This is a genomic window from Streptococcus mitis subsp. hohhotensis, assembly GCF_020089495.2.
GTDB lineage: Bacteria > Bacillota > Bacilli > Lactobacillales > Streptococcaceae > Streptococcus > Streptococcus hohhotensis.
Map to the genome: position 1 here is coordinate 57,672 of NZ_JAIRCA020000007.1, position 43,530 is coordinate 101,201.

General features: G+C 40.5%; 26 protein-coding genes and 1 pseudogene. 4 read left to right on the forward strand and 23 right to left on the reverse strand.

Annotation, left to right across the window (positions count from 1 at the left end; translation table 11 throughout):
- Nucleotides 1-69 precede the first annotated feature (69 nt).
- Both htpX and K4Z77_RS04305 read right to left on the reverse strand, forming a co-directional pair.
- Nucleotides 70-969, reverse strand: coding sequence for a zinc metalloprotease HtpX (htpX, locus tag K4Z77_RS04300; RefSeq protein ID WP_224218563.1), 900 nt, complete (start codon nucleotides 967-969; stop codon nucleotides 70-72).
- Between the two features lies 1 nt (nucleotide 970).
- Nucleotides 971-1,531, reverse strand: a complete 561-nt coding sequence (locus K4Z77_RS04305; protein WP_000219822.1) for a LemA family protein — start codon at nucleotides 1,529-1,531, stop codon at nucleotides 971-973.
- 93 nt (nucleotides 1,532-1,624) lie between these two features.
- On the opposite strand from K4Z77_RS04305, the gene rsmG reads away from it, so the two are divergent.
- Both rsmG and K4Z77_RS04315 read left to right on the forward strand, forming a co-directional pair.
- Nucleotides 1,625-2,338 carry a 16S rRNA (guanine(527)-N(7))-methyltransferase RsmG gene (gene rsmG / locus K4Z77_RS04310; RefSeq protein WP_224218564.1) on the forward strand — a complete coding sequence of 238 codons (714 nt, stop codon included), beginning with the start codon at nucleotides 1,625-1,627 and terminating at the stop codon, nucleotides 2,336-2,338.
- A gap of 204 nt (nucleotides 2,339-2,542) precedes the next feature.
- The gene (locus tag K4Z77_RS04315) at nucleotides 2,543-3,826 is read left to right on the forward strand and encodes a uracil-xanthine permease family protein (protein ID WP_224218565.1); all 1,284 of its coding nucleotides are present in this window, start codon (nucleotides 2,543-2,545) and stop codon (nucleotides 3,824-3,826) included.
- 343 nt (nucleotides 3,827-4,169) lie between these two features.
- On the opposite strand, the gene K4Z77_RS04320 is transcribed toward K4Z77_RS04315, so the two are convergent.
- The 18 genes from K4Z77_RS04320 to K4Z77_RS04405 form a co-directional block, all read right to left on the reverse strand.
- Entirely contained in the window at nucleotides 4,170-10,016 is a 5,847-nt protein-coding gene (locus tag K4Z77_RS04320) for an SIALI-17 repeat-containing surface protein (RefSeq protein WP_224218566.1), read from the reverse strand.
- A 41-nt stretch (nucleotides 10,017-10,057) separates the two neighbouring features.
- Nucleotides 10,058-15,814, reverse strand: coding sequence for a ZmpA/ZmpB/ZmpC family metallo-endopeptidase (locus K4Z77_RS04325; RefSeq protein ID WP_224218567.1), 5,757 nt, complete (start codon nucleotides 15,812-15,814; stop codon nucleotides 10,058-10,060).
- Between the two features lie 241 nt (nucleotides 15,815-16,055).
- Nucleotides 16,056-17,234 (reverse strand): hypothetical protein, encoded by a 1,179-nt coding sequence (locus tag K4Z77_RS04330; RefSeq protein WP_224218568.1) that lies wholly within the window; start codon nucleotides 17,232-17,234, stop codon nucleotides 16,056-16,058.
- A 17-nt stretch (nucleotides 17,235-17,251) separates the two neighbouring features.
- Nucleotides 17,252-20,902, reverse strand: a complete 3,651-nt coding sequence (gene addA, locus K4Z77_RS04335; RefSeq protein WP_224218569.1) for a helicase-exonuclease AddAB subunit AddA — start codon at nucleotides 20,900-20,902, stop codon at nucleotides 17,252-17,254.
- Nucleotides 20,899-24,174 carry an ATP-dependent nuclease subunit B gene (gene rexB / locus K4Z77_RS04340; protein ID WP_224218570.1) on the reverse strand — a complete coding sequence of 1,092 codons (3,276 nt, stop codon included), beginning with the start codon at nucleotides 24,172-24,174 and terminating at the stop codon, nucleotides 20,899-20,901. The genes addA and rexB overlap by 4 nt, the downstream gene beginning before the upstream one ends.
- Nucleotides 24,175-24,303: 129 nt before the next feature.
- Entirely contained in the window at nucleotides 24,304-24,975 is a 672-nt protein-coding gene (locus K4Z77_RS04345; protein ID WP_224218571.1) for a CPBP family intramembrane glutamic endopeptidase, read from the reverse strand.
- A gap of 382 nt (nucleotides 24,976-25,357) precedes the next feature.
- A complete protein-coding gene (locus K4Z77_RS04350) occupies nucleotides 25,358-28,471 on the reverse strand; it encodes a pneumococcal-type histidine triad protein (protein ID WP_224218572.1) in 3,114 nt (1,037 codons plus the stop codon).
- 7 nt (nucleotides 28,472-28,478) lie between these two features.
- The gene (gene adcAII, locus K4Z77_RS04355; RefSeq protein ID WP_224218573.1) at nucleotides 28,479-29,396 is read right to left on the reverse strand and encodes a zinc-binding lipoprotein AdcAII; all 918 of its coding nucleotides are present in this window, start codon (nucleotides 29,394-29,396) and stop codon (nucleotides 28,479-28,481) included.
- A gap of 341 nt (nucleotides 29,397-29,737) precedes the next feature.
- The gene (locus K4Z77_RS04360) at nucleotides 29,738-31,129 is read right to left on the reverse strand and encodes an APC family permease (RefSeq protein ID WP_224218574.1); all 1,392 of its coding nucleotides are present in this window, start codon (nucleotides 31,127-31,129) and stop codon (nucleotides 29,738-29,740) included.
- A 215-nt stretch (nucleotides 31,130-31,344) separates the two neighbouring features.
- Entirely contained in the window at nucleotides 31,345-32,319 is a 975-nt protein-coding gene (locus K4Z77_RS04365; protein WP_224218575.1) for a DUF1002 domain-containing protein, read from the reverse strand.
- Between the two features lie 73 nt (nucleotides 32,320-32,392).
- A complete protein-coding gene (gene pmp23, locus K4Z77_RS04370) occupies nucleotides 32,393-33,007 on the reverse strand; it encodes a cell wall hydrolase Pmp23 (RefSeq protein WP_077805151.1) in 615 nt (204 codons plus the stop codon).
- The gene (locus K4Z77_RS04375; protein WP_224218576.1) at nucleotides 33,007-33,981 is read right to left on the reverse strand and encodes a nucleoid-associated protein; all 975 of its coding nucleotides are present in this window, start codon (nucleotides 33,979-33,981) and stop codon (nucleotides 33,007-33,009) included. The genes pmp23 and K4Z77_RS04375 overlap by 1 nt, the downstream gene beginning before the upstream one ends.
- A gap of 7 nt (nucleotides 33,982-33,988) precedes the next feature.
- Complete coding sequence (glyA, locus tag K4Z77_RS04380; protein ID WP_224218577.1) at nucleotides 33,989-35,245, reverse strand: serine hydroxymethyltransferase; 1,257 nt, start codon at nucleotides 35,243-35,245, stop codon at nucleotides 33,989-33,991.
- A 60-nt stretch (nucleotides 35,246-35,305) separates the two neighbouring features.
- Entirely contained in the window at nucleotides 35,306-35,737 is a 432-nt protein-coding gene (locus K4Z77_RS04385; RefSeq protein ID WP_033680342.1) for a GNAT family N-acetyltransferase, read from the reverse strand.
- Between the two features lie 2 nt (nucleotides 35,738-35,739).
- Nucleotides 35,740-36,342, reverse strand: a complete 603-nt coding sequence (locus K4Z77_RS04390) for an L-threonylcarbamoyladenylate synthase (protein WP_224218578.1) — start codon at nucleotides 36,340-36,342, stop codon at nucleotides 35,740-35,742.
- Entirely contained in the window at nucleotides 36,326-37,162 is an 837-nt protein-coding gene (gene prmC / locus K4Z77_RS04395) for a peptide chain release factor N(5)-glutamine methyltransferase (RefSeq protein WP_224218579.1), read from the reverse strand. Before prmC ends, K4Z77_RS04390 begins: the two co-directional genes overlap by 17 nt.
- Nucleotides 37,162-38,241, reverse strand: a complete 1,080-nt coding sequence (gene prfA, locus K4Z77_RS04400) for a peptide chain release factor 1 (RefSeq protein WP_084927276.1) — start codon at nucleotides 38,239-38,241, stop codon at nucleotides 37,162-37,164. The genes prmC and prfA overlap by 1 nt, the downstream gene beginning before the upstream one ends.
- Entirely contained in the window at nucleotides 38,238-38,828 is a 591-nt protein-coding gene (locus K4Z77_RS04405; RefSeq protein WP_000068133.1) for a thymidine kinase, read from the reverse strand. Before K4Z77_RS04405 ends, prfA begins: the two co-directional genes overlap by 4 nt.
- Nucleotides 38,829-38,951: 123 nt before the next feature.
- Here K4Z77_RS04405 and K4Z77_RS04410 point away from each other — a divergent pair, with 123 nt between their 5' ends.
- Both K4Z77_RS04410 and mnmE read left to right on the forward strand, forming a co-directional pair.
- A complete protein-coding gene (locus K4Z77_RS04410; protein WP_001117401.1) occupies nucleotides 38,952-39,134 on the forward strand; it encodes a 4-oxalocrotonate tautomerase in 183 nt (60 codons plus the stop codon).
- Between the two features lie 135 nt (nucleotides 39,135-39,269).
- Entirely contained in the window at nucleotides 39,270-40,643 is a 1,374-nt protein-coding gene (mnmE, locus tag K4Z77_RS04415) for a tRNA uridine-5-carboxymethylaminomethyl(34) synthesis GTPase MnmE (RefSeq protein ID WP_224218580.1), read from the forward strand.
- A 45-nt stretch (nucleotides 40,644-40,688) separates the two neighbouring features.
- On the opposite strand, the gene dapA is transcribed toward mnmE, so the two are convergent.
- The 3 genes and pseudogenes from dapA to K4Z77_RS04430 form a co-directional block, all read right to left on the reverse strand.
- On the reverse strand, nucleotides 40,689-41,624 hold the full coding sequence (gene dapA / locus K4Z77_RS04420; protein WP_224218581.1) for a 4-hydroxy-tetrahydrodipicolinate synthase: 936 nt from the start codon (nucleotides 41,622-41,624) through the stop codon (nucleotides 40,689-40,691).
- A gap of 55 nt (nucleotides 41,625-41,679) precedes the next feature.
- Nucleotides 41,680-42,756: an aspartate-semialdehyde dehydrogenase gene (locus K4Z77_RS04425; protein ID WP_000542463.1), complete on the reverse strand. Its 1,077-nt coding sequence runs from the start codon at nucleotides 42,754-42,756 to the stop codon at nucleotides 41,680-41,682.
- A gap of 612 nt (nucleotides 42,757-43,368) precedes the next feature.
- A pseudogene (locus tag K4Z77_RS04430) lies at nucleotides 43,369-43,530 on the reverse strand (IS5/IS1182 family transposase); the annotation flags it as partial.

Sequence of the window (43,530 nt, forward strand, 5' to 3'; positions counted from 1 at the left end):
CCTTTATATAAGAAAATGAGCATCTCCAACTACGAGAATGCTCATTTTTTAGGATTGTATAGGTAAATTTTACATCTGTTTTAAACGTTCAATCCGTTCTGAGATAGGTGGATGGGTATAAAAAAGTTTTTGGAACCCTCCTCCTTTCTTGGGATCATTGATATAAAGTGCACTGCTGGCATCATCGACAGGACGACTCATCGGTTTACTATTATCCAACTTACGTAGAGCATTAATCATCCCTTGAGGATTGCGAGTCAACTCAACACTAGAAGCATCAGCTAGGAATTCCCTCTGGCGAGAAATAGCGAGTTGCACCAAGGTTGCAGCGAGAGGTGCCAGAACAATAGCTAGTAGAGAAACCACGAGCATAATGATCTCTAAGCCATTTCCATCCCGATCATCGTCACTTCGTCTGCGACCTGCACCACCCCACCACATCATGCGACCTGGCATACTAGAAAGCATGGTGATAGCACTAGCAAGGGCAACAGCAATAGTCGAAATGCGGATATCGTAATTACGAATATGACTGACTTCATGTCCCATAACAGCTTCTAGTTCTTCACGATTCATGATAGCTAGGAGGCCTGACGTCGCAGCAACCGCCGCATTTTGAGGGTTAGAACCTGTCGCAAAGGCATTTAAGGCTGGATCATCAATTATGAAAACACGGGGCATAGGAATCTGAGCGACCATAGCCATATCTTCCACTACATGGTAGAGGTCTGGTGCCGTTTGTTCATCAACCTCACGCGCCCCGTTCATGGACATGACAATCTCTGTCGATTGAAAAATCATGGACAAGGCATAGATAAAGCCGATAATCAGTGCGATAATCAAACCACCAAGCCCAGATCGCATAAAGAGGTAACCAACCGCATAGCCAACAAGAGCTAAGAGTAGGAAAAATACCAGCAACAAAATCCAGGTTTTTCGTTTATTGCTTGCAATTTGATCAAACAACATCTTAGTCACCTAAACCGCTAAAATCAACTTTAGGAACTGCCTTTTCCTCTTCTGGTGTTTGAAGGAAATCTGCTGCTTTAAAGCCAAACATTCCAGCGATAATATTGCTTGGGAAAGTTTCTAATTTTACATTGTAGTTGCTGACAACACTGTTATAGAGTTGACGAGAGTATGAAATTTTATTTTCTGTGTTTGTCAACTCCTCTTGCAATTTAACAAAGTTGGCACTAGCTTTCAAATCTGGATAGCTTTCTGCAACTGCAAAAATACCTGAAACCTGACGAGTAAGGGCATCACTAGCTTTCATAGCTTCTGCTGGTGAAGTCGCTGCTGCCACTTGGTTACGTAGTTCTGCCACCTTTTCAAGGGTAGAACCTTCATACTTAGCATAACCTTTTACAGTCTCAATCAAGTTTGGCAAGAGATCATTTCGACGTTTCAACTGAACATCAATCTGGCTCCAAGCCTCCTTGGTTTGCATACGATTTTTAACCAAACCGTTATAGCTAACAATCACAAAAATAACAATAAGAGCGATAACTCCAAGAATAATCCAAGTCATTATATAAGTCCTTTCTACTTTTAGATTAGTACCAGTATATCAAATTTTTTATGATTGTGGTAAAATAAGATGATACTAAAGAAGGAAATAACTATGAAACCAGAAACATTTTACAACTTGCTTTCCGAGCAAAATATTCCACTTTCGGACCAGCAAAAAGAACAATTTGAACGTTATTTTGAACTCTTGGTCGAGTGGAATGAAAAGATTAATTTAACAGCTATTACGGACAAGGATGAAGTTTATCTCAAACATTTTTACGATTCGATTGCACCCATTCTGCAAGGGTTGATTCCCAATGAAACTATCAAACTTCTTGATATTGGAGCTGGAGCGGGATTTCCTAGTCTTCCTATGAAAATCCTCTATCCGGAGTTAGATGTGACCATTATTGATTCACTCAATAAGCGCATCAACTTCCTGCAACTTTTGGCCCAAGAACTGGATTTGGACGATGTTCATTTCTACCATGGACGTGCCGAGGATTTTGCCCAAGACAAGAACTTCCGTGCTCACTATGATTTTGTAACAGCTCGTGCGGTTGCCCGTATGCAGATCCTATCTGAATTGACTATTCCCTACCTTAAGGTTGGTGGAAAACTATTGGCACTCAAGGCCAGCAATGCGCCTGAGGAGTTGTTAGAAGCCAAGAATGCGCTCAATCTCCTCTTCAGCAAGGTAGAAGACAATCTCAGCTACGCCCTACCAAATGGAGATCCGCGCTACATCACAGTGGTAGAAAAGAAAAAAGAAACGCCCAACAAATACCCACGTAAGGCTGGCATGCCAAATAAACGCCCGCTTTAATCTTTTTAGTAAAAAAATATTTACAAAGTTTGCAATTTTTGCTATACTATCACAAGCAAAGGTTTTTAATGTCATCCCGTGAGGTGACGAAGACGCAGAAATATTTGAAACTCTTTAAAGTCTAGATTTTAAAGAAGTCTTACTCTGAGGGCCTATTGCTGTAAAATAATGGGCTCTTTTTTGATGCCCAAAAGTGAGGTTTATATGAAACAAGAATCAACTGTTGATTTGTTACTAGACGTTGACCAACGTCCTTCAGCTGGAAAAGGAATTCTCCTTAGCTTCCAACACGTTTTCGCCATGTTTGGTGCAACCATCTTGGTACCATTGATTTTGGGAATGCCTGTATCTGTTGCCCTTTTTGCTTCAGGTGTAGGAACACTCATCTATATGATTTCAACTGGTTTTAAAGTTCCAGTTTATCTAGGTTCTTCTTTTGCCTTTATCACAGCAATGTCACTTGCTATGAAAGAAATGGGTGGTGATGTATCTGCTGCTCAAACAGGGGTTATCTTGACTGGTTTGGTCTATGTCCTTGTGGCTGCTGGTGTTCGTTTTGCAGGTACAAAATGGATTGATAAACTCTTGCCACCAATCATCATCGGACCTATGATCATCGTTATCGGTCTTGGACTTGCAGGTTCAGCTGTTACCAATGCTGGTCTTGTAGCTGATGGAAATTGGAAAAATGCTCTTGTAGCAGTTGTTACTTTCTTGATTGCTGCCTTTATCAACACAAAAGGAAAAGGCTTCCTACGAATCATTCCATTCCTCTTTGCCATTATCGGTGGTTACCTCTTCGCACTAACCCTTGGCTTGGTTGACTTTACACCAGTTCTTAAAGCCAACTGGTTTGAAATTCCTGGTTTCTACTTGCCATTTAGCACAGGTGGTGCCTTTAAAGAGTACAATCTTTACTTTGGTCCAGAAACCATCGCTATCTTGCCAATCGCTATCGTAACAATTTCTGAGCACATCGGAGACCATACTGTTTTGGGTCAAATCTGTGGCCGTCAATTCTTGAAAGAACCAGGTCTTCACCGTACTCTTCTTGGTGACGGTATCGCAACTTCTGTTTCTGCCTTCCTTGGTGGACCAGCCAATACAACTTACGGAGAAAATACAGGGGTTATCGGTATGACTCGTATCGCTTCTGTCTCAGTTATCCGTAACGCTGCCTTTATCGCGATTGCCCTTAGCTTCCTTGGTAAATTCACTGCCTTGATTTCAACCATTCCAAACGCTGTACTTGGTGGTATGTCAATCCTTCTCTATGGAGTTATCGCCAGCAACGGTTTGAAAGTCTTGATTAAAGAACGTGTTGATTTTGCTCAAATGCGTAACCTAATCATCGCAAGTGCTATGTTGGTCCTTGGACTTGGAGGAGCTATCCTTAAACTCGGTCCAGTTACCCTTTCAGGTACTGCCCTATCAGCCATGACAGGAATCATCTTGAACTTGATCTTACCACACGAAAATAAAGACTAAGAGTCTAAATACACCTAATCCACTCAGACAACTGAGTGGATTTTTCGTGTAGCATAATATAGTCAATGGAAACAGGAATAAGACAAAAGAGCCTCAAAAAAAGAGTCTGGGACAAAAAGATTTTGATTTTAGGAATTTTTTATTATAAATTTAAAAAATCGATAGATTATACAAAAAAAGCGAACAAGACAGAATTCTGAGTGTCAGATAACTCGTTTTGTTCGCTTTTTATATTTAAGGTTAGACTTTTGTCCCAGACTCCTTTTTGAGGTACTTTTTGAAAGCCATCAAATGATGATTTTTCAGAGAGAGCAAAAAACTGTCCTCTTTATATTTTAAACGTTTAAATGTCTTCTTTAAACAGTTTATTAAAGAAACCGTCTGTGTTTTTAAGAAGGGCTTTGAATACTTTAGATTTCAAGTCCACTGTATTTTTGAAATGATCTTTAATTTTCGGATCTGACATACCATCAAGATCTTTTTGAACAGCTCTAGCAAATAAAGGCCTTAACTCATCATAGTTACTGATATGGACGCCATCAATATCGATACCTTCAAAGCCTTTCTTAGCTTTAGCAAGAACCTCCTCGTACCAATGTCTCTTCCATTCCTCAAGAGTATTAAAGTTTCCTTTCGATACTTTATTAATTATTAGCTTATCGCTTAGTAAACCGTGATTGTTTTTATCTGCTTCTGCTTTGTATTTATTTGATACATAACTGATAAAGCCATTTTCATAACCATAATATCCCCACATACGGAAAGCATTGTGCTTAAACGATAATGAACCAGGTGCACCATCACTCGTATTCCCACCGTAAATTCCTGCCATCATATTGACATTTACGTAAGCTGAATTTGGTGTAAAATCCTCTGGTCTATAACGTCCGTTACCTGGATTTCCGTGAATGGTCATGAAATTATTATTTACTAAGTCATCAATGGTGTTCAGTGGTGTTATTCTCTCAGCGTCTGTCAAGTCACGCACTTTGTCCCATTGGTGAGGACCACTTAGTTTATTTCTATCCATTGGTCGACGTATTTCACGGTCAATTTTCTTGAACCATTTACTATTGTCACCTTTAACCTTAGGAAGAACAGCTTCAGCTTCAGCATAATCAAGCATCATCATAGCTTCATTGTAGTTCTTCATGTAGTGGTCGATTTGGTCACGTGTTTGAAGTTTGTCAGGGTCGGGATTATACCATTGATTTCCATCATTTGGACGATGGTAGGCCATGTTAATACCCAATGCACCATACTCACCATTTGTTGTTGACTTATCAGGAGTTTGTAACATGCCTTGAGCAAAGGCTTCTAAATCCGTACCTTGACGATGCCAATATCCACCATAGTAAACCATACGATCATTAACGTGAGTAGTTTCATGTGTAAATGCGGATGTTCCAAAATCACTAATTAAATCTGTCATAACGAAATAAACTGCATCCATCGGTTGCGGTGCTGCAAAAATATATGCATATGCTCCGTATCCATATTGGTAAGGATGATACTTCCCAATACGACCAAAGAATTCCCTGACTGGAGTATAGTCTGGTTTTCCATTTCTATGTCCGAATCTATCAGGCCAACCATCTGGAGCGTTATGATTATCCCATACAGGAGTTGGAACTCCATTTTGACTCTTAAGAAGTTTATCGCGGACATTATCAGTAGCAAGACGTGACCAAAAATCTAAGTAATTAACTTGCTCTTTAGCACGTTTATTGATTTCACTCTTGAACGCTTCACGTTTTTCTGCTGTATCTTTACCATACTTTTCAAACGAACTAAATGAAATAGTGTTGTATGTTGAAATCATAAATAAATGTGCATTTTTCAAGTTAAGAAGAGGTAAAATCATGCGCCCATGCTGCCCATTATTAATTCCTTCGTATAGACGATATTTTTTGTTGGCAAATGCAGGGTTCGTTGATGGTTGTTCAACTACATACGCGTTCTTTTCAATAGCTTTCTTAAACCAGTCATTTATATCTGTATGGTTAGTGAATAGCTTCATATTGTAATGTAAGAATCCATTTAATTCATTTATTCCAATTGTTCCACCTATAGTTTCACGATAAGCTTCTAAAGTTCTATCTCCTTTAACATTTCTTTCACTTGAACCAATTTTGATTAAGAAATCTAAGACATTAACATTCTTACCATAAAAATCAGGTTTAAACATCATAATATCTTTAATTGATAACTCATCGTATTTAAAACCATAATATTGATTTAAGTAGGCCAGTCCCATCATGATTTTAGCTTTGTTGTCTTCAACTTTCTTCAGTAAAGCACGTTCAGCTAATTCGTTATCGTTGAGTTGATGATCTTCATTTTCAACAATAGCTTTAACTACTTTGCCAAGATTTTCTTTCACTTCCGCAAAGCTTTCTTCAAAGAATAGATCTTTAATATAACCATTCTTACGTTCATCCGAATTAGCATTAGGATCTCTAGATGTATCTCGTTTATCCATCAAAGCACGGACTTCCTGTGAAATCAATTTTACACTTGATAATTGAGCTTTAACATCAGCAATCAATTTATCACGATTTTTAACAACCATATTTGGTGTGTAAACAACATCATCTAAACCATCAATACTATACTCACGAACTTGTTTCACCTTAGAATCAGCAACTGATGTCACGTTCATTTCTTCTTTGGTGCCATCCGCATAGTGAATCATAATTTTATCAATATCTGACAAATCAGTTACGAATCGACCGTTCTTTATACCTGTAACAGATAATACTTCTTTTGTCAACAAGTTTGAACCTTCTACAAGTTTGTTACCTTGGTTAACAATCCATTCCTTGTTGTAGAATGGTTGAAGTTTTTCGATGTTACGGTATGCCTGCTCACGCGTTGAGTCATAATCTTGAGTTTTATTATACTCATTATCACGTGTTGTGAGAGCGTTGAGTTTATTTACAATTGGCTCTGTAATTGCATATTTATCTGCTGTGATAGACAATTCTTTAATTTTCTTATCAGCTTCCTCTTGTGTTATAGGCTTAATACGCCCCAATTCTTTAGAATGTTTGTATGATGAAGTACCTTTACTTACATCTTTTACAACATAGTTTCTATTGACATTGTTACCAGTCCAATAAGGATCGTCACTGATATCATGTGAACCATAAAATATCTCACCATTTTCAACTTTCATCATTGAAACAGAATCTTCAATCGAACCATGCATATTAAGACTTCCAACAGCACCACCAACTTCAATTGGTTCCTCCACATCTATTGTACCTTTAACAACAGATTTTTTAATAGCTCCCTCTCTACCTACAGTATGGTTATTACCACTATTTTGCGACCAGTAGGCTATACCAGCAGCTTTTGCTTTCTTACCTCGAATATTGGCATCTACATAAGCCTGTTCTACCAGCCCCTTCCAGTTTTCACCAACAATACCAGTCAAGAACGAACTACCTGTACCAATAGAGGTCACATTCCCAATAAAAGCTACATTTCTCAATGTACCGCCACTATCTATTTTATCTATAAATCCAGATACCCAGTTTTTACCTAATACGTTACCAGCCACTTTGACATCTTCAATTTTAGCGCCACCTTTAATAGTGTCGGCAATCGGTGCAATGCGATCTGCCCAAGGCATATTGATATTTACATTCCCAAGATTTATTTTGGTTACTGTACCACCGATAACATTGCCAAATAACGGACGTGATAAGTTATGAATGGTATAGTGATTTTCACCATCACTCAAGAGCTTACCTTTGAAATCTTTTGTAACATATGATTTACCAAATGCTGATACATTTGTAGCATTAAGGTCAGCACCCAATTTAAACTCACCGTCAGGTTTTTTCTGCATATCTTCAATGAGTTCTTTGAAGTTGTAATATACATTTCCAACCTTTGGTCGTGGTTTTTCCATGTAATAAACGTACTCATTACGTATCTTGCTTGGGTCAGTATGCTGAATAAGGTCAACAGCTCTTGCGGTTACTTTGTAGAGAACTTGGCCAGCCTGATTAATCTCTTCGATTGTATCAACTGCTAAACGAGTCACTTTGTTATCCCGAGAAGTGATTTTTAAGTACATTTTCTTCACATCTTCATCTGAAGGTTTTTCAGTCATAAAATCACTAGATGTTTCAGTACCATCGTCATTTACCTTCACTAAATTAGTAGATGCGATATTTTTAATTTCAACTTTTTTCAACTCTAAACGTAAAGGTTTTTCATCCAATTTAGACGTTTCATCACCTTCACCACGGTTGTAAGTCATTGTTGTTGCAATTTTATAATCTTTGAATAAATCCAAACCTTGAACAGCATCTGTCAATTTTTCTTTAGATAAGTCAACTCGCTTAACAACAGTATTCCCATCCTTAATCTCAGCTATAATGCTCTTGATTTCAGCATTATCTGTATTTTCAAGAGTGTAATCCAATTTAGCTGAACGATCCATCGCATCTTCTGTAACCTTATCCAAAGTCAAAGTTGGTGCAACTTTTGTAGTATATTCAGGTAACTCAGCTTGAACTTCAGGTTCACCCTTTTCTGTGACTACAGCTTCTGGTAATGCTGGTTGAACTTCCGGCTCCCCTTTTTCAGTTACAACAGCTTCTGGTAAGACTGGTTGAACTTCAGGTTCTCCTTTTCCAGTCACAACAGCTTCTGATAATGTCGGTTGAACTTCAGGTTCCCCTTTTTCAGTCACAACGGCTTCTGGTAAGGCTGGTTGAACTTCAGGTTCTCCTTTTCCAGTCACAACAGCTTCTGATAATGTCGGTTGAACTTCAGGTTCCCCTTTTTCAGTCACAACGGCTTCTGGTAAGGCTGGTTGAACCTCAGGTTCTACCAGATTACCACCAACTGGTGCTGTATATTCTAGCTTCTCTGCCTTAGGAGCCTCATCTGGGACTGTGCCTACGGGTTCAGTGTACTCAGGTTTCTCTGCTTTAGGCGCTTCGTCAGGAACCATACCCATAGGATCAGTGTACTCAGGTTTCTCTGCTTTAGGCGCTTCATCAGGCACTGTGCTCACTGGTTTAGTATATTCTGGTTTCTCAGCCTTAGGCGCTTCGTCAGGAACTGTGGCTACCGGTGCAGTGTAATCAAGTTTGTCTGCTTTAGGTGCTTCGTCAGGCACTGTGCCCACTGGTTTAGTATATTCTGGTTTCTCATGAATTTCAGGCTCAACCAGACTACCACCAACTGGTGCTGTATGTTCTGGTTTCTCTGCCTTAGGAGCCTCATCTGGAACTGTACCTACTGGTGCAGTGTAATCAGGTTTGTCTGCTTTAGGTGCTTCGTCAGGCACTGTACCCACAGGTTGAGTGTATTCTGGTTTGTCTGCTTTAGGCGCTTCATCTGGGACTGTACCCACAGGTTGAGTGTACTCTGGTTTCTCAGCTTTAGGCGCTTCATCAGGCACTATGCCCACTGGTTTAGTGTATTCTGGTTTCTCAGCTTTAGGCGCTTCATCTGGGACTGTGCCCACAGGTTTAGTGTATTCTGGTTTTTCATGAACTTCAGGCTCAACCAGATTACCACCAACTGGTGCTGTATGTTCTGGTTTCTCTGCCTTAGGAGCCTCATCTGGAACTGTACCTACTGGTGCAGTGTACTCTGGTTTTTCTACTTTAGACGCTTCATTATGAACACTTTGAATTTCAGATACTGGAACATTTTTTGTCCCCTCAGCTTTATGTTGAATTTCTGAGATTGCATCATCATCAAGGGGTAAGTATCCAATATAACGATATCCAGCAATTTGAACTACTCCCTCATTACTTGGAGCTTTCAAGGGATTGCTTATATCGAGAGCTTGCATACTAGAAAGACTAATCAGTCCGATAGTAGTAACTAAGAACAAACTACTAACTTTTTTCTTTTTATGAACCAAAAGGACTAAACTACCAACAGCTAATAGACCTAAAGCTGTAAGCACAGAAGTCGATGAACCTGTCGCAGGAAGAGCTTCCTGCTGATAAATAAGAGCATAAGTTACCTCATTATCAGTAGGAATTCCTGCTTGAATCTTGCTTTGTTCTTCCTTTGTAAGAGCGCTTTTTTCAACATAATGATAGGTAGAAGCATGAATGATTGACGGTGCAACCAAGATACTTCCGAGTAAAACTGAACCAACAATCCCACAGATTTTTCGGATTGAAAACCGTTCTTTTTTAAATAATGACAATCATAATCACCTTCTTTAATTTTATTTCCTAATAGTAAACACTATTTTTTATTATTAAAAATTGAACTTCTAAAATCATCAGTTTGATTTAGATAGGCCTTAAACACTGCTCTCTTTAACTTATGAACTGCACTATCATATTCTGGATTATAGTTGTCCCAAGAATAACGATTCTCATCTGCATCCTTACGGACAGCTTCGTCCATTAATCGCTGCAGTTCTTCTACACTATGAATCGTCTTTCTTGCAAAACTTGCCCAAGATTTAGTTGGATCGTTGAAGGTAACCTGCTTCAAGTTTCTAAACTGATCCACCCGTTCTTGGTACATAGCTTTCTTGAAATCCTCCCAAGTTTTATACTTACCTTCAAATACCTTTTCCAAAACAAGATCATCTGTCACCAATCCTCGTTCTTTACCATAAAGATTGATAGTTTTCCTTTGTTGTTTAGCAACTTCCTCGTATTGGTTTGAGATATAAGGTACCATTCCATCCTTAAAACCTTTGGCAGCCAAAAGTTCATAAGCTATCCTACGTCCCATCAAATCACCCGGAGTTCCCTTACTGCTCAGAGCCGAATAGATTGGGGCGAAGAGTTTAATCGTATAGTAACCGTTTCTTTCATATTCCCCAGACTTATATTCACGAGCTGACAAGATATTATTTTTAATTAAACTATCAAAGGTAGTCAATTTTTTGGCATCTTCTTCTGTCAGATTTTGTACAACGTTAGTAGCGTAAACCTCATTTCCATCTGCAGGATCTTTCACGTATTTATTCTCGATTTTTCTCAGAGCCGTCATTTTCTGATAAGCATCTAACTGTTTCACAATAGATTGCCCTTCGAGATATTCCAACATGTAAACGACATCAAACATATTGTGGACGTAGTTCTGAAGATCTGCTGCGTCATTAAATCTTGTAGTTGGATCAAGTACTTGCAATCGCTGGCCTTCTGTACTATCTGATGTTTTATGTTTCAAAATAGAGTTGATGGTAATGGTTGCATCACTTGGTTGATCAGGAGCTTGCAATAAGCCTTTTGCGAAGAACTCCGGTCCTAAGCCACTTCTTCGACCATAGCCACCAAGGTAAATATCCTGATCTGAATCATGTGTCATCTCATGGGTATAGGTGATAGCTCCATCCTTATCTAACATACGATAGGACATATAGTAAACGCCATCTCCAGTTGCATAAGCACCATGATGATTGTGAACTACTTTATTCCCCACTGGACCAAAGAAATTCTTCATCGCCGGATTGGTACTATCAAATTTAGCCTCAACTGTGGCTTTTCCAGATGTCGTATCATCTCCAAACTTATAGGCATCATAAAGTAGAATCGTACGATAGAGTTTTTCACGTCCTTCTTTATCTAAAATACGATACCAATAATCATAGTGATCTCGTTGACGTTTAGCTGTCTCACGCGCGTTTTCTTCAACAAACTTATTGAGTTCATCTCCAGCCTTATAATCACTATTGCGGTAACGATCATAAGCTCCAAATCCTAGACTAGACATGGTCGAGATGACAAATACAGATTTCTCCGGCAAGGTTAGGAGCGGCAAGACCATATTGCGGTATTTCCATGTGGCACTAGTGATACGGTCGTAGACACCAATAGAATACTTGGTACCAGCCTGTCCTTGTTTTGTTTTCACCTCTTCAATATTAGATTTTTCTTCGACGATGTAAGCCTTAGTTTGTGATTTAAACCAGTCATTATTGGTTTTGTCTGGTAGAAAGACTTTTCGGTAATTTTCCAACGTGCTAAACAAATCTGTCGTTCCATGATGGCTGGCAAGACTGATAGCATAAGTATCGACATTGTTTTTAGCAAGAAGATTGTTAAAGCCAGATTTACCTAACTCAATCAGAGTATCTAATGGTGAAGTATTTCCTTTACCAAAGAAGTCCGGATGATACATAACTAGGTCTTTGACATTCACTTGACCATAGCTAAAGTTATACCAACGTTCTAAATAAGTTAAACCGAGTAGCAAGGCTTCCTTATTGTTCTTGATTTTATCTACAAGATAGCCTCTGGTAACTGGGTTGTCACCAGCAAGTCCAGCATCTGCTGACAAGAGTTTTTTCAAACTGTTTGCCAAATTTTGTTTTGTTTTGACGAACTGGTCTTCCAGATAGAGCTCAGTTTGCTTGACATCTGGAGAAATTCCGAGTGTCTTTCTGATAGCATCCGACTTATAGTCAACCTTTTGTAAGTCAGGTAAGACTTGCTTAATGATAGAGTCTTGGTCATACAAGAATTGATTTGGAGTGTAGAGGAGTCCTGTATCCCCTAAGCTATATTCTGCCAACTTAGCAAAATCAGTCTGGTATCTGAGATCGAGCTTCTCAGATGAATGGTCATGATAGTGAAGCAAGAGCTTATTTGCAGTCTGTTTGTTAGAAACAATATCTGTGATTACTTGGTCATCCTTCATCATAACTGCGGACAAGAGTTCTTTTTGATATAAGAGACTGTTCTCCTTGACCAGGTTTCCGTATTTCACGATGGTCGCCTTGTTATAGAAAGGTAACAATTTTTCAATGTTCTTATAAACCAAAGCACGGTTAGCTTGATAATGCTTCACCTTAGAAAAATCACTTTCTTTACTACCACTTGTTGAAAGGGGCTCCACTGTTGGAGGAGTGAGAGGATTGATTTCTGCTTTTTTATTAGTCACTTCAGAAGCATCTAGCATTGTTCCTCTTTCTTCAAAGGATTCTTTGCTGATGACTTCATCCCTAACCAAGGTGACATTGTATACTCTGTTCGCCTTGCTGCTGAATGTATCCTTCACCTTCATTCCATTGTAGTGGTAACCGGTAATAGCATTCCCGTTGGTTACATTGACATCACTTAGTACATTGGTCAAGCTTCCAGCATGCTGTTCCTCATTCGTCTTTCGATCCCACAAATATCCAGCCACACCCGCAACTCTACCAAAGTGCTTGACATTGTTGATATCACCTTCAGCATAGCTATCCTGTATATGCGCATCTTGGTCTACAAGACCTGCTAGCCCACCAACAGTCTGATCTGAACTATTGGTGTTTGACGAAATGGTTACTGTCGCTTTAGATTTAGCAATAGACGCATTTTTTCCTGTTAAATGACCGACCAGACCGCCAATATTGTAGGCAGCAGTTGTTTCATAGGTATTGATAATTCTTCCCTTGAAACTGCTCTCTGTGATGCTTGATTGGTCTGCCTTAGCAAGCAATCCACCGATACCACGTTCTCCAGCCAGAACACCATCGACATGAACTTGTTTAATCTTTGTGTTATTCTGAGCTTCATTTGCCAGTGAACCAATATCATTTTTCCCTGAAATAGCAACATTTTTTAGACTCAGTTTTTCTACTGTAGCACCATTCAAGTTTTCAAACAGAGGTTTTTTCAAATTATAGATAGCATACTTCTTACCATCTTTTTCTCCAATCAAATGACCAGTAAAGGTTCCCTTGATATAGGATTTATCATCAGGACCAAGCTCCACTTCGTTAGCATTCAGGCTAGCTGCTAAATGATAGGTTCCAGAGAGATTTTGGTTTATAGCTTTGACCAGATTACTAAAGGAAGTAAAGTTTGTATTTTCCTCTTTAGACTTCTTATCGAGGTAGAAGGTGAAATGGTCGACATATTTATTGTTCTGCTCTTGCTGGAGTTTCTCAGCCTTAGCTGTAATTTTATAAACTGGCTGACCATTTCTTTCCTCTTCAGTTATTGAGGCGACTGGTAGATAGACATCTTTAAATGCCGAAGATTTTACCTTGACAAAGTAATTATCCGTATTCTTTGGAATTCCATCCAATAAGATATGTTGTTTATAATTCCCATTCGTCTGGCTGTACAACTCAATATCCGAAACATTTCTTAATTCGAGTGTTTTTTCTGGATCCTGCTCTTTCGTTTTTTCAGTCGGAATATCTGGCTTTACTTGATCAATATCACCAGTGTATTCTGGAAGGGGGGCTACTTGTGCTGGCTCGCCTTTGTCACTTACTACAGCCTCTGGTAAGGCGGGTTGGACTGCAGGTTCCCCTTTATCGGTTACTACAGCTTCTGGCAACTCTGGTTGGATTGCAGGTTCCCCTTTATCGGTTACTACAGCTTCTGGCAACTCTGGTTGGATTGCAGGTTCCCCTTTTTCAGTTACTACAGCTTCTGGTAACTCTGGCTGAATTGCAGGTTCCCCTTTATCGGCTACGACTGCCTCTGGTAACGCAGGTTGGATTGCAGGTTCCCCTTTGTCAGTTACTACAGCTTCTGGTAACTCTGGCTGAATTGCAGGTTCCCCTTTATCGGCTACGACTGCCTCTGGTAACGCAGGTTGGATTGCAGGTTCCCCTTTGTCTGTTACAACAGCCTCTGGCAACGCAGGTTGGACTGCAGGTTCCCCTTTGTCAGTTACGACTGCCTCTGGTAACTCTGGTTGAACTGCGGGTTTGCCTTTGTCACTTATAACTGCTTCTGGCAACTCTGGTTGGACTGCTGGGTCGCCTTTGTCACTTACCACAGCCTCTGGCAAGGCGGGTTGGACTGCAGGTTCGCCTTTGTCAGTTACAATCGCTTCGGGTAAGGCGGGTTGGACTGCAGGTTCGCCCTTATCAGTCACGACTGCTTCAGGTAAGGCAGGTTGAACTTCAGGCTCCCCTTTGTCTGTTATAACTGCTTCAGGTAACGCTGGTTGGACTTCCGGTACACCTTTATCACTTACCACAGCTTCTGGTAATGCAGGTTGGACTGCCGGTACGCCTTTATCACTTACCACAGCTTCTGGTAATGCAGGTTGGACTGCAGGTTCGCCTTTATCACTTACCACAGCTTCTGGTAATGCAGGTTGGACTGCAGGTTCACCTTTGTCAGTTACAACTGCTTCAGGTAACTCTGGCTGGATCGCAGGCTCACCCTTGTCGGTTACCAGAGTTCCAGCTTGTACATCTTTATGTTCTGCTAATTGTGATTGTGCATTTGAAGATTGTTTCTCTTCTTTTCTTGGATTGGTTAATTCTGCAGAGAGAGTTTTTTCAACTACTTGAACTTCTGTCGGCTTAGTTGAAGAAACAGATGTTTGTTCCTGCATAGCTTGTACTGTTGATGGATTCTCGACAAAATTCGGTGTAACACTATAATCCACCTTTTGTTGATTTTTAGGAGTAGCTACTGATTTCTCTTGATTACTTACTTTAGATTCAGAAGTTATGTTTCCCTCTTTGATATATCCAACATATCTGTAACCTGAAATGTCTTTAGGAAGAGGCAATTTTTCTCCAGAGGTCAATTCATAGTCCGTATTGTAATTCAGTAAAAGATTATTTTCTAAAGCATGAGCCGATACAAGAACACCATTTCCTATTCCTGCAACCAATACTAAATGTAACACTGTTTTATTCTTAATTTTTTTCTTAGAAACGGCAAAAATTAAAATCCCCAGAGCAGCTAAGCTAGCACCAGCAACTAGGGCTTGCATCTCATTCTTGCTTCCAGTATTTGGTAATTCCGACAGTTGATTTTGGGAATTTAACTTATAAACAAGATAATAAGTCTCATCATCATTCTCCATGTATGTCGGAATATCATAGACAAGCTGCTTCTTTTCATCTGATGACAACTCTGACTCTGTCACATATTTATAGTGAACACCTTTAGTCTCTTGAGCTTCTACAGATGAACTACCTAATACAGACACAAAAAACAAACTTGAAATCGTTGCAGATACAAGTCCTACTGATAATTTTCTAAATGAAAAACGCTGCTGTTTTTCACCAAAATACTTTTCCATTATTCCTCCTTGAAATAAAATTTTAAAAATATGTAAGGTAAACTTTATTATATTAGCTTGTTATCTTATAAAAAGGTAACACACTTTAATTATACTCTTAATTTACAAAAAAGTCTTAAAATTGCGTTGCGCTTTTATACTTTGTTTTATATATAAAATACCAAGTAGTAGTTTTGCAACTCCCTATTATTTTTTTTGGATAAAATGTAACCTACCATGGCACTTCCACGGTAGGTGTTACTCATATCAATAATCGTTCTAAAAATGGTTTGATGCAGTTGATAAGAATCCCTTCTATCCAGCTTTCTTGTGCTGAGGATAGATGTTCTATCTGAAGGCTTTCTTTTAAAAAGTCTCGGACTTGTTCTGGTGCGATTTCAAATTCAAAGGCTTTCATTTTATAGAAAAAGTCGATGAGATGATCTGACAGATATTCAGTTGAAAAGGGAACTTCTCCACTTTTTCGATATTCTAATAAGAGCCTAGAAAATCGGGCTTTTTCTTCTGGAAGCTCACGAAAGTAGGAATTGAGGAGCCAGATCTGCTTCTGTTTTCTTTCAATTGGATCCTGACTGGCAATTCGTTGGTCTTTTTCCAGCTCTTTTTGGTATTGTTTGGCCTTGATAGCCCGTTCTGTTCGATTTTTACCAAAAAGAATTTTCTCCCACTTGCGTTCTTCTTGAGTCAGTGTCTCTGTAAATCCAAAGTAGTCTTGATAAGCACGCTCTGCTGGTCCCATGGCTAGAACCAGATTGTCTGCATATTGCTTGGCGATTTTATCCCTCTTCTTGCGCTCTTTCTCTGCCTGGATACGGAGTTCTTGTTCGTAGTCAATTTTCTCCTTACCTAGCTTGACAAGGTAGAGTTGGTCATCCGATTTCCCAAGTAAAAAGGGTTTGATACACTTTTCAAGGACTTCTTCCATCCGAGCTTTCTTCTTGGGTTCTGCCTTGGTCCAACTTCCTCCTTGAAAGACTTCTAGGAAGAGCTGGTAGTCTCTCTCAGGTGTAAATTGATTGCCGCGATTAGGCTTGAAAACACCTTTTTCCCAGAGCCATTTTAGAAGTCGCTCGTCAAAGTCACTTTTGTTAACCTTGATTTTTTCCTTTTTCTGTGCTTTTCTGGTCAAATTTTCAACCTTTCTGAGCAGTTTTTCTTCCTCTTCCAATTGCTGGTCAAGGGTCAATCGATGAAAATGACGAACACAGTCGCTACCAATTGGAAAGAGGCGTTGGCCTGTGACACCGTTAAAGAGTTCGTAGGCGTACTTGATGGCATTCCCACAGACACAATTGCTACGGCCGATACCGTTAAAAATCAAGGAAACTTCATTCCATTCCTTGGTAGCTTGTTCCCAAGTATCAGCTTTTGAAGCCTGTAAAACCGCATCATGTAGGGATTTTCTAACTGGAAGTGTCATGAGGTCTCCTTTCTAAATTATACTTTTACAACTTGAACCTCGTCTTTACCTAGTAAAATCAAGTATTTCTCAATATTTTCAATCGAATAGGCTCGAGATAAAGCCTCTCCGTATAGGGCTAACTGACCACGATAGCGGTTTATGAGTTGACTTGGATCATCATAGCGGTCTGTCTTATAGTCGAACAGAATAATTCTGTCCTCATAAAGCAGATATCCATCAAGGATACCACGGACAACGAAGTCTTCCTGACTCTTTTGGTCTCGTTTGAGCATGGAGAAAGGTTGCTCACGATAGAGATGGTTGGTATTAGCGAGAATTTCCTGACCGAGTGCTGTGTCAAAGAATGTAAGAATTTTAGCAAGATTAATTTTTTCCCTGACAGCTTGGCTGGTTTGAACTTGTTTGAGAGTTTCTGTTAGGCTAGCAAGTGTTGGTTGCTGACTGAGGTCGATTCTCTGCATGAGTTCGTGGGTAGCACTACCAATCTCAGCTCCTGTTACCTTTCCTTTGGTTGAAAAATCTGGCAAATCAAAGTTGATTTTCTTGTCTACTGACTGGCCTTGACCTGCAATCTCGACACCTTCCATATCCATAACTGGTTCGTAGAATTTCTTGATTTGACTTGGGGTTTGAACACTAGGAAGTTCAATAGCTGCGCGGTGAAGAGTATTATATACTTCTACTTCTTTCAGCATTTCAAGGGCTTCTTTGATGGTTTCTGACTGACGATTGTCTGCTTGAGAGCTATCTTGGAGAGGGCTCTTGTTTTCCAACTCTCCGATAGCTTCTCTGGTCAACTGATCTTCTCCAACAAAACGATAGCTAAAGTTGAGATGATCCTTTGCAAACACTTTACTGATAGCCCAAATCCAATCTTGGAAATTCTTGGCTTGCAGTCTAGTATTGCTATTTAGTTTTCCATTTTTAGCTGCTGGGAATTCCTTGGATTCCAGCTTTTCACGCGAACCCTTGCCGACAAGATAGAGCTTTTTCTCAGCCCTCGTCATGGCAACATAAAGGAGACGCATCTGCTCTGAATAGCTAGCCAATTGTAGTTCTTCCTCATTCTGGATATAAGTGAGGCTAGGAATGGAGAGTTTGATGGTTTTAGGATAATGAGCTTCTACTGCTCCTGTCTCCATCTTGGCAATATACTTAAGTCCTAGACCGTTTTTACGGCTGAGAATGACTTCTGACATGCTGTCTTGTTTGTTGAAATCTTGATCCATATTGAGGATAAAGACGTAAGGAAACTCCAGCCCTTTACTCTTGTGGATGGTCATGAGCTCTACTGCATCTTTTGGCGGTGCGACAGCCACGCTTGCAAGATCGTGCTGGGCTTCCAAGACTTGGTTAATCATACCAATAAAACGCGACAAGCCTTTGAAATTGCTCTTTTCAAATTGATCAGCACGCAGTGCTAGGGCATAGAGATTAGCCTGTCTAGCAGGGCCATTTGGCAAAGCTCCAACATAGTCATAGTAAAAACGGTCGTTATAAATTTTCCAAATCAAGTCATAGAGGGAGTGGGTTTTGGCATACAGGCGCCAAGAAGCTAGGACATCCATGAATTGCTTTAGTTTCTCAGCTAGAGCTGTGTGAATCAATCCTTTTTGGCTGCTTACCTGTTTTTGAGCATTTACTAGTTTCTCATATAGATTTTCTTGGGCTTTATCCTCTGCTTTCTGAAGGGACAAACGTGCTAACTCGTCTTCATCAAAGCCAAACATAGGAGACTTCATAAGGGCAACCAAGGCGTAGTCTTGCAGGGGATTGTGAATGACACGAAGGGTGTCTAGCATGACTTGTACTTCTAGGGATTGGAGATAATTGTTTTGCTCTCCATCGGTTTTGACAGGAATCCCGTACTCAGACAGGGCGAGAAGAATCTGGTCATTACGACTGCGACTGGAGGTCAGAAGGGCAATCTCCTTAAAGGCAACACCTTTTTCCTGATGAAGTTTAAGGATTTCCTTGATAACTAAGCGCATTTCGCCTGTTAGTTTCGTTTCTGCTTGCCCCTCTTCTTCCTCACCTGTATTATCCTTGTCGTAGAGGAGAAATTCTGCCTTGTTGTCTGGATTGGGAGTCAGTTTTGTATTGGCAAAAACAAGCTGGTGCATGTTATCATAGTTGATTTCGCCGACCTCTTGGTCCATGAGACGTTCAAAGACATCATTGGTTGCTGACAGCACTTCTGAACTACTACGGAAATTTTCTTTGAGGAGAATGAGCTTGCCCTCTTTTGGATTTTGCGCATAGCGTTGGAATTTTTCATTGAAAATCTGGGGATCTGCCTGACGGAAACGATAGATAGATTGCTTGATATCCCCCACCATAAAGCGATTGTGACCATTAGACAGCAATTCCAACATCCGTTCTTGAATGTGGTTGGTATCCTGATACTCGTCTACCATGACTTCATGGAAGCGCTCCTGATAAGCCTCACGAACTTGCGGGAAATTCTCTAAAATCTCAATGGTGTAATGGCTGATATCAGCGAATTCAAAGGCGTTTTCCTGACGCTTACGTTCACGATAAGCTTCCACAAAATCACTCATGAAGGTTTGGAAAGTCTTAGCTAGTTCCCAGGTATCTCCATGATAACGTTCTTGATAGTCGAGAATGGTTATCTGGTCTGACAGTTGTCCTAGTTTAGCAAACTGGGTCTTTCTATCTTCGTTATAGGCATCAGCCAGTGGCTTCAAATCAGCCTTACGACTGGCATTAGTCAGGGACCGACCATTTTTCTCTTTTGAAATGGCGACAACACGCGCAAGCGCCGTTTGATAAGCCTGACTATCGGACTCTTGATTTAAGGAGCCAATTTCATCTAAAATCAACTGAACATTTTCTAAATAGGCTGCCTTTGGAAACTCCTTGGCATCATTATCCAGATGATAACGGAAGAAACTTTCCAAGTCCCAAAGGGCTTGCTGGATTTGCTCGGTTAGTTTTTCTTTTTCACTGGTAAAATCAGCTTTCCCAAAGCCTTTGAGGAAAGATTCACTCAGCCACTTTTGAGGATTACTAGTGGATTGGAGGAAGTCATAAATTTTATAGACTTGCTGACGCAGCCCCCGTTCATCTTTTCCACGTCCAGCAAAGTTTTTCAGCAGATGACTAAAGTTCTCTTTCTGTTTACCTTGGTAATGGGCTTCAAAAACCTCGTGGAAGACTTCGTTTTTTAGAAGAAGTTGCTCACTCTGGTTTTGTAAAATTCGGAAATTAGGCGCAATATCAATCAGATAGCCATGTTTGCCAAGAAATTTTTGTGTAAAAGAGTCCATGGTTCCGATGGCAGCGTTGGGAAGGTCTGCCAACTGACGTCCCAAGTGTTGTTTGAGGTCAACATCATCGCTTTCTTGGATTTGTTGGCTGATTTTTTTCTCCAAACGTTCTTTGAGTTCGGTCGCTGCCTTAACCGTAAAGGTTGATATAAAGAGTTGAGAAATTTCGACACCACGCGCCAATTGATCCAGAATACGCTCTGCCATAACAAAGGTCTTCCCAGAACCAGCCGATGCTGAGACTAGGATATTTTGGCCAGAAGTGTAGATGGCTTCAATTTGCTCGGCAGTTTTCTTCTGTTCCTTGCTCGAATTTGCTTCTGCTTCTTGCAATTTTTGAATTTCTTCCTCAGTTAAAAAGGGAATGGACTTCATCGATTCAACTCCTCTCTTATTTTTTCAAACCAATCTTGCTTGAGCTTTTCTCCGACCAGACGCTTACCGTCAGCCAAGTCCAACTTCTCTAGGAAACGGGCTTGACCCAAGTGGTAATTGGCTTCAAATCCTGTGATGGCTTGATGTTGCTGAACGTATGGAGCAATGCTTCTGCCATTTTCAGTATAGGGATTGATAGCGAACTGGCCTGCTAAAATCTTCTCAGCTGCTTTCTTGTAAAGATGGGCATTGTAGTCCAGTAGGAGCTGGAATTCCTCATCTGTCAGCTGATTAGCCTTGTTTTTATTGTAAAATTCACCCAAATGACTGCTTTCTTTTTCTAAAAAGAGGCCTTGGTATTTCATAGACTTGCTGGCTTCTACTACTGCACCTGCTAGACTTTTAACGGCCATCAGAGATTGGACAGGCTCAGCCATTTCCAAGTACATGGCACCGAAAAAGTTCTGCTCCCCTTCTCTTTTTAGGGCAGCTAGATAGGTTGGTAGTTGGGAATTAAGTCCATTAAAGAAATGAGGAAACTGGAACTGAGTTAGACTCGACTTGTAGTCTACTACTCCTATCGCTCCATCAGCTTTTAAACGGTCAATGCGGTCAACCTTACCTCGTACAAAGACACTGCGACCATTATCCAATTGAATAAAGGCCTGCTCTTTTCCACCGAAATTCGCCTCTTCTTTGATGGTTTCAATAGCTGGATTGTGGCGGAGAATATGGCCAGTCGTCCGTGCCACATCAAGCAGAATTTCCTTGGTGAACTGGGCTTCCAAACTTTCTTGATAAATAGCTTCAAATTCCCGTTCCTGACTGGTTTCTTGGATCGCTTGTTCTAGACGTTGGTCAAAGGAATCTTCGTTAGGTAATTGCAAGGTCCGTTCAAAAATGCGGTGCAAGAAATTCCCATGACTACGAGCATCAGGACGAAGGCGCAATTCTTCCTGCAAGCCTAAAACATAACGGAGGAAATAACTGTATTCATTGCGGTAAAACTCCGTCAAACCGGAGGTAGACAGGTAAAACTCCTGATCAGTTGGATAGAGAGCTTGCAAGGTGTCCTTTGCTAAGGGTTTACTGCTTGGACTGGTTGGGAGGGCTGGATTTTCCAAACCTTGCTGGTCTAGTTTTTTACCCATCACACGCGCCAGAACCTTAATAAATGTCAAATCTTGTTCAGTCTCACTCATCTCGCCCTGCTGGTGATAGGCGACTAGACTGGACAAAAGACTGTGATAGGACCCCATATCCTCCTTAGACAGCCCTTTGTGATTCATCCTCTTCTCTCTCCGACTAAATCCAAAATGGACCAGCTCTTGAAGATAAGCTGACTCCTTACTTTCACTTTCATTAAAAAGGCTTGGAGCCGACAAAACCAACTGCTTACGAGCAGAATTAACCAAGGAAAGCATAGTATAGTGATTTTTCTTGAGATTTTCACTGCTGGCAATCAGTAATTGAACACCTTCTTCTGTCGCTTGGTTTAGGTTTTGCCTTTCTTCATCTGTCAAAAGACTGGTGTTTTGCGCAATTTTTGGTAAATTGTCCTGAGTCAGCCCAATGGCATAGACAAAGTCAGCCGTTAAGGGCGCAATCAAATCGTAACTCTGCACCAGAACGGTGTCCACTGTTGCTGGAATAGTGCGATACTGAGATAGACTCATCCCAGAATGAAGCAAGGCTAGAAAGTCTTCTAGATTAACTTGCGAACCAGCAAAAACGGTCGCAAATTGTTCTAAAACATGACAGAAAGCCTTCCAAACTTCGGACTGTCTTTCCTGTTCAAGAACTTCCATAGTGGCTGTCAAATCTTGTAACTGCTTGGTCACAGCTCCTTCTTTTAGAAAGACATTCCACTTTTGCAAGAGATTTTCAGCCTTCTGCTTTCGGCTAGCAAAGAGGGTTTCAAGAGGTGTTAAAACACGCAGACGAAGAGCATTTAAACGTTCCAGATTAAATTTTCCATGGTGGGATTTGGTAAAGGTTTGCTGAAAGGCTGGCAAGCCATTGATACCAAGATAACGGATATATTGCTCAAAAGCATCAATATCAGCCTGACTAAGGTCGGTATACAAACCTGTTCTGAGGAGATTAATCAAATCTTCCTGACGGAAACGATAGCGTTTCAAAGCCAAAATAGACTCAACAAACTGTGTCAAAGGGTGGTGGGCCATGGATTCGCTTTTGCCTAGATAGAAAGGAATCTGATACTGGTCAAAAATGGTTTTCAGCGATAACTGGTAAGAAGCTACATCCCCCAAGAGAATACGAAAATGTTTGTAGCTCAGGTCTGAGTTCTCATGTAATTTCCGACGAATGCTGCGGGCTACGAACTCCAACTCCTCCTTTTGTGTCAAGGAAGACCAGATTTGTAAGTTTTCACGGTCCTTCTCATCGACATCCAATGTTAATTCTGAAAAGTCATAAGAAGACTCCAGCAAACGAGAGGCCTTGTCAAAACTATCCATCTTCTCATGAGTTTGAGAACAGTCCTGAGCAGACGTTTGGTATTTAGAGGCTAGATGATGGAGAAACTCCACACTGGCTTGGTAGAGATTGCCTTCAGCGAATGTGCTGGTATAGGCTTTCTTACTAGCATAGGCTCCAATGACAATCTCAACACCCTTGCCGTGCAGTAGATCCACAATCCGCTCTTCCTCAGCAGAAAAACGAGTAAATCCATCAATAACCAAGGCGATTTGAGTAAAATCACTACTTACCTTGTCATTCTCAATAGCCTCAATCAAATGGGATAACTGACTTCCCTGAGCTAACTGTCCTTGATTGAGGTAGGACGTTACTTTCTCAAAAACCAAGAGTAAATCGGCCCTCTTGTCCTCATCCGTCAAACTCTCCAAGTCCAAAAAACTCATCTGAGCTTTGGTCATCTCGTGGTAAAGCTCTATCAACTGCTGGATAAATTGAGGATCCTGCTTGATAGCACCATAAACACGGAAGTCCTTGGGGTCAAGTTCTGCAAGGCACTTATAAAAGGCCATCCCAAGACCAATATCATCAATACTGGTCTTAGCTGGCAAATCAGTCAAAATCAGGTATCGAGCCATCTGCGCAAAGCGCGTGACGGTAATCGCAAAAGAAGCCTGCTGGGACAAGCATTCCAGCACGGCGCGTTCCTTTTCAAAAGAAAGAGAGTTGGGAGCGATGTAGAAGACCCGCTTGCCAGCAGCAACTAGCTCCTCCGCCTCTCTGGTTAGAATTTCAGTCAAAGAAGTCCGAATATCAGTATAAAGTAATTTCATCTCTGCCTCGTTGGAATTTTTCATTACCTTTTATTATACCATGATTAGCCACCCAAGTCTGAAAATAATCAGTTCTTATCCATCTGTTGAAAAGAAAATGCTGGAAAGTTCCGACATTGTTTTAGTAAGCTAACTTCCTGAAAATAGGAGTAACCACACATTCCAGAAAGCAGTGATATTGATGAAAATATGAACTAGTATTGGATAATAGAGATTTTTAGTCATACGATACAATAGAGCCAAAATAAGACCTCCACTAGCATAAATGAAAAAAGCAAGAGGAGTTAAAGTAAAATTGATATGAATATAACCGAAAATAATAGCAGAAAGCAAGACATCTCCGTACCAAGGTGAGTTTTTGAAAAAGGTTGTCATAAGCACACCGCGATAAATCAACTCCTCAGCAATAGGAGCGATGAAGCAAACGATGAGCAAGAAATAGGGTAATTCCTGTCTCCTTATCATTTCTATCGTTTCATTCAAAGAAATTTGATTTGAAGACGAGGGTATGAAATAAGACAAGAAGAAGTCCGACATATACGAAATGATGTAGCCCAGTAAAAGGTAGATAAAGTACCTCAACTGCCATTTGAAATGAAAAGTCTTCTTTCCTGCAAAAACTAGTAGATAGATGACCGCTAATAAAAGACCTCCACTCTCCATCCAAAGTAGAATCTGAAAAAATTCACGACTTGCTGGTAGATAAGGCTTTGCGAGGTGATTGAAAATTCCCCAAAACCAAGTTGATTTGTAAAAAATTAAGGACAATGCTAGTAAAATCTGAATAATCCGTTTTTCCATCTTAAATCCTCTGTTTTCCTTGGCTAGATTATTGAATAGAATGGTTTACTTAACTGTATAACAAGTTTAGTATAGAATATCTTTTCAAAATATCTTCTTCAAATCGTGAATTGTTATCAAAACATCCTAGACTGTAAAATCAATTACCCCCTCCCCTTTTACCATCATCTTCTCTAACAAAGGAAGACCTATGATTAAGTTACTAACCTTGGATGTAGATTGATTTCTCCTAAATGAAGCCAGAGCCCCAAAAAATCAGGTGGTTTATTTAGCCTGAACCTTACGGAGCAAGATAAATAAAAGCCAGTATTGCTACTGACTCTTACATCATTTTAATTTAACAGGATAAATTTATGCTTCTGATTTCGTCATAACTGACTCACTACCTTTTTAACAAAGCAAGTAATTTTTCTGCTTCTGCCATGATACCATTATTATCCATGGTTTGGAGACTCAGATTATTTCGTAAACCAGCTAGGCTCTCTGTCACATTGTTTTTCAAGCTAGCATCCGTTACTTTATCAAGTAAAGCTTCTACTTCTTTGAGTTTGGCTTCTACTTTTTCAGTCTCTACTTGAGGGACTTCAGCTTCGTCTGTTGTATCGTTAGCAACTCCCTCTGTCTCGTCTTCATCAGTGCTCGGTTTATAAAGATTATCTACTGAAGGGTTTAAACCTGCGTGATTCTCTTTTTCATCAGATTCAGGGCGAGTTGGCTCACTTACTTCATCATGTTCCTTATCTTCATCAGGTTTACTGTCTTGGTCTGCCTTATTTTTACGAACATGGTCGCTGGCATTTCCCCAACCATTATCTGAGTGAGGGCGTTCATTTGGATGTTCTACATAGTATTTTACAGTCGCAAAAAGATCCTCAAGGCTATAACCTTTAGGTGCCTCATATAGTCCTTCGTCAAACCAAGAAAATTTAATGTTATGGTAATGGTCGTAATGAGGTATAATTAGGCTACCATTTTTAACTTCAACAGTATGTTGTAGATTGTAAGGAATATGATCAAGTGGAACCTTTTTAGCTGCTTTCACTTTATTATAGATTGCTTCTACTCCTTTAACCTCAGTATTTCCTGAACCCTGATTATCTGTTGAAGGAGGCATCAAACCTTTCTCTTTAGCATAAGTCTGAGCTGCTGCTCTTTCAGCTTCAGACAAACTTTCTTTCTTGATCCAATGACTATGAGTCATATGTGGAGTTACATAGGCATCGCCTTCATCGCTAGTTATGTCACGAGGATCAAAGATATAGCCATCTTCTGTTGTATACTTACCTGCTAATTTCGCTAATTTAATTTCATCGTCCGTATAAGCAATTTGAGCATTTGGTTTGCCAAGTCGCTCTGGATGGGTAATTGGTGCTAGGAAGGTAAGAATATCATCAACTAACTTGACTTTATCACTTGAAACATCATTAAAACGTTCCAATAGTTTATCCAAAGCGTCAAAATCAGCTTGGCGCCCTTTATTAGAAATCAAATTTTGATGAACTTTTGCTAGTAAATCATAAACCTTGTTGTAAAATTCTTGATCACTAGAAGGGATGGTACTTTTCTTAGCTCCTAACACATGAGACAAACTTTCTTGTTTGGAAAGTTTATTATCAATGGCTGCAACAGTTTCTGCTGAAAGTTCCTTAGCAGAAATATAACGAGAAATTCCATTCTCTTCGAAGACATAACCATCAGCTACTTTTCGAACCGCCTGTTTCACCAATTTTCCATCAATTGGATTGCTTGGAGATGATTGAGGATTTGGTATAGGTTGTGGACTTGGTACTGGGGTAGGATCTGGAGCAGGGATTAGATTTGGTCTTGATGGTAACCAATGACTTGAACTATAATGAAGTGGAATCATTCTTGCAATCTTCTGCTCTAAATCAGACATTTGTGAATAAGGAATAAAGTGATAATGGTCTCCGTGAGGCACTGCTACACCGTTAGCTGTACGTTTGATAATTTGTGCCGGATCAAAGACTAGACCATCCGATTCCACATGGCGTTCTGATAAAGGTTTGGCATACAATTCACTTAGAAGTGTTGGGATATCTTCCCCTTGATTTTGATGATATGTTGGGGTGACAGTCATGTTTGGAGTCTCTGTCAAACTTGGTTGGGCTGGTCTAGCATTATCACTACTTGGTTTACTTGAGCTTGTAGCAGAATGAGAACCCTGTTTACCATTCCAATAAGCTTGAGCAGCGGCCAATTCTCCTGCTGACAAATCACTCTTAGGAATATAGTGGAAATGATTGCCATGTGGTACAACAAAAGCGTCACCTGTATCTTCAATCACATCTGTCGGACTAAATACATACCCATCATCCGTTGTATAAGCGCCTCCAGTTCCTCGATTCGGTGCTGGCGTATTGAGATTAAAGTTTGGTTTAATCGGTGAACTTGGTTTCTCAGGACTGCTTGGTTTCGTATTGTCATCATGACTTTGAACTGGCTGACCTCCAATTGGTAGATTTCGAGCCAATTTTTCTTCCAAAGCAGACATTTGCGAATAAGGAATGAAATGGAAATGATCTCCGTGAGGAACTGCCACACCATTTGCTGTACGTTTTGTAATCTGTGCTGGATCAAACACCAAGCCATCAGACTCCACATGACGTTGGCTAAGTGGCAAAGCATACAATTCTTGAAGGAGACTAGCTAAATCCTCATTTTGACTTTCAGGAGCTTTGGCAGAATCTTGAGGAGCCTCAGATTGACTCCTTCTCACACTAGATCTTGTTTCAGCTCTGCTTGAACGATATGCAACCGTACTTAATTGGCCACCTTTTCCAGATAGGAAGGCTTGGGCAGCAGCTAATTCACTGGCAGACAAATCACTCTTCGGAATATAGTGGAAGTGATTGCCATGAGGAACGATATAGGCATCACCCGTATCTTCGATGATATCAGATGCGTTGAAGATATAACCGTCATCCGTTGTATAACGTCCTTGGGCTCTGGCAGCGACTACCGCCTGATCGTTAGAACCGCCTCCATGATTATGACTGTGTTCCTGCTTCTGACGTTTAATCTCTTCTTTTGTCCGAATATTATCCGCGTGGGTAGCATCCTTGAGGTAAACATAGTATTTCCCGTCTACCTTAATGACATAGCCACCCTTGATTTCATTGACAATGTCTGAATCCTTCAACTGATAATTCGGATCTTTCATGAGGAGTTCTTCACTGATGATAGCGTCATAAGGAACCTTACCATTATAGTAATGATAATGGTCTCCATGAGAGGTCACATAACCTTGATTCGTAATCTTAATAACGATTTGTTCTGCGTTGATGCCCTCTCTCTTACTGACTTCATCAGGTGTCAAGTTCTCTGCCTTTTGACCAGCCTGATCACCGTCTATATAAGCAACTCGATTAGAATCTTTCTTAACTTGACCAGCTTGATACCGTCCAAGTTCATAGGAACAAACACTTAGGGCAAGGACTGCCACTGAACCTGCTACATATTTTTTATTGATTTTCATTCTTTCCTCATTTCAATTCTTCTGCTAGAACACTCATATTTTCTTCCAGATTTTCTAAATAGGTCTTGTCATTTTGTGGGTCTGCCTCTAAAGGATTCAGAGTTTTAAGACCCACACCTGTTGATTTGACAAGAGTTTCAGCTACTTTTGAAGAAGCATTACTTTCTGTAAAAATTGTTTTAACCTTATAGGTCTTAACAAATTCCTGAATTTCTGTTAGTTGTCTTGGACTTGGTTCTTGTTCAGGAGAGATACCTGCAATACCAAGTTGATTAAGTCCAAATCTCTTCGCTAGATAAGAAAAGGCTGTATGTTGTGTTACAAAGGTTTTCTGACTCGCTTTTTCAAATTTAGGCTGGAATTTCTTAGTCAATTCTTGAGCTTTTTTGATAAAGGCTTGCGCATTTTTCTGATAAGTTTCTTTATGCTCACTGTCAACCTCTGAAAGTTTGTCAGCGATAATTTGCGCTTCTTCACCAGCTTTTTCTGGGTCTAGCCAAGTATGAGGATCATAGAGCGTTTTTTCATCAACTCCATCCCCTGCTTCCACATCTTCTAGACCAGGGACACGTTCCAATGTCATTCCCTCTGAAGCCTCTAAAACCTTAACTTTAGATTTTTTTAGATTGGGATCCAAACTTCCTGCCCAAGATTCGAGCGTATGCGAATGATAAACAAAGACATCTGCATCGTATATTGCTGCAATGTCATTTGCTGAAGGTTCAAAGGAGTGAATTCCGCTACTTGACTGAATCATCCGAACATCATTCAAGTCACCAGATACTTCCTTGACCATAGCGTAGATAGGATAGAAACTGGTCACAATTTTCATCCCTTTCCCTGTCTGACTTTCCTTTTGAACACAAGCACCTAAACACAAAAGAAAGATACTTAACAATACTAAAAATAAACTTTGTTTCTTCATGGATAACCCCTTAACTATTTAATTAACTGGTAAACATTCTACTCCTAAAAATTTAATCTGTCAAGCTATTTTAATAAAAAAATTGAAATTTCTTTCACATATAAAAATCTGCTGAGTTTCAACAACTCAACAGATTCTCACTTTATATACTCAATGAAAATCAAAGAGCAAATTAGGAAGCTAGCCGTAGGTTGCTCAAAACACTGTTTTGAGGTTGTAGATAAGACTGACGAAGTCAGCTCAAAACATGTTTTTGAGGTTGTAGATGAAACTGACGAAGTCAGTAACCATACATACGGCAAGGCGAAGCTGACGTAGTTTGAAGAGATTTTCGAAGAGTATTATTCTTCTATGGTAGAATGCTTATAACCATAAGTGAAGTAAATAAGACTTCCTATCAACAAAGCAACTAGGAAAGCAATCCAAGTTTCCATATTATACTGCAACATGAAGGATAAACAAATGATGATTGATAAAATTGGTAACAGAGGTACCAAGGGTGTTTTAAATTCCCCAGCTTTTGGCATCCCTTTTTCTTTCCGTAAGCGAATCAGACCATAAGCTAACATAATCAAGTAGGCTAAGGTACAAATATTTAAGAAGGCTGCGATACTAGCAAGAGGGAACATTCCTGCTGCTACTGCTGAAGCTAGACCTGTTAAAATAGTAGCATTTTTTGGTACCTTGCTTGTTTTGGTCAGTTCTTTAAAGGCAGCAGGCATTAAGCCATCGCGTGCTAAACTGTAAATCATACGCGATAGGGCATAGGTCATCGAAATACAAACTGTAATCAAGGTCAAGATAGCCACCAATGACACATAGTTGGCTGCCCAACTAATCCCAATGCTACGAAGGGCAAAGGCAACGGCATCATCAACATTTAGATGGCTATAGTGAACTACACCAGTCAAGACAAGCGTCACCAAGGCATAAAGAATGGTTACGATAGAAAGCGATAAGACAATCCCTCTAGGAATATTTTTTTGAGGAGTCTTGACCTCATCTACGGCCATAGAAATGGATTCAAATCCCAAAAAACCGAAGAACATCAAGGACGCACCAGCCATAATACCAGTACTAGCACCATAGATTTGTCCAAAACCATAAGGAGCAAAATTGCTCCAATTATCAAGCTTGATATGCCAAATTCCTACTAAAACAAAGAGAGCTAAAGCGGAAAATTTCAAAATCACTAGAATAGAATTAAAGCGTAAGGCTGCCTTGGCATTTAGTAAAACAAGCGAGGTAACTAAAACTAAGACAAGAATAGGTAAGAAATCAACAAATGTGCCAGCTTGAGGATTAAAGGTGCCATTTAAAGCCTGAGGAAGGGCTATCCCATATTGAGAAAGCAAGCCTTTAAAATAAGCTGCCCAACCCGAAGCCACACCAGATATGGCTGTCATGAACTCCATCATGGTTAACCAACCAGCCAACCAGGCTGGGAATTCTCCTAAAATAGCATAGAGATAACTGTAGGCACCACCTGTAGCAGGTACTCGTGAAGCAAATTCTGCAAAAAAGAGGGCTGATAATCCCACACACAAGGCAGAAATCACGATTGAAATCACTAGGGCTGGACCAGCTAGAGTTGCGGCTGCAGTACCTGTGATTGTAAAGACACCTGTCCCTACCATGGCTCCAATACCCAGCAAAATCAAATCCCATAACTTCAAATGCCTGTGCATCTCTGTTTTATCTAAACTAACGTTCTTTGTTCTAAATATATTCATCTTTGACTCCAAAATAAAATGATGATTCTATTTTACCATAAATATAGGAGATTTGTGAATATTTATAAAATATTTTTCTGAAAAAATCTGACTACCTTTTTGCAATAGCTTATACTCAATGAAAATCAAAGAGCAAACTAGGAAACTAGCCACAGGCTGTACTTGAGTACGGCAAGGCGACGTTGACGTGGTTTGAATTTGATTTTCGAAGAGTATTAAGAACCAAAACTCTTGAAGAAGTTGACAATGGCTTGCCAGAGGGCGCTTAGGAAATTACCGCCGTCTTCTAGCGCCTTATCAGCATCAAAGTTAAGGTTGATATTTTTAAAACTGTCGCCAGCTTGTGAAACAATACTTTGTTTAAGCTCATTCAGTGTTTTAGTGAAGTCTGTATTGCTAAGAATATCACTTTTTGAGAGATTCAAAGCAAAATTGATGATCATATTGATCTGGTTTCCTGTTATAACCTGATCAAGTTTGTAATTTTTTAAGGTATCTTCAACAATTTTACGGACATCTTCCTCTGTCAAATTTCCCTTGCTTTCTTTAGCTTTGGCAAGTCCTGACTTGATATCGGCTAGGGCAACGTTTAATTTATTAGCATCATAGCCTGTTTTGTCCTTGTTTTCAGCATTGATATCGGACAAAGCCTTCAGCTCTTCTTGAGCCAAATCTTTGTTGGCTTGTGGCACCTTGGCTCCATTAGCTTCCAGCGAATAGTAAATCCCGGCTAAGGCACTCTCTCCTGTAACGGGAATAGGTGCTGCTACAGTGATTTTGGCGTGTTCCACACCCAAAGTTACGGCTGCATTTCGGTACATATCCTGAGTTACCTTGGTGATATTTTCAGGTGTTTCAATCTTGACCTCAAGTGGCGATTTGTCCCCTAGCTTTTGAATCTTGGCTGATGAATACAACTGTAAACTAGAGTCATTGGCCACATTCATAATCTTAGAATAGACATCAGGCGTCATGGTCTTGAGTTCTTTGGTGTCTGTTGAGGCATTGTAGCCTAGTTTTTTAAGGGTTTGATTTTTTTGGTCTTCAGACAATGATGAACCTAGGACATATTCAGGTTGGACATAGGTTTCATCGATGACTTTTTGAACATCTGTTGCTGCATGGACGCTATTTATAGCTGTTACTGCCCACAAGACCGCAGCACTAGTCAGAAAGAGTTTCTTTCTCATAGGGAATTTCCTCCTTTACCTTTCTAAAGTAATATATCTATCTTAAAGAAAACTTATAACAAAAACACCTGGGCTAGCCAGATGTTGAAAAGAGAGTGAAACATTTGATGATGTAAAGGTTGAGTTGCACTTGTCTAGAATAATAATAGTTTCCTCCATTTACATAGAGTTCTGCACCGTGAAAAACGGAAATGGGGTGAATATAACTATAAGTCTTTCCAGTGGTATTACCAAGCAAGGGAGCAACAGTCTCACGAGAGTACTGTTTGGCCAGAGCCAAGGTATTTTCCTTGCCATTTTGGGCGATAAAATCGATATAGGCAGGTCCAAAATTATAGGCTTGAACAGCCGTCCAGACATCTACCCCCTTCTTCTGGGCCAGATAGAGATTGTCTGTCAGAGTTTGAACGCCTTGCCGAATGCTAGAGGCGTTATCATTGATGGTATTGGTTGAACCACTTGCAGACTCACTAGATTGCATAACATCGCCTTCTTTTCCTTTTGTTTCGGTATAAATCATAGCGAGCACAAGCTCTTCGTTTGCTGGTGTGTCTTTTTCACTCAAGATTTCTCGCACCATGGGTTGATAGGTCATGACTTGCTTGACATCTTGGTGAACGCGGTAAGCTTTATAGCCAGCAAAAAGGAAGACTGCTAGTACAAGCACTCTTCGAATTCGTTTAAACATTATTTACTTTGGATATCCTCGATATTTTTGATTAAGATAGAGTAAGTTCCATTGTCGTTTTGGATAAACTCAACAGACTCGGCGTCTTGATAGACGTTATTGGGAACGATGAGCTCAATTCCATTTGACAAGGAAAGTTTTTGGTTTTCAAATTTCTTAAGCTGACGACTGGCATCAATTTCATCAAATTGCACAGGTTCTGGTACAGCTTCTTTAACTTGATCAATAAAGCTTAATCGAGCCGTCAGGTTGTTATCAAAAAGGTCGTTGGCCAATCTTTCTGGTGACAATTCATTGCTTTCTTCCAGATTGTTAAAAATAGCTGATTTGACCTTAGATTGAAATTGAAAATCATCTGTGTTAAAGGTTTCAGCAATTCTCTGAGCCGTTTTTTCCAGCTCCTTGATGGATTTCTTGGGTGAAATCTTAGGGGCGACGGCAAGAAGATTATCTGAAAAATAGTTCAAAAAAGTCCCGTTGTACTTGATTCGTTTTTCAATCAGATGGTACTTACGACTCTGAAGATTGACCACCAAGGCCTCATCAGCCCCTGTTCCAAATCCAGGCAGGTTATTCTGAGTCAGCTTGATTGGATTATCAACTTCTCCTCCGAGGTGAGTCAAGGTCTCACGCAGGGCAATTCTCAAGAAAGCGAAATGTTCCACGCCTTCTTTAGAAAATTGCACAAAAATCAAGTCATTGGTCTTGAGGTTTTCAGAAATACTGAACTCTTCTTTCCAGAGATTAGCCAGTGTTACTGATGTCTCCAACAAATCGTCTGTGATGTGATTGAAGAAGGGATTTTCTTCTTCGAAAATCCCAGTCTTGGCTTCATCTGAATACACACGTTCAATTTTTTTCCGCAGGTATTCTTCGATTTTTGGAGTGATATTGAGAAACTTATCCGCCAGGAACAGCTCGGTATCATCCGGGCTGAACTGGTGAATAATGGCTTTCTTAATATAAATGTCCATAAAAGTATTAGTCCTCGTATAGTGGGAAGGCATCTGTCAATTCTTTAACTTCACTTCTCACTTCTTCTAAGACAGCTTTATTTTCTGCATTTTTAAGGGTTTTAATGATGAGTTCAGCCACTTTGCGACTTTCTTCTTCACCAAATCCACGTGCAGTAATGGCTGCTGCTCCGATACGAATCCCACTTGTCTTGAATGGTGACAAGCTTTCGTAAGGGATTGAGTTTTTATTTAGGGTAATATTGACTTCATCCAGCAAGTTTTGAGCAACTTTTCCGTTTTCTACAACCTTAGTCACATCAACAAGGAAGAGATGGTTTTCAGTCCCGCCAGAAATAATACGGAAATCAGGGTCTTGCAAGAAGACATCTGCCATAGCCTTGCTGTTCTTGATAACATTGGCAGCATATTCCTTGAAAGCTGGATCCAAAACTTCTTTGAAGGAAACAGCCTTCGCAGCCACAACATGTTCCAAAGGACCTCCCTGAATACCAGGGAAAATAGCTGAATTGATTTTCTTAGCAAGTTCTTCGTCATTGGTCAAAATCAAACCACCACGTGGTCCACGAAGGGTTTTATGAGTCGTTGTTGTAGTGATATGGGCGTATGGTACTGGGCTTGGGTGAAGACCAGCCGCAACCAAACCAGCGATATGGGCCATATCCACCATGAGCTTAGCACCAACAGCATCAGCAATTTCACGGAATTTTGAAAAGTCGATAATTTGAGAATAGGCTGAAGCACCTGCTACAATCAGTTTTGGTTTTACTTCTTGGGCTTGTTTCAAAATAGCATCAAAGTCCAAGAGTTCGGTCTCAGGATCCACACTATAAGAAACAAAGTTGTAGGTTTGACCAGAGAAGCTGACAGGAGCTCCGTGAGTCAAGTGTCCACCAGCTGCTAAATCCATTCCCATAACAGTATCACCTGGCTCAATCAAGGCCATGTATGCCGCACAGTTAGCTTGGCTTCCTGAGTGAGGTTGGACATTGGCAAATTTAGCACCGAAAATTTCTTTTGCGCGTTCAATGGCTAGAGTTTCTACCATATCTACCACATCTGTACCACCATAATAACGGCGTCCTGGGTAGCCTTCGGCGTATTTATTCGTCAAGATAGACCCTTGAGCTGCCATAACTGCCTTGGAAACCACGTTTTCCGAAGCAATCAACTCAATGTTGTTTTGTTGGCGTTCTTCTTCTTTGGAAATAGCATTCCAGAGATCAGCATCATATGCTTTAAAATCATCTTTGTCAAAAATCATAGGTCTTCTCCTTTATAGTGTGACTGGTCCCTTAATTTAATTTTACAGTAAGAAAGTAAACTAAAAGATGCGAATAAACCGTTTCTGCACTTTATCACAAGTATAACCAACTTTTTCATAAAATGCATGAGCACCCAGACGATGATCGGCAGAGTTCAAGCGGATAAACCCATAACCGCGTCTTTTTGCTTCTTGCTCCAACCCTTGTAGTAAGCTTTTACCAATACCTTGACCTTGTACTTGAGGTGAAACTGCTAAGCCTAAGATGTTAAATCCTGCTTTAGAATAAAGGGATTCATAAACCTCAGCGTGGACATATCCAAGTAAGACATGACTGTTTACATCCTCATAGCCAAGTAGAAAATGATGGGAATCCTGAGACAGTCTAGCTAGTTGGCTAGCCGTTTCCCCTGGACTAAAAGAATAACCCAAAGCCTCTTGGTTAATCTCGCATATAGCATTTATATCTGTTTCTTTCAAATCTCTTAGCATCTTCATTCCTCCTCAAAAGAAATCTCTGGCAACTGAACAAGAATATCTTCTCGCTTAATGGCCCCTTGGCGTAAGATTTTCACCTTGGCTCCAGACAAGTCTAAAATAGTTGAATCCTGTCCAGTTAGAAAAGCATCGTCTTCCAGCCCCAGAACATCTTGGTCAAAATCCTCTAGAATTTGATTAAAGCTCACTCCACTTGCCTGACCTGAGATATTGGCAGACGGTCCAATCAAGGGACCTGTCTCTCGAATAAAATCCAGAGTAATGGGGTGACTAGGCATCCGAAATCCAACAGTTGCAAGACCAGAATTGATCCAATAGGGAACTCTGTCATTGGCTTCGAGAATAATGGTCAAGGGACCTGGTAAAAAGATCTCGACAAGTTTTTGTAGATAAGCTGGCTGATTCTTTGAAAAGTGCAAGATGTCCTCTAGAGAGGCAACATTGAGGTTAAGAGCCTTGTCTCTAGGACGACGTTTGAGTTGGTATACATGATCAACCGCTTTTTCGTCTAGAGCCTTGGCAAAAAGACCGTAAACAGTCTCTGTAGGCAGAACGACAGCTCCACCATTTTCCAACTCTTGTCTAATCTTGTTTATCATCAACGACAACCATCCTATCTTGTCCAAACTGGTCCTTTAGTGTCCGAACTCTTTTTTCAGGAAGATGTTTCCTAAAAAGTTCAGGAACACTTTGACCTTGTTTGTATCCAATTTCAAGGTAAATCTTACCACCATCTTTGAGATAGCCCTTTGCATCTTCCGCAATTCTACGGTAAATAGCTAGACCATCCTCATCTGTAAAGAGAGCTAGATGAGGCTCTGAATGCAAAACATTCAAACCGACTTCAGACTCATCTCGACGAGAGATATAGGGTGGATTGGATACAATTATATCATATTTTTCAGAAATTTCTGCAAAACAATCAGATTTTTTAAAAAATATATTAAGTTTTTGATTTTTAGCATTTTCGCTAGCTAAATCTAAAGCATCTTGGGAAATATCCGCTGCTGTTACTGACCAATCTTGTCTGTTTTTTGCTAAGGCGATAGCAATAGCTCCACTACCTGTTCCAATATCCAGAACTGAAAGATTCGTCTCAGGATTTTCAGCCAGGATAAGCTCCACCAACTCCTCTGTTTCTGGACGAGGAATCAATACTCGCTCATCAACTGTTAACTGCATTCCATAAAAATCTGCCTGTCCGATGATATACTGTGCCGGTTTATGAGCTGCTAACTGTTGGAAAATTCCTTTTACAAATACTTCTTCCTCTTCCGTCACTTCATGCTGGAGGGCAAAAACAAAGTCCGTAAAAGATAGATTTTTCAGGCTACGATAGACAAAAGAGAGGCTTTCTGCTTCCTCTCCTTGTCTTATCAATTCTTCTTCAAAATCTGAAAATAATTGAGCTAATTTCATTATTTGTTTAATTCTTCTAATTTTTGCGTTTGGTCATAAAGCACCAAGGCGTCCACAACTTCGTCCAATTTACCAGATAAAATCGTATCTAGTTTTTGGAGGGTTAAGCCGATACGGTGGTCTGTGACACGGTTTTGTGGGAAATTATAAGTACGGATTCGTTCTGAACGGTCACCAGTACCAATAGTCGACTTACGCTCAGCGTCTTGTTCATCTTGTGCAATTTGTGCAAAGTGGTCAGCAACACGCGCACGGATGATTTTCATGGCTTTCTCACGGTTCTTCTGCTGAGTACGTTCTTCCTGCATCTCAACCTTGATATTGGTTGGCAAGTGAACAATACGAACGGCAGTCGCAACCTTATTGACGTTCTGTCCACCAGCACCAGAGGCGTGGTAGATATCAACACGAAGGTCTTTTGGATCAATGTCGTATTCAACCTCTTCAACTTCAGGCATGACAAGAACTGTCGCTGTGGAAGTATGAACACGACCTTGGCTTTCTGTCACAGGGACACGTTGCACACGATGGGCTCCAGACTCATACTTAAGTTTAGAGTATACAGATTGACCCGAAACCATGGCAACCACTTCTTTGAAACCACCGACACCATTCATAGAAGCTTCCATAACTTCAAAGCGCCATCCTTGAGCTTCAGCATACTTTTGGTACATGGTTAGCAAATCTCCAGCGAAAAGTGCTGCCTCGTCTCCACCAGCAGCGCCACGGATTTCAAGGATAATATTCTTGTCATCGTTTGGATCTTTAGGAAGGAGCAAGATTTTCAGTTTTTCTTCGTATTCTTCTTTTTCAGACTTGGCATCTTTGAGCTCTTGCTTGGCCATTTCTTCCAAGTCCGCATCTCCACCTGATTCCTTAATCATCTCTTCGGCATCAACGATGTTTTGAAGGACTTGTTTGTACTCACGGTAAGCCGTCACTGTATCACGGCTTGAAGCCTCTTCTTTTGAGAGCTCCATGAAACGCTTGGTGTCCGAAACCACATCTGGGTCACTGAGCAACTCTCCTAATTCTTCATAACGGTCTTCTACAGCTTGTAGTTGATCATAGATGTTCATTTTTCTTCATTCTCCTTATTGATTTCAGGGGCAAAATAATGTTTACGGCAAACTGAGACATAGGTTTCATTACCACCAATCTGGATCTGTTCTCCATCGTAAACGGGCAGTCCATCCTGTGTTCGCAAGACCATAGTCGCCTTTTTCTTACAATACTGGCAAATGGTCTTGATTTCGTCAATTTTATCTGCTAAAAGCAAGAGATATTTGGAACCTTCGAACAATTCATTGCGAAAGTCATTTTTCAAACCAAAAGCCATGACAGGTATGTCTAACTCGTCAACAACTCGAGCCAGGTCGTAAACATGGTGACGCTTGAGAAACTGAGCTTCATCGACCAAAACACAGTAAGGTTTTTCTGATAGGTCTCGGATATAGCCGAAGATATCAGTTGTTTCCTCAATCGCAATGGCAGGGCGTTTCATGCCAATACGACTCGACACATAGCCAACACCGTCACGCGTATCCAGAGCCGAGGTCATAATCACAACACCTTTTCCTTGCTCCTCATAGTTATAGGCCACCTTGAGAATCTCGATTGTCTTTCCAGAGTTCATGGTCCCATAACGATAATACAACTGTGCCATGTTTCTTGCTTCACGTCCATTTCTAAATTTTTGCTACATTCTAGTATATCATAATTTTCTTAAGCTTTAAACGGCAAAATGTGGTAAAATAGAAGAAATCAAAAACTAGTGGAGGAAGCTATTATGCCATTTGTACGCATCGATTTATTTGAAGGACGCACGCTCGAGCAAAAGAAAGCTCTTGCTAAGGAAGTAACGGAAGCGGTTGTCCGCAACACTGGAGCCCCTCAATCTGCTGTCCATGTCATCATCAACGACATGCCAGAAGGAACTTACTTCCCACAAGGGGAAATGCGCACCAAATAAGCTAGCTTAAGCAGAATTGCTTAGGCTTTTTCAATCTCCAAGTAGCATCCATTGAAGAAATAGTCCAAATTTGTTACAATTTGAGAAGAGACTTGGAATATTCCAAGAAAAGAGCAATTTATTAAAGGAAACATTATGATTACACGTGAATTTGATACCATCGCTGCTATCTCTACTCCACTAGGTGAAGGGGCTATTGGTATTGTCCGCCTGAGCGGAACAGAAAGTTTTGCTATTGCGCAAAAGATTTTCAAAGGAAAAGACTTGAGCAAGGTTGCTAGCCACACTCTCAACTACGGTCACATTGTTGATCCTCAGACAGGAAAAGTCATGGACGAGGTTATGGTTGGGGCTATGAAGTCTCCAAAGACCTTCACTCGTGAGGATATTATCGAGATTAACACTCACGGTGGGATTGCGGTGACCAATGAGATTCTCCAGCTAGCTATCCGTGAAGGAGCTCGATTGGCTGAACCTGGTGAATTTACTAAACGTGCCTTCCTAAATGGACGTGTTGACTTGACTCAGGCTGAAGCCGTTATGGACATCATCCGCGCCAAGACAGACAAGGCCATGAACATTGCGGTCAAACAACTGGACGGCTCCCTTTCTGATCTTATCAATAATACCCGTCAAGAAATCCTCAATACACTTGCCCAAGTCGAGGTCAATATTGATTATCCTGAGTATGATGATGTTGAGGAAGCTACTACTGCTGTTGTCAGAGAAAAGACAATAGAGTTTGAAGAATTACTAACTAATCTTCTTCGAACAGCACGCCGTGGCAAAATCCTCCGTGAAGGAATTTCCACTGCCATCATCGGCCGTCCTAACGTTGGGAAATCAAGCCTTCTCAACAACCTCTTACGTGAAGACAAGGCAATCGTAACCGATATTGCTGGTACGACACGTGATGTCATTGAAGAATACGTCAACATCAACGGTGTTCCTCTAAAATTGATTGATACAGCTGGTATCCGTGAAACGGATGACATCGTGGAACAAATCGGAGTTGAGCGTTCGAAAAAAGCCCTCAAGGAAGCTGATCTAGTTCTACTAGTGCTAAATGCCAGTGAACCACTAACCGCCCAAGACAGACAACTTCTTGAGATTAGCCAAGATACAAACCGTATTATTCTTCTTAATAAAACCGACCTACCTGAAGCGATTGAAACTTCTGAACTTCCAGAAGATGTCATCCGTATTTCAGTTCTTAAAAACCAAAACATTGATAAGATTGAAGAACGTATTAATGACCTCTTCTTTGAAAATGCTGGTTTGGTTGAGCACGATGCTACCTACTTGTCAAACGCCCGTCATATTTCCTTGATTGAAAAGGCTGTTGAAAGTTTGCAAGCTGTTAATGAAGGTCTTGAACTGGGGATGCCGGTTGACTTGCTTCAAGTTGACTTGACTCGTACTTGGGAAACCCTCGGAGAAATCACTGGGGATGCTGCTCCTGATGAACTCATCACCCAACTCTTTAGCCAATTCTGTTTAGGAAAATAAGAAAAATCCATGCTCGTTATTGCGGTCATGGATTTTATTGTCTTATTAGTAATCTGGTCTTAAGACACCTGTTACAGTTGCCTTAGTCGCTTCGTAGTCGCCATCTACGACGACTTTGATAATGCGTTTGGCATCTTCTTCTGGTGCTGGAACAAGAGGTAGACGAGTTGGGCCAGCTGCAAATCCCATATAGTTGAGAACGGCCTTAACTGGAGCAGGACTTGGATAAGAGAAGAGGGCATTGACCTTAGGAATGAATTTACGTTGAATAGCTGCGGCTTTCTTCATATCGCTTTCTGCAATGGCAGTAAACATCTCGTGCATTTCATCCCCATTTGTATGAGAGGCAACAGAAATGACCCCGTCCGCACCAAGGTTCATGGCATGAAAAGCATCGCCATCCTCACCAGTATAGACCAAGAACTCTTCTGGCTTATGCTCAATCAAGTAAGCCATATTAGCCAAGCTAGTACATTCTTTGACCCCAATGATATTTGGATGGTCAGCCAAGCGAAGCATGGTTTCTGGAGTCAATTCGACAACTACACGCCCTGGAATGTTATAGATAATAATTGGTAGGTCAGAAGCATCTGCAATGGCTTTAAAATGCTGATACATTCCTTCTTGAGAAGGTTTGTTGTAGTAAGGAACAATAGCAAGCCCAGCTGCGAAACCACCAAATTCCGCTACTTCTTTGACAAACTCGATCGAGTCTCGCGTATCATTGGTACCTACACCCGCAATCAAAGGCACACGTCCATTGACAATCTTTTGTACAGCCGCAAAGAGTTCCAACTCCTCATCGTGGGTTAAAGTTGGACTCTCAGCAGTGGTCCCTGCGAGAAGAATTCCATCCGTATGATGAGCCAATAGATGTTCAATCAAGGCTGGAATGGCATCAAGGTTGATGGAACCATCCTCGTGGAAGGGAGTAATAAAGGCTGTGATGATTTTACACTCTTTTAAATCTTGATAAGACATGAAAACACCTCTCTATTTCAAAGAAGGAGTTCATATGAACTCCTAAACGTTATGACTATTTTAATTCAAATTTCAATTCGGCAGTTGGACGAACCAATCCACGTTCATGAAGAGTTTCAGCAATCTGAACTGAGTTCCAAGCAGCACCTTTGAGAAGGTTATCTGAAACAACCCACATGTGAATTCCTTTTTCTGCATCCAAGTCTTTACGGATACGACCAACAAAGGTATCACGTGAACCAACTGCATTGATGGCTTGAGGATAGATTTGATGAGCTACATCATCTTCAAGGACAGCGCCTGGGAAGGCTGCGATAGCTGCTTTCACTTCTTCAATTGGAGCCACTTCTTTTGTTTCAATGTAAACAGACTCAGAGTGAGCTGACAAGACTGGAATGCGCACACATGTTGCAGATACTGCAATGCTATCATCTTCCATGATTTTCTTAGTTTCCTTAGTCATCTTCATCTCTTCGTAAGTGTAATCATTGTCAGTGAAGACATCGATTTGTGGAAGAGCGTTAAAGGCGATAGGATAGTGTTTCTTGTCACCACCTGAAGGTAAGATTTCCGCATGCAAATCACGTGGATTCACACCATCATTCAAGACTTCACGAAGTTCACGTTGTGTTTCAAGAATCGCTCCCATACCAGCACCTGAGACAGCTTGGTAAGTTGAAACGATGATACGATCCAAGCCCCATTTTTGACGGACAGGTTCAAGCGCCACCATCATTTGGATTGTTGAACAGTTAGGGCAGGCAATGATACCGTTGTGGGCATCAAGTGCATGAGCATTGACCTCTGGAACAACCAAAGGAACGTCTGGATTTTGACGGAAGTAAGATGTATTATCAACTACTACCGCTCCAGCTTTCACTGCGTATGGTGCATACTTAGCTGATGTAGAACCACCTGCCGAAAAGAGAGCAATATCAACTCCTTCAAAAGCTGTTTCAGTCGTTTCTTCAATTGTAATATCTTGATCTTTAAATTTCAAAGTCTTGCCTGCTGAACGTGCAGAAGCAAGTAAACGGATTTTATCGATTGGAAGTGTTGATTCTTCCAACATTTTTATCATCTGAGCTCCGACAGCACCTGTCGCGCCGACTACAGCAACTGTATATCCCATAAATAACCTCTTTCGGAATTTTCTAAAAATTTCTATAATAGATGTATTATACTACTTTTTCCATGAATTGCAAAGCTTTTTCATCATTTTTTGGAAAATAAAAATCCCCAGTAGCTAGACCAGGGACTAAGAGGCATCTTCATGTGATGAGCAGGTTCACACAACTCATCAAGGTCCGCTCCTGCGTTATGACCTCCTTATGCTCAATAGTAGCCCGAAGACTACCTATCGACTCATCGCATCTATTATTCTACTAAAGAGAATAACTTTTGTCAACAGACAAAACTCTTTATACTCTTCAAAAATCTCTTCAAACTTCGTCAGCGTCGCCTTACCGTATATATGTGACTGACTTCGTCAGTCTTATCTACAACCTCAAAACAGTGTTTTGAGCAACCTGCGGCTAGCTTCCTAGTTTGCTCTTTGATTTTCATTGAGTATTAGTTTTATTTACACAGGTGCATAAGAAATATCTTTGAAAAATTTGGGGCAGATTTGGGGCAGAGATAACAAAAACCCTTGTAAATCAAGAGTCCACTGAAAAAATAGGTCTCTTACTTTTAATGAAATGAAAACCGAGGAATCTCTCGTTAATTTGAGCGAATTCCTCGGTTATTTTGTATTTATTAAGGTCATAATTCGTTTCATATTGACCACGAAGATGGTTGTTGCTGCCTGTAACTCCATGCTGAAAAGACCCGATGCTCTCGCGACATCAAAGCCATGTCTCTGTTTTAGTTCGGCATTCTTTGCTTCGATTTTATAGCGATGTCT

Bases quoted from the DNA above. Each gene is read 5' to 3' on its own strand.
- adcAII (WP_224218573.1), bottom strand. From the start codon at position 29,396: ATGAAGAAACAAAGTTTATTTTTAGTATTGTTAAGTATCTTTCTTTTG.
- K4Z77_RS04325 (WP_224218567.1), bottom strand. From the start codon at position 15,814: ATGGAAAAGTATTTTGGTGAAAAACAGCAGCGTTTTTCATTTAGAAAA.
- pmp23 (WP_077805151.1), bottom strand. From the start codon at position 33,007: ATGTTTAAACGAATTCGAAGAGTGCTTGTACTAGCAGTCTTCCTTTTT.
- prfA (WP_084927276.1), bottom strand. From the start codon at position 38,241: ATGAACATCTATGATCAACTACAAGCTGTAGAAGACCGTTATGAAGAA.
- K4Z77_RS04410 (WP_001117401.1), top strand. From the start codon at position 38,952: ATGCCATTTGTACGCATCGATTTATTTGAAGGACGCACGCTCGAGCAA.
- K4Z77_RS04345 (WP_224218571.1), bottom strand. From the start codon at position 24,975: ATGGAAAAACGGATTATTCAGATTTTACTAGCATTGTCCTTAATTTTT.
- K4Z77_RS04365 (WP_224218575.1), bottom strand. From the start codon at position 32,319: ATGAGAAAGAAACTCTTTCTGACTAGTGCTGCGGTCTTGTGGGCAGTA.
- K4Z77_RS04405 (WP_000068133.1), bottom strand. From the start codon at position 38,828: ATGGCACAGTTGTATTATCGTTATGGGACCATGAACTCTGGAAAGACA.
- addA (WP_224218569.1), bottom strand. From the start codon at position 20,902: ATGAAGTCCATTCCCTTTTTAACTGAGGAAGAAATTCAAAAATTGCAA.
- dapA (WP_224218581.1), bottom strand. From the start codon at position 41,624: ATGTCTTATCAAGATTTAAAAGAGTGTAAAATCATCACAGCCTTTATT.
- K4Z77_RS04425 (WP_000542463.1), bottom strand. From the start codon at position 42,756: ATGGGATATACAGTTGCTGTAGTCGGCGCGACAGGTGCTGTCGGAGCT.
- glyA (WP_224218577.1), bottom strand. From the start codon at position 35,245: ATGATTTTTGACAAAGATGATTTTAAAGCATATGATGCTGATCTCTGG.
- K4Z77_RS04330 (WP_224218568.1), bottom strand. From the start codon at position 17,234: ATGACACTTCCAGTTAGAAAATCCCTACATGATGCGGTTTTACAGGCT.
- K4Z77_RS04385 (WP_033680342.1), bottom strand. From the start codon at position 35,737: ATGCTAAGAGATTTGAAAGAAACAGATATAAATGCTATATGCGAGATT.
- rexB (WP_224218570.1), bottom strand. From the start codon at position 24,174: ATGAAATTACTTTATACTGATATTCGGACTTCTTTGACTGAAATTCTA.
- htpX (WP_224218563.1), bottom strand. From the start codon at position 969: ATGTTGTTTGATCAAATTGCAAGCAATAAACGAAAAACCTGGATTTTG.
- K4Z77_RS04360 (WP_224218574.1), bottom strand. From the start codon at position 31,129: ATGAATATATTTAGAACAAAGAACGTTAGTTTAGATAAAACAGAGATG.
- K4Z77_RS04305 (WP_000219822.1), bottom strand. From the start codon at position 1,531: ATGACTTGGATTATTCTTGGAGTTATCGCTCTTATTGTTATTTTTGTG.
- K4Z77_RS04350 (WP_224218572.1), bottom strand. From the start codon at position 28,471: ATGAAAATCAATAAAAAATATGTAGCAGGTTCAGTGGCAGTCCTTGCC.
- prmC (WP_224218579.1), bottom strand. From the start codon at position 37,162: ATGAAATTAGCTCAATTATTTTCAGATTTTGAAGAAGAATTGATAAGA.
- mnmE (WP_224218580.1), top strand. From the start codon at position 39,270: ATGATTACACGTGAATTTGATACCATCGCTGCTATCTCTACTCCACTA.
- K4Z77_RS04315 (WP_224218565.1), top strand. From the start codon at position 2,543: ATGAAACAAGAATCAACTGTTGATTTGTTACTAGACGTTGACCAACGT.
- K4Z77_RS04390 (WP_224218578.1), bottom strand. From the start codon at position 36,342: ATGATAAACAAGATTAGACAAGAGTTGGAAAATGGTGGAGCTGTCGTT.
- K4Z77_RS04375 (WP_224218576.1), bottom strand. From the start codon at position 33,981: ATGGACATTTATATTAAGAAAGCCATTATTCACCAGTTCAGCCCGGAT.
- rsmG (WP_224218564.1), top strand. From the start codon at position 1,625: ATGAAACCAGAAACATTTTACAACTTGCTTTCCGAGCAAAATATTCCA.